This window comes from Nostoc sp. DedQUE12b, assembly GCF_034530835.1.
In the GTDB taxonomy this organism is placed as follows: domain Bacteria; phylum Cyanobacteriota; class Cyanobacteriia; order Cyanobacteriales; family Nostocaceae; genus Nostoc.
On record NZ_JAVRCI010000011.1, the window covers coordinates 57,672 to 115,342 of the forward strand.

Consider the following 57,671-nt stretch of genomic DNA (forward strand, 5'->3'; position numbering starts at 1 on the left):
CTAGAAACTTGAAGCCTGCAAAAGGAGCTAACTACAACAAATGCCAAAAACATCCCCCATAGTTCTAGTTCTCAATGCCGATGACAAATTCGCCATGCCTATATGCAGCGCTCCCCTGAAATTGTGAATGATTTAAATAACCAGCCATGCGATCGCCAGACAATAGCTCTTCCACCCAATGTCCAGGTGGGACTCAACAGTGTTATCAATCACGATCAGCGCTGTTTTGCTCGCTTTCAGAGCCGCGTCAATCCCGCGCTGCTGGTTGGAGAAAACTGCACATTGGATTATGTCCACTTGGCGCTGGGCGAAACTGCTAGGGTTGAAATTGGAAACTATTGCTATTTGACTAGTGTTATCCTGCTTTGCGAACAGGAAATTTGCATCGGCAACTATGTGGTTTTGGGATGGAATACCACGACCGCTGACACTGACTTTCATCCGATCGCGCCGGCAGAAAGAATTGCAGATGCGATCGCCTGCTCTCCTCTGGGAAAAGGACGGCTCCGCCCTCCTGTGATGTGCCAGGCGGTGATCATTGAGGATGATGTTTGGGTTGGCCCTAATGTCACGATCCTTAAAGGAGTTCGCATCGGTGCTGGAGCTTGGATTGAGGCTGGGGCATTGGTGACACGGAATATACCACCACGTAGCAGGGTGATGGGCAATCCAGCCCAGGTGATTGGGGAGGTAGAAGCCTAATGGAAGCCACACGAACATTGCCTTGGGACTGGTATCCGGGAACGATTCCCGACAATGTTGTTTTAGGAGACGACACTTATATTGAGACTAGTCTCAGCTTTAAACTTTACCGCAGCCAATTGCCAGTAGGGCTACGATTGGGTAAAGGATCTGCTGTATATAAAGATACTATGTTTGACCTGGGTTCCGACGCTCAGGTAAAGGTAGGGGAATATGCATTGATTCATGGTGCCCGCATCGTCTGCGATGCCGAATTGAAGATTGGCAATTATGCTTTAATCTCCTGGCAAGTCGTCCTCATGGATACTTACCGTTTACCATTCGACATTGGCAAGCGACGAAAAATTTTAGAACAAGCATCGTGTCAACCTTCTCAATCCTTTAGCGCCGATGTCCCAGCCCAACCAATTTGGATTCAAGATAACGTCTGGATTGGATTTGATGCCTGTATTTTGCCGGGAGTGACAATCGGTGAAGGGGCGATCGTTGGTGCCCGATCTGTTGTTAGCGAGGATGTTCCACCGTATACCGTTGTGGCTGGCAATCCGGCTCGGATCGTTCGCCAGTTAGAGACAGGAGGTAGCAAGCATGAATTGTGAACCCCCTACTAAGGGAAAAATTATTGTCTTCGGGATTTTGTTTTGGTATCCCCTAGCAGGAGTAACTTATCAATTTCTCCACTATATGCTTGGGCTGCGTCAACTCGGCTATGATCCCTACTACATCGAAGATTCAGGACGCTGGATTTATAACCCCCTAATCAACGATCTATCTCCAGACGCTAGCGAGAACATTAAGCGAGTCGCACCAATTTTGGAGGACTATGGCTTTAAAGAGCGTTGGGGATTTCGCGGCCACTATCCAGGGGGCGAGTGTTATGGGATGAGCGAAGCCCAAATCTTAAAGCTATATAGCGAAGCAGACGCATTCTTGAATGTAACTGGCGCTCAAGAAATCCGTGAGGAGCATTTAGCTTGTCGTCGCCGCATCTATGTTGAATCTGATCCAGTTGGATCTCAAATTCGGGTTGTTCAGGGAGACAAAACCTTAATTACCGATCTGGAAGCCCATGATACACACTTTAGTTTTGGAGAAAATCTGGGCGCGCCTGATTGTGGAGTCCCAACTTCCCGCTTTGAGTGGTTGCCGACTCGTCAACCGATCGCAACAGATTTGTGGCATACCTCAGATAACACGCCTGGCATCGCTTACAACACCATTACCACTTGGGATAACAAGGGAGGTAAAGATATTACCTATCAGGGTGAAACCTATTACTGGCGCAAGGCACGCGAGTTTGAAAAATTTATCGAACTGCCGCAGCAGCGCTCAGTGCAATTTGAGATTGCGGCGGCTGATGTCAGCCAGGATGTGGGATACCTGCTGCAAAAATACAGTTGGAGTCAGGTAGATTCAATGGAACTCTCCCAAAATCTGAATTCTTACCGCAGTTATATCCAGCGATCGCGCGGTGAATTTACTGTAGCGAAAGATCAATACACACGACTACATAGTGGCTGGTTTAGCGATCGCTCTGCCTGTTATTTGGCAGCAGGCCGTCCTGTGATTACCCAAGAAACAGGGTTTAGCAAATTCCTGCCCACAGGTAAGGGATTGTTTGCATTCAACACTATGGAAGATATTCTGGCAGCAGTGGATGCGATCGAAAGCGACTACGAAGGCAATTGTCGGGCAGCCCGCGAAATTGCCTCAGAGTACTTTGCCGCAGAGAAAGTGATTGGCAGTCTTATGGAGCGAGCAGGGTTATAAGCATGGCACGCATTGTGGTTTGTGGCTATATGATTCGATATCCCGTAGCAGGAATGCTCTTTGTCTTCTTTCACTATCTGCTGGGGTTGGCACGGCTGGGGCATGACGTGCTGTATTTGGAAGAAAGTGGCTGGTCGCAATCCTGTTACAATCCCGTGCGCCAGGAGTACAGTGATGATCCACTACCAGGATTTGAGATTATTCACGCCGTGATGGCTAAATTCGATTTACAAATCCCAATATGCTATGTCAATCGCGAGTCTGGCCAGAGTTGGGGGGCAACCTGGGACGACTTAAAGGAGATGCTAAAAGGGGCTGATCTGCTACTGAATATTGGAGGGGTTTGCTGGTTGCCTGAGTTTCGTCTGTGTCATCGGCGTACTCTGATCGATCTAGACCCTTTCTTTACCCAGATCGGGCGCTTTGCGGTCGAGGATTTGGACGAATATCAGATGTATTTTAGCTATGGTGGCAATATTGGTAAGTCCGATTGTACGGTTCCGACGCGCGGAATTGATTGGCATCCTACGGTTCCGCCTGTGGTGCCTGAAATTTGGCAGAAACGGGCGACTGTGAACGAACAACCCATTGTAGAAAGTATTACAGATGCTCCCTTCACGACAATTGCTAACTGGAATGCTTATGGAGGGATCGCCTATGCAGGGGAGTATTACGGGCAAAAGAGTGAAGAATTCTTGCGGTTGCTGAACCTGCCAAACCATACAGCACAACGTTTGGAACTGGCGCTTTCTGGGGCAAGTTCGGAGATTCAAACGCAATTTTTAACAGAGGGATGGCTGATACGAGGCGGTGGAGCGGTAAGCGTAGACTTATCAACCTATCAAACGTATTTAATCAATTCACGCGGAGAATTTAGCGTGGCGAAACAGGCTTATGTCAAAACCCGTAGCGGTTGGTTTAGCGATCGCAGTGTTTGTTATCTCGCCGCTGGTCGTCCCGCAATCTTACAAGATACTGGATTTAGCGATTGGCTACCGACGGGGCAAGGTGTGTTGGCGTTTTCATCTTTGGAAGAAGCGGTAGATTGCATTGATCGCGTCAATAGAAATTATCAGGCTCACTGTCAGGCAGCAAGGGAATTAGCCGAGCAATTCTTTAGTTATAAAGTGGTGCTACCTCGACTACTGGAGACAGCTTTAACCACGAATATACCTTATATATCTTCATTTCCCTGACTGCCAATAAAGAAGAAATCATCAGCTAATCAAAACATTTAACAAATTTAAAATAAATATGAGAGATTAATCAAAAATGAACACTCAATCACCAAAGGTAAGTATTGGTCTTCCTGTTTATAACGGAGAAAACTTTATTAAAGAGGCAATTGATTCTATCTTGAATCAAACATTTGAAAATTTTGAATTAATCATCTCTGATAACGCTTCGACCGATTGCACTGAAGCAATTTGTCAGGCGTATGTAACTCAAGATCGGCGAGTTCGTTACTATCGTAATTCAGAAAACCTTGGAGCTGCCGACAATTTTAACCGTGTGTTTCAAATGGCTACTGGCGAATATTTCAAATGGGCCGCTCACGATGATGTCTGTGCGCCTACTTTTCTAGCCGAATGCGTCAAAGTTCTCGATCGAGAACCGACAATCATCTTGTGTCATGCCAGAACAATCACTATTAATGCTCAAGGAAAACCTTTCAAACAGTTAAAATCTAACGCAGAGATCAATTCAACAATTCCTTACAAAAGATTTCGAGAGTTTATTAGCGAGGAAATTTTCCAGTCATCTAATCCGATATCAGGGCTAATTCGAGCAGATGTTTTAAACAAAACTCCTTTGCTGGGAAATTATCCGGCCCACGATCTGCCTTTACTTGCGGAATTAAGTCTTCATGGAAGATTTTATCAGATTCCTGAGTATCTCTTCTACAGTCGAGACCACAGTCAGCGGGGATCGCGTGCCTTTGATTATCGCCAACCTCATAAGGCTATTGTCTGGTTCGACCCCAAAATGGCTGGAAAGCTGATTTTCCCTTCTTGGAGGATGTTTGCTGAATATATGGCAGGCATCAATCGAGCGCCTTTGAGTTGGCGCGATCGCTTACTTTGCTACGGTGAACTAGCCAACAGGATAAAAAATCATCAACAAGATTTGGTGCGTGATTTGATTATTGCCACTGAATACTTACCTGTTATTGGTTCAAAACTTGCTAAAGCTTATAGCAAAAGCTCTGAAGCACGCTGGCTAAAGCAAGTTAGACAATCGGTAAAACAATTGGAAACCATTATCCCCAAAGAAGAAACCTTTATTCTCGTTGATGAGAACAAACTTGGTAAAGAGACTTTTTCCCAGTGGAGAACTATACCTTTTCTAGAACACGAAGGAAAATACTGGGGTTTACCTGCGGATGACAGCACTGCTATTCAGGAACTAGAGCGGTTGCGCCAATTGAGAGCCAGCTTTATTGTTTTCGCTTGGTCTTCCTTTTGGTGGTTCGATCATTATTCCCAGTTTTACGACTACTTGAGGACAAAGTTCGACTGCATCCTAGAAAACAATTATTTTGTCGTATTCAATCTCCAGCGCGAACTGGAATTTACAGTTCAAAACGAGTTAGAAAAAGTTGAAGTCGGATGATTATAATTTTTGCTAGTGCTATCGGTCGATTTCCCATAGGCGGCAACGCTTGGTCTGACCTACAATACCTTCTGGGTCTGCGTGCCCTTGGGCATGATATTTTCTATTTGGAAGAATGCGGTTTAGAGTCGTGGGTTTATAAATGGCAAACTGAGGAATTTACAACCGAGTTAGACTATCCCACCAATTATGTAAGAAACTGCCTGGAACCGCTGGGCTTTGCAAACAAATGGATCTACCGCGCAGGCGATCGCTCTGTCGGGATGCAGGTTGACGAGTTTAAAGACATCTGCTCCCAAGCTGATTTGATGATTGTCCGTGGTTCGCCAGTTTCTCTCTGGAGAGAGGAATATGGATTGCCGCAGCGCCGCATTTATATTGATGCCGATCCCGGTTTCACTCAGATTAACATTGCTTGCGGTCATGGAGAATTAGTACAGACAATTGAACATTGCGATCGCTTGTTCACGATTGGACAACGCATTGATGCCCAAGACTGTCGTATCCCCACAAACGGTAAGCATTGGCTCAAGACATTACCTCTTGTAGCACTGCCTTACTGGCCAGTGACTCAAAACGATAACTCCACCCACTTCAGTTCGATTATGCAGTGGCAAAGTTATCGCGAGGTGGTCTACGAAGGAGTCACTTACGGTAACAAGGATAAAGAGTTTTTAAAGTTTATTGATATACCACAACTTACCAAACAGCAGTTTCGGATTGCCTTAAGCGGCGGCTTTCCTAATGAACTATCGCAGTCGGGCTGGGAGGTAATTCCCGGATGGCTGGCATCCTTTACACCAGAATCTTACCAGAAATTCGTCCAAGCATCCCGCGCTGAGTTTGGAGTCGCAAAACAGGGTTATGTTGCTACCAAAGGCGTCTGGTTTAGCGATCGCAGCGTTTGTTACCTCGCCTCCGGTAAGCCAATTCTAGTACAAGACACAGGTTTAAGCGATTGGTTGCCCATCGGAGAAGGGATTTTAACTTTTTGCGACCAACAGGAGGTAATCAAAGGTGTAGAAGCCATCAACGCTGACTATGAGCGACATCAGTATGCAGCACGGAGGTTAGCAGAGGAATATTTTGACTCAGATAAAGTTCTTTCGTCTCTGCTAGAGGCGGCAATGAACTAACTGCCATTCAGTTTAGGAGATATTATGACCTCAACAGTAACTATCGGCTTTTCTCCTCGCGAACAGTTTTCTCTGGCTGCTGAATGTTTGCAGCGAATTTTTGATTACACCTGTATCCCTTTTAACCTGATTGTGGTGGATGGCAACACCCCAAAGGTATATTGGCAGCAAATCGAAGAGGTGCTACAAGGGCGCAGCAATGTCAAGATCATTCACGCGAATGATTACCTAATGCCTAACCAAGCAAAAAACTTGGTGATTCAAGAAGCCAAAGATGATTTTGTGTGTTTTATCGAGAATGATGTTCTGGTTGAGAAGGGCTGGTTATCCTATTTGATCGCTGCCTGTGAAGAACATCCCGCAGATGTGGCAATCCCACGCATTATTGAAGGGCCTTTAGGAGAGACAAAAATTCACTGGGACCCAGGCTTGGGTGAGGTTCAGCTAGTACAAACAGCCAACGAAGTCAAATGGGAAATCTTGCCACCTACAGGCGATCTTCAACTCGATAAAGGTTGCGATCGCCGGACGATAAAGTTGTCTGGAGAAGCTCATTGTCAGCTTTATCGCCGGAGTGTTTTTGACAAAGTTAATCCTTTTGATGGAGATGTTATTTATCTAGATTGGATTGATTCTAGTTTGGCTTTATATAATGCCAAAATTCCAATTGTGTTTGAGCCGAAATCTATTATTCATTTTTGGCATCCTTATCCCCCCCATCTAGATGAACTCGACTATTTTTGGCAAAGATGGGATCTTCAACAAGCTGCTAGCGAGATCGATCGCATTCAAAAAAAGTGGAATCTGGTTCGTGTAACCGCAGATTTAGATTTTGTCATGGAGCGAAATCGTATCGGTCAGCTTCATGCAATTAGAGAAGAACTCAAAACTCTGATATCACCGCAGGAATCATTTATTTTGGTCGATGAGGACATCCTGAACGGTAACGAAATCATCAAAGGTTTCCAGACTATCCCCTTTACGGAACACAACGGGCAGTATTGGGGGCAACCAGCAGACGACGAAACGGCTATCCGAGAATTTAATCGCCTGCACCAAATAGGTGCTAGTGCGATCGTTTTCCTTTGGCACACTTTTTGGTGGCTGGACTACTACGTTGAATTTTATGACTATTTACGTCAAAAATTCCCCTGTGTGTTGCGAAATGACTGTGTGATTATATTTGACCTACGCTTATGCAAAAACCTCTAGCCAGTATTATCATCAATAACTACAACTACGGGCATTTTCTGCCTGAAGCGATTGAAAGTGCTTTAAATCAAGATTATCAGTCGACAGAAGTAATTGTGGTTGATGATGGCTCAACGGATAATTCACGGCAGATTGTTGCTGATTATGGAGAACGCATTATCCCTCTGTTAAAGGAGAATGGCGGTCAAGGCTCCGCATTCAATTCCGGGTTTGAGATTAGCCAAGGTAAAACGATCTGCTTCTTGGATGCAGATGATGTTTTACTACCTAGTGCGATTGGAAAAGCAGTTGAACTGCTGCACGATCCAAATGTAGTTAAGGTACATTGGCCTCTGTCTGCCGTTGACGTTCATGGCAAGCTGTTAGGAAAGTTAATTCCCGAAGATCCTTTGTCAGAGGGAGATTTGCGTGATGCCCAGATTAAAGGCGGTATAGAAGGTCATATTTTCTCCCCTACCAGTGGTAATGCTTGGTCGCGCAGCTACTTAGAAAAGATTTTGCCCTTGCCGGAAAGCCGCTATCGATTCAATGCCGATTCTTACCTAGCAATTCTTGCTCCCTTCTCTGGCAGCATCAAGCGCATTCCTGAATATCAAGCTTTGTATCGCATTCATGCCAGCAATGGCACTAGCAAGCGTAGTTACAAATGGCGACTTAACCACTATCACAATGAAGTGGCAGTCTTACGCGAGTATTTACAAGACCAGGGCATTCAAATCGATGATGCTTTTGAACACTGGAAAGGTTCTTATCATCAATCTCTGCAAAGCATGGTCGATTTGGGGCAAGAATTAGAATCCTTCATTCCTGGAGAACAAGAATATATTTTAGTTGATATGAATCAATTCGGGCAACATCAACTACTTGAAAATAGTCAGTCAATCCCCTTTCTAGAAAAAAATCGTCTCTATTGGGGCCCACCAACAAATGATGCGATCGCGATTCAAGAATTTGAGCGATTACACGGTGCAGGCGCAAGTTTCATCGTATTTGGATGGCCTGCCTTCTGGTGGCTTGACTACTATGTTGAATTCGCTCGCTATTTGCGTACTAAGTTTCGTTGTGTTTTGGAAAATGAGCGCTTGGTTGTCTTTGATTTACGGATTTTAGCTTGAACTACCTGGCCGTTATTACCAAACGATATGCAACCTGAAAGCAAAGTTACGATCGCAATCCCAACTTACAATCGCTCGGAATTACTAAAAGCTAGCCTTGAGAGTGCATTGGCACAGGACTATCGAGATTACCAAGTGCTTGTATTGGATAATGCTTCTGAAGATGATATAGAGGCGGTTGTCCGCTCATTCGCAGATCCACGAATCACTTATGTCCGCAACGAAACCAATATTGGCATCTTTGGCAATTGGCAGCTGGCTGTTGAGCTAAATTCTAGCCCTTATCTCAGTATCTTGTCGGACGATGATATTTTGCTACCCAGCTTCATCCGTGAATCTGTCTTAGCATTAGATAACCATCCAAATGTTGGTTTCTCGGTTGCCCAAGCTGGGTTTATTGACATTTATAATGTCCGAGTGGATGTAACAAAGACGGAACTTTCCGACAACTTCCCAGTAGGAGCAATCGACGGGCTAGAGTTCATTCACCAAATTGTTGATGGGCAAAAATGGATTTTGCGTACCTCAGCTGTCATGTTTCGTGCTTATGCACTTGCAGTAGTTGGCACATTTGACATTCCGCATTCTAAGTATATGCTAGACCTGAACTTATACTTGCGGATAGCGGCGCAATTCGACATCTTCTTTATTGCTCAAGAGTTAGCGCAAGTCCGGTTTCACGTCGAACAGGATTCCCAGGTTAGCTTCCACTCTCCAGGGGGAACAGGTTCGCTGGCTGTGGTAGCAGAACGTACTGATGCGATCGCTTATTTGTTACAGTCACCGCGTGCAGAGGATGCATCTTATCGTCAGTGGCTAGCAGAGCGCCTGTTGTATATAAATGTGCGCCGTAGTGAGTTGACATCTGAACTGATACCTGAACTTAATTTGAGTTGGTCAGAGCGGCTACAGATTGCGATGCGGGAAATTGCATCTGTGATTCCTGCCGGGAAGCGTTTGATTTTGGTCGATGAAAATCAATGGGGCTGCGAGATTCTGGCGGAATTAGATGCTCTACCCTTTTTAGAACATGAAGGTCAGTACTGGGGAGCGCCACTGGATGACGAGATGGCGATCCAAGAACTTGAACGAATGCGTCAAGCAGGAGCAAGTTTTATGATTATTGCCTGGCCGGCCTTCTGGTGGCTTGATTATTACTCTGGTCTCCGAAATTATCTCAGTTCAAATTTCCGCCGCGTTTTAGACAACAGTCGCCTCGTCGTCTTCGATCTCTGTCTGGGAGATTCTCCAACGTTAATTATGTCGCCAGAATAAAACCCTCTTCCCTCCTACCCCCCTGCCCATCTACTTTGCGATCGCTTGTAATTAACTGCAAACTCACTGGATCGAGTTGTCATGAACTGGAAATATGAAAAAGGTAAATTTAATATCCCAAGTCGATGGCTAGCCTGGTCAGGAGTTTTGGCTTTAGCTAGCGCTGGCGGTTGGCTGACCTACTTCTTAGCTTTGAACCAACCTCCTGAACCAGTAGCAGTACGCTTGCTAACTGTGGAGCGAGGTAATGTTGAAACCACAATCAATGAGAGCGGTACTGTTGAGTTACGAGAACAGCGAATCTTGAAGTCCCCAAAAGAGGGTGCAGTCGAACGAGTCATGGTAAAACCTGGTGAGAGGGTAAAACTTGGTCAAGTGCTGCTGACTCTGCGCTACCCTGAGCGAAAAATTGCTCTTACCAATCAGCAGTTGCAAATCCAGCAAGAGCAAATCAACCTAGCACGTAGTCGCCAGAAAATTATTGAAGACCAAGAACGATTAACAGCCGAGGAACGACAACTCCAGAGGCTTGCTCCTCTGGTGCGAGAAGGAGCTATTGCCCAAGAACAAGCCAAAACGCAAGAAGATGCAGTACGCGTTGCTCGCGCTAGTCTGCGAGATAGTCAAGCAGAGGCACGTACAACCGCCCTCAAAATTCAGACTTTGCAATTGGAGCGCCAACTTATTCAACAGCAACTCCAGGATAATATTGTAACTGCACCATTGAATGGCGTAGTCTTGGGTGTGAGTGTAGAAAACGGTGATGGGGTCGAGTTGCGTACTAATCTGCTCACTTTGGGCGATCCTAGAAAAGTCCTGGTGAAACTCCAGCTTTCTACCCTCAACGCTGCTCAAGTTCGGGTTAACCAACTTGCCCGTATTAATGCGATCGGGCCTAATGCCAAGAAATTCTCTGGACGCGTGCAAAGCTTGTATCCTCAAGCACTCAGCCCGGAAGCCCAAAAACAAGATGGTAGCAGTTCAAAACAATCAGAGCAATCAACAGTACCCGCAACGGTTGAGCTTGATAGCCCGACTCGCACACTGCTCCCTGGTAGCAGGGTAAATGTTGAGGTTGTGTTGCAGCAACGGCAGAACGTAGTAGTTTTGAAGACAGACGCAATTGTGCGATCGCAAGCACGCCCCTTTGTATGGGTTCTAGATAGCCAAAATCAAGCCCAAAAACGCACCATTAATCTGGGATTAGAGGGGTTAATGGGCGTAGAAGTAACCTCTGGTTTGCACGCCGACGAACAGGTTATACTGCCGCCCGTTGAGTCGGAACTCAAACCAGGAACGCCAGTTAAGGCAGGGGAGAAAGGGAGCTAGCTTAATCACCCCCCTTAATCCCCCCGATGCATTGGGGGGAAACCAGAAAATCCAGTCCCCTCCCCAATACATACGGGGAGGGTTAGGGAGGGGTAAAAAATATTTGATACATCATTCACGACTTTTCAAACATCCTCTTAGGTAGTTTGGTAAATATGATTAGTAACCCCTCACTTTGGTTAATGAAGCGTTGACATTCTTTCTCCTCTGCCCCCAATCCCCAAGCTAGAGCAAAGCGACTATTATGGCTCTTTCAGCTTTTGACTTATTAAATATTACCTTTCACTCTTTAGGTAGAAACCCCTTGCGTTCTGCTCTGACTACTCTGGGGGTATTTATGGGTGTGGCTGCTGTCAGCGCTACACTTCAGGTTGGTAATATTAGCCGAGATGCGATCGCTCAACAATTAAAAAAACGAGGCGCGCCTCAAGTTTCAGTTTATCCAAATTGGGATTCTGGTGGTCAAGCCACTCAACTCAAGTTGGAAGATATGGAATTCTTACGACAGCGAATGGTGGGCTTGCAGGCGATCAGTTCTTTTAATTGGGGTGGTTCTACGCCAACTATATTTCGGGATAAGGAATTTACTCCAACCTTGTCACCTGTTTCCCAAGATTTTTTGTTGACTTCAGGGAAATCATTGGTGTCAGGACGGTTTTTCACTTCTGAAGATTTTGCCAACTACCGCGCGGTAATAGTAATCGATCAATTGCTGGCAGAACAACTTTTTCAAAAGCAAGAACCTGTAGGTCAGCTGATTTATGCTGGGGACAGACCCTATATTGTCATCGGGGTGGTAGAAACTAGTTTAAATGAAAATGCACCCCCGGCGGGTCAACTGTATGTGCCGATGTCTATTTACAACGCTTTGACTGGTAGCCGCGACATTGGGAGCATCCAAATGCGCCCTTATTCACTTGAAGATATTGAAGAGTTAGGCCAGCAAGCAGAGAAGTTACTGTTACAAAGATTTCCAGGGTACAAATTTAAATTTTGGAATAATGTATCAGATATTATACAGCAGCAGAAAACTCTAGAGATGGCTTCTCAAGGTCTAACAGCAGTAGGAGCGATCGCGCTGTTAGTTGGCGGTGTTGGGATTGCGAATATTATGATTGCCTCGGTAAATGAACGAACCGCTGAAATAGGTTTAAGACGGGCCATAGGTGCAACCCAACGCGAAATCATGCTGCAATTTATTCTAGAGGCGATGCTTTTAAGTTTAATAGGAGGAACAGCGGCTCTGGGAGTAGTGCATGGATTGACTGTTGTAATTACTGATACCTTTAGCTTACCCTATAAATTTGATAGCAAAATTGCAGTGTTGGCTGTGGGTTCAGCGCTACTGGTGGGGGTGGGAGCTAGTTTGCTTCCCGCCGTGCGGGCTAGCCAGATCGATCCAGTAAAAGCCTTGCGCTCATAAGTTTCTTTCTACATGAAGTACAAAGAGGCAGGAGGCAGAAACTTTTTATGTCTGATGTATAAGTTTTGCACTTTGTACTTCATCTACTTAAAAAGTACTGACAACAATTTTCGATTAGATGAAGTATGCATTGCTGTAGGCATCTCTGGTATCGATTAATCACAATTTGGGCCTCGTTCCCAGTCTCCGACTGGGAATGCTCGTCCTTGAGGCTCCGCCTCTCTTGCTGGCGGCAGAGCCGCCAGGAGCAGCATTTCCAGCCAGAGGCTAGAAACGAGGCTTTAAAGGAGTTTCGGCTTAAGTTAACACCAATGGGCAGTGCCGTGCCTTACACCACGCGATATGATGTTATACCGCATCTGAATGGGAACCGCTAATGTCGGTTGTTATATCATGTCCGCTTGATTGCTTATTAAATCCGAAGAACCCCACCCCGCCAAAGCTGTGCTTTGTCTCCCCTCCCCGCCTGCGGGGAGGGGTTGGGGGTGGGGTTCTTTTATTATGGGTAATTTGGCGGACATGATATTATTCGCATAAACATTAGACCTGCCTTGAAAATAGAGGCTGAAACAACGCAAAATCGTTCCAAGAGCATTTTCATTGTTCCTTGTGAGCGCAGCTCATGGAGTCTCTTGCAAAAAGCACTTTTGCAAGAGGGGGAAAAAGGGGTTCATGTTAAAGGGGAAGGGGACAATACAGAACCTTTTCCCCTTCCCCCTTACCCTTTTCCCGACAAATGCCCAGAAGTCTATTGCAATATTCCTCATCAACATTGCAATGTTTCTCATCAACATTACAATGTTCCTCATCAACATTGCAATGTTCTTCATCAACATTGCAATGTTTCTCATCAACATTGCAATGTTTCTCATCAACATTACAATGTTCTTCATCAACATTGCAATGTTCCTCATCAACATTGCAATGTTTCTCATCGAGATTAAAGCAATTGCAAAGAAAAACAGGTACAAACTAAAAATCAAGAGAAATTACTTATATTAGTTTGTTTTTTTAACAAATATAACTTTTCACTAATTTTACTGAACCAAAAAACAGCTTTAGTAAGGCAAAGTAGCTTTAGAAACCTCTCTAAGGAATATATTGATGTCTCGTAAAAAACGTACATCCCGTGTTCTCGAAAAAGCTGAGTTGAGATCCGCTGGACTAAAAGCAATTGATTCAAATATGAGTTTTGATAATGATTGCAATTTGCAAAACTTAAGTCAAGCAATTGAGCAGTTAAGAACTATGCTTAATACTTATAACACTGCTTTAACTGTAATTGATTCTTCCAAAACTCAAATTGATGCGATGGAAAAAACCCTAAGTAATCTTACAGACAAGATGGTAAGAGGGGTTGCTTTTAAATATGGCAAAGATAGCAGCGAATATGAAATGGCGGGTGGGGTTCGCGACAGTGAACGGGTTCGAAAAAGCAGATTGAGCCGCTTAAAAGCTGCTGCTGGAGAAGCATCAGATGAAAATCCTAAAACTACCTAATACAGCCTGGATAAAAGCATCGGATAAAGGTAAATAAATCTTCTTGTCAGGTATGTAGGGCACGCTCAAAGGCTAGTTTGCTAATTAAAATTATTTTCTAAAATACTGCAATTGTTTATGGTTTACCATAACCTATTGCAATTTTTTATGTTTACCAATGCTCTTTGATAAACAACAATTATATACAGCTACTATCATGCATCGTCATGCATATTAGATCGGGGATTTTGTAGCTTTGTCTAAGGTTTTAGACTGCTGAGAGTGTTGCAGGGTAGTGTTTTCAAGCTATTTACTTGTATAAATACTGATTAGAGTTTATAGTGGTACGGTGTTTTCCGTTCCTTGTCTCGGCAGATTCATAACATGACTTATTCTGGCAAATTACAAAAGTATTTTGCGGGCATTTCTTTGTCTGTAATTTTAGTAGGTGACTTAGTTCTCACACAAAAAACTGCTCCAGTTTTAGCCGAAACTATAAATACATCGATCGGTGAATCTGTGACATTCAGTTGCAATGACAGTGAAGCGACAATCGCAGCTAAAAATGGCCCCAAAGTAGTTAATGGAACAGCAAGAATTTACATTGGTTATCAGCAATTCTCTAATAACAAAAACCCTGTAACTATCCGCTTTAATAATGGGATAAAAGCATGGTGTCGTAATGATTACGAGACAACAGGTGACGATGGTACAGGTTACGGATTGTATTGGAATGGAAGTGATGTTTTATATGGCGTTTACTCTTCCACAGGCAGTCAGACAGGTAATGATTTTAGGCGTTTTGCCAGTGGTCGGTGGTTGCCTAGCTATGGTTATGGAGGCGGGCCACAAGCCGCAGTTATAGCCCGGATTAATCCAGCTAATGGCCAGGTTGATTATGCCACATTTTTCTCTTCTAAAAAGTTTGATAATGGCCAAACTAACTCTTTACTTGTCAATTCTCTGTCATGGAATGGCGCAAATTTGACTGTGAAAGCAACGTCATGGTGGACTCCCCGTAACACCTATACAAATTCCATGAATTGCTATGGTGCATCACCTTATGAATACACAGCCGCATTTACAGGCGATTTAAGAACGATGACCTCAGCTTCAGCTGATACTTGTAGCTAAAAGGGAAAATTCAGCTATTAAATTGAGGAAACATATTAGACCTCTTGCAAAAATATATTTTTGCACTCTTAGGGAAAAGGGAAAAGGTTAAAGGGAAAGGATTTTGACTTTTTTTAGCCTTTTCCCCTGCCCCTTATCCTCAGGGGGGCCCCACCTTCCCCTTTACCCCGACTTTTGCAAGAAGTCTATTGTTTCCAGTTGTTTAAGAATTGACAAAAACCCTGGCAAATTCAAGGACAAAAAACTTGGCTATTAATCAATACAGTTCAGTTAAGGATAATTGGAGGTTGGGTTAAACGAAGTGTTACCCAACAAAGCACCGAAAATGTTGGGTTTCGTTTCTCAACCCCACCTCCAAATCTTCTTAACCGAACTATCTCTTTTAGAGGTTGTTTGAAAAGTGTTTGACTGTGATTTTAATTGCGTTGTTACCCCCTTAGTCCCCCCTTGTAAAGCAGGGTGGTTTCATACAAGCAGAGAAAAACTCAAACTGGGTTTCAAAGCCTCTCCCCCCGTGGGGGAGAGGAATGGAAGTGAGGGAAAAAGCTATACCACAAAACGAGAAATCAAGACTTATGTATTTTTCTTTTTTCGTATGAAAGCACCCCCCTTAGTCCCCCCTTGTAAAGGGGGGAAACAAGAAAAATCCGGTTCCCTCCCCAATACATACGGGGAGGGTTAGGGAGGGGTAAAAAATATTTGATACATCAATCACGACTTTTCAAACATCCTCTAACAGCTAATTACTCGGACATGATATAAGCTAATAGAAAATAAAGCTTTTTTAAACCCGCGTGGGCGGGTTTAGTCTGTGTAGATGCAGTTTCTAACCGTCGATTGAACTTCCGAGTCTTAACTCCCGAATTCTGCTGCATCTGCCTCTAATTGTTTCCATTTGGACGCTGAATAATTGTCTCCACCACCCGCCGCTTGGCTTTGGGATCGATACCTACTAAGCGCACATACTCACCGCTATATTCTGACAAAGTTGCCTCTAAATTTGAGATGGCATCAGACTCGGCATCAATGTGGCTATGAACACAAGTTTGCCAAGAACCTGTGCGGAAGCGGCGCTCATCTACGTGTTCAATACTAATTTTGTAACCTTGAGACAATAATTGCCGAATCTGTTCTTGTGTCTCTAAAGTTAAATGGGCACTTGATGCTTGCTGTTTCTGGAATCCATTAGTTTTTACTTCTTTGGTTGCGCCATTTGACGGCTGACTAGTTGGTGTTACAACAGCAGGTGGTGTTGATTGAGAATTTCTACCTCGATTGAGTCGATTGTAATCATCAACCAAATGGGAACTTTCCACCCGTTTTTGTTCGCCAACTAGGAAGTTTCCAGACTCGATTAAATGAGACAGCCTGAAATCTGGCTTTTTAAATTCTGGTGGGCCTTTAACGCTGTTAACCACACTCAAGGATATCTGCTCAAAACCCACTTTATGAATGTAGTTGCGGATTTGTTCGTCATAAATGCGCGATCGCAAAGCGCTAAAAAAGTCAATAGACTGATTGACAAAAGTATCAACTAGCTGTTCAACTTCTTTCTGTGACAGTCCATCCTGTTCAAAAATCCCCTTGACAATTCCCACCTTGTCATCTCTATCTGGTTCCCAGTAGAATTTCTCCATCCGTCCATCCCGAATTAACGGTGCATAGAGGGTAGAAAAATCATTACCTGTGACAATAATCGGCACACGATGTAAAGGTGTGGAATCATAGCTTCCCGGCAATTGCACATCTGTGGGATTATCAGCAATATTCATCAGTGTGGCATTCACCAACTGCGTGTTTACAGTATATTGAGTGCCTTCATCAAAGCGTCCAGCACCTGCATCTAAATCGTTAATCATCAGTACACACATTTTGCCGCGTACTTTAATCAGTTCTGCTGTTTCCCGATAGCGCAACCGAATCAACCGCGCTGGATCTCCGGCATCTGGACTTTCCAATTCGCCGCCAGATACGTGAGTTACTTCGATACCCATTTTCTCGAAGACTAATTGACATTGAAATGTTTTACCTTCTCCTTTGCGTCCATGAATACCCAATATCACGGGAACTCGCACGCCAGGAAGCTTCAGAAAGTTTTTAGTGATGTGGACAGCAAGTTTGTCCAAAAAGCGGGGAGCGATGTAGTAACCCATGAGTTTATGTGATGAAAAACTAACACTTATAAGGTTAATGTTAAGTTTTTTTTGGGGATAGCGATCGCTTTTCTTTCAGACAAGCTTGGGCTTGTTAATTTGTTCAGTTTATTAGACATCTTGCAAAAGTTATTTTTGCAAGAGCTTGGGGAAAGGTTAAAGGGTTTAAATCAGTGAACAGTGAACAGTGAACAGTTATCATAGTTTCAGTCGGAGATTTGACCCCGACTGAAACACGCCATTTTTAGAAATGGGGGACTCTAACTCCCAAAGGAAAAATTAACTGATAACTGATAACTGATAACTGTTGAACACGCTCCCAAGCATGGAATCGTGAAAACTGCTGTTGTTTGGTAGTGGCAAAGATTTGATTACAATATCAAATAACTTTGATAAGCCATTAGAATAATTCCAAGATTACTTAGATTAACTGATTTTTTAGAATAGAGCGTGTTTTTAAACACGCTCCAGTATTACATATCGCTACAGTTAATGGAAATCGTTTGTATCTAGTACGTCTGACTACCCAAAATGTCTTTCAAAGCAAGCAACGCCTCTTCTGTTAGTGTATTCGGGTTGTTAGGATCGTTAGGCAATATAATACCGCGCTTTGCAAGAGCAGCAATAATTTTAGGGTTTAGTAATACTGAATCAGGAGGCGTTACTCCACCGTATACACTTTTCAATTCCTGATCATCTGTTATTTCCTCAATAAACATAACTGGAGCTTGATTTAAATCGATGTTATATTTAATTTTGTTTTTAGTCATAAATCACGTCCTACTTACGCATTTTTAACTAGTTTTTGCATGCATACTGAATGTAACATCTGGAAAAATGAGAAATCAAGGATTTATACAAAACATCCTACTTTTTTGATTAATGCAATTAGGCAAGGGCTGGGGACGCGATCGCACTTCCTGACGGTGTGTCAGTTGGAAAATGTTCAGCCCAGCGTTGTCGGTGGCTTTTCATATTATGGCAAAATCGATTGTAAAAAACCTTGAACGTGTAGTCTCAACGTTACAATTGGCCCAATACTTTATTTACACCTGTTATGGTTTAACATCGCTTTTTATTTAATTTTACTTTTGTAATGCTGATGGATACTTGTAATATGGGAATTCAAATTTAACTATGGAAACACAACCGATACAAGTAATTGGAGGTGGACTAGCTGGGACAGAAGCAGCTTGGCAAATAGCCCAAGCTGGAGTGCCAGTAATTCTGCATGAAATGCGTCCAAAGCGATTTAGTCCGGCTCATCATACAGAACATTTAGCAGAATTAGTGTGTAGTAATTCCTTTGGGGCAATGGCAAGCGATCGCGCGGCGGGATTATTGCACGAAGAATTACGCCAACTTGGTTCGATCGTCATCTCAAAAGCTGATGAACACGCAGTTCCGGCTGGCGGGGCACTAGCCGTAGACAGGGGACAATTTGGCCAAGATTTAACTGAAACTTTAGCAAGTCATCCTTTAGTTGAATTCCGTCGGGGTGAAGTGTCTGCGATTCCTGAAGGGATTGTGGTTATGGCAACCGGGCCTTTAACTAGTCCCGACTTAGCAGAAGATTTGCAGCGCTTTACGGGGATGGAATACCTGAGCTTTTTTGATGCAGCTAGCCCGATTATCGTCGGAGAATCGATTAATCGTGACATTGCTTTTATGGCATCACGTTATGACAAAGGTGAAGCTGCTTATCTCAACTGCCCAATGAATAAAGAGCAGTACTTGCACTTTCGAGAAGAACTCTGTAAAGCTGAACAAACAGAACTCAAGGGTTTTGAACGAGAAACAGCGAAATTTTTTGAAGCTTGTTTACCCATAGAAGAACTAGCCCAGCGCGGGGAAGATACCATGCGTTACGGCCCCTTGAAGCCAGTGGGATTGTCAGATACTCGCACAGGGGAACGTCCTTATGCTGTGGTGCAGTTACGACAAGAAGATAAAGCTGGTCAACTGTGGAACATGGTAGGATTTCAAACTAATCTGCGTTGGGGTGAGCAAAAGCGAATCTTTCAGTTAATTCCCAGTTTAGAAAAAGCAGAGTTTGTCAGACTGGGAGTAATGCACCGCAACACTTTTATTAATGCTCCCCAGTTAATGCATCCTACCTTGCAATTTAAAGAGCGTCCAACATTATTAGCCGCTGGACAATTGATTGGTACTGAAGGTTATACCGCTGCTGCTGCGGGTGGTTGCTTGGCAGGAATTAATGCCGCGCGATTAGCCTTGGGTAAAGAAGCTTTGGTTTTACCACCAACAACAATGATCGGTGCGTTATTAGAATTTATTAGTTCCGCTTCGCCGAAACATTTCCAACCAATGCCGCCTAACTTTGGGATTTTTCCCGATTTAGGAATGAAAATCAAAAGTAAACCAGAGCGTTATGGACGTTACCGCGATCGCTCTTTAGCTGATTTGGCAGCCTGGAAAGCTAATCGTAATTAATGGGCATTGGGCACAAGGGGCAGAGGGGCAGAGGGAAAAGACTTGCAGCAACTTCTTTGCTGCTCCCACGCTTCCTATTCTTTATATAGTCAGTAGACCAAAAAGTTTTGCGATCGCTGCGGCGGGCGTAGCCATTTCAACGGTAGACTGCTCATTTCAACTGGGTTTAGCCTAAAATCTACTCAAACCTAACTCAGACACCCTTTAGATTTTGCTTTACAAATTACCTCATTAATTATACTCTCATAAGAGTAAGAAATAAGCCCTAAGATATGCTTTATGATTTTTGAATCTAAAATTGCTTATTGAGGTAAATACAATATGCAAGTGACTGCAATCAAGTCTGTTGTGAAGGATTTTGTCATCTCAATTGGTTTATATAGACCCATTAGAAATTTATATCGCTTTTTAAATCAAAAACAGTTAAAAAATGATTTTGAATATTTTCAAAAAGAAATTTCTTTCTTCTCAAAGCTATTAGATGCTGATAGTCTCTGCTTCGATGTTGGTGCAAACATAGGTAAAAAATCAGAGGCTTTTCTTCTAGTAGGTGCAAGAGTTGTGGCATTTGAACCACAGCCCCAATGCATGAGAGAATTAAAAGCTCGATGCAGTCATTATGGCAATAAGTTTCATGCCGTTCAGAATGCCGTTGGTGCAGAACCTGGAGAAGCAACATTGTACACTCGCGAACGAAGTGGAATTGCAAGTTTTCATGAGGATTGGATAAGCCCAGTACAAAGCAGTATTCAAGTTCCTATTACCACTCTTGATCGCGCAATTGATGAATTTGGAAAACCAGACTATTGCAAAATTGATGTTGAAGGGTGGGAGCTTGAAGTTTTAAAAGGGCTGACACAACCAATTCCTTTACTGTCATTTGAATATCATATAATAGAGCGCGAAATTAACACCACTTGTGCTTGTATAGATTACCTATCCAATCTGGGAAAGATACTGATTAATGTTGTACCTGCTGAAATGCATTCATTTGTATTTCAAGAATGGTTGCCTCCAGATGAGTTTCTCAAGCGCTTTCCTGAAGATATAGTAGACCTTGGGAAAGACGACTACGGTGAGATTTGGGTTCGTAGTTGCTAATCACATTTTGTTCACATTAAGACAATTGCTATACGTGCATTCATACATCTCACCCCTCCACCTACCTGCTCAATGCTGACACAGATAGAATCTTTGTGTTACAACGTGGCAGACCAATTTGATACATAGTGTTGGAGTGGGTGAATCAGATTTTGGGAATAATCCTCATAGTGTTTGAAAGTATCGTTTTGATTAGGTTCGCACTATGAGAGGGCGATTTCTAGAAAAAAAGCAGATTTATTGCTGTTTATGTATTGTATTTTGCTGCGTTTTGTGGATTTGTTTGGGATTAATTCCAGCCGATGCAACGTCTACAGGGTCTATTGATACTCTGCGACAACAGCAGCAACAAATGAACCAGCAGCGTCAGGGTGTAGTTGGAGAGCGCGATCGCTTAACTAATCTTCAACAAGAGGCCCAAAAACACCTCATTGGTTTAAAGCAAAATCTACAAACTACAGATAGCTATCTGCAAGAGAGCGAATCACGATTACAACTTGCTACCCAACGCCTCCAACAGTTAGAAACTGATTTAGATGTGGCAGAACGTTCATATCAGGAGCGGCAAATCGCAACAGTAGCACGATTGCGTTATCTCCAGCGATCGCCTGCTTCTGCTGGATGGGCAGTTTTGCTTGAAAGTGAAAATATCAACGACTTTTTCAGCCGTCGTCATCAGTTGAAGTTAGTGTTTCAGGCAGACCAACAAATTTTGGCAAAACTCAACACCCAAGCAAACTCGATCGACAAACAAAAAACGGAAGTAGAACAGCAAAAAAACGAAATTGGCTTAATTCGCGAGCAACTTTTGGCACAAAAAGCCGATTATCAAACCCAGGCGCAATCACAATCAGAATTGATTCAACGCCTGAATAGCGATCGCTTGGCCTTAGAAGCCGCACAAAATCAGCTAGAAAGAGAATCGAAAAATCTGGAAGTCTTGATTCAACAAAAGGTAGCAGAAGCTCAAGGAAAAACCAACAGCAGAACAGGTATGATCATTCGGGGAACTGGTGTAATGGCATATCCTAGCGATGCTTCTACTAGTAGTCCCTTTGGCTGGCGGGTTCACCCTATTCTTGGCTATCGTCGCTTTCATGCCGGGTTGGATTTTGCCGCCAGCTATGGCAGTAAAATTCGGGCAGCCGATTCGGGAACAGTAATTTTTGCTGGGTGGTATGGTGGTTATGGCAGAGCGCTAATTATCGATCACGGTAATGGCATGACTACACTTTACGGTCATACCAGCGAGTTATATGTTTCTGAAGGACAAGCAGTTGAACGTGGACAAGCGATCGCTGCTGTCGGTTCCACAGGTTTCTCAACTGGCCCCCATCTCCACTTTGAAGTTCGTCGGAATGGTACACCCGTAGACCCTGCTAATTATCTTTAAGACTGCGAATTTTATCACAGACGTGCTATAATAAGGAAGCATAAGGGCGCGTGGCTCAGTGGATAGAGCAACAGATTCCGGTTCTGTGGGTCGGGGGTTCAAATCCCTCCGCGCTCGTTACCTTTCGTCGATTGCCAAATTGTTTGTCCGCATTGACAAATTAATGGCTGACTTATGAAGCACGAATTAATCCTGAGTTGCCATCTGACACTCTTTTAGAAAAGAGTGAATGGCAACGCCAGTCGCCTCAAGTCGGGAAACCCGCCCACGGCGCTGGCTTATCTTTATGCGCCACTATCAATCAAAATCCTATCCCACCTGGGACGCCATCATCTTTACACCAAGCAGTACTAATGATTGCCCGACAGGCGTGGCTTTTTAGGTCATAAAGGCGATGGTGAACCTGGAGTGAAAACCATTTGGCGTGGGTTGCGGCGATTACACGACATTGCTCCTACCTGGAAACTTCTCCACTGAGATTCTCCAGATGACGTTTGTTGTTAACGATTGCCTCCGACACGCTATGCGATCGCACTATATCTTTCTACATCTTTTGTCTCTAAAATCAATCATTCTGCTGTTGTTTAATTCTGTCATTGCTTCACAGTCTGCCTTACAACAATAGACCTCTTGGAAAAATATATTTTTGCACTCTTAGGGAAAAGGGTGCATGTTAAAGGGAAAGAATTTTGAGTTTCTTTACCCTTTTCCCCTGCCCCTTATCCCCAGAGGGGGCCCCACCTTCCCCTTTACCCCGACAAATGCCAAGAAGTCTAATGTTAAGAAAGATCCGGGTAATGGATAGCCCTTGGGGAGAGGGGCTGGGGCAATACGGTTCGGATAAGCATTTTTCACTTTCCTTGTGGTCTGGGGAATGGGTTTGCGGGTAAAGGGTAAAGGATGTATTCAAAACCTTTCCCCTTTCCCCTTTCCCCTTTAACCGAACCGTATTGGGGGCTGTGGGTGAGGGCAAAACGTTGTCACCAAAAGGTTTAGCGTTAAGTTGACACCTATGAAGACTTTGCGCCCCTACAAATCTATAAATAATTTGGGATAATTTATTTTTTGCGAGTCCCTAAAGGTGCAACAAACATTTGACAAAATTCGAGCGAAAAAGTCTGAGAATTTCCGTTATCTAATCATCTTCTCTAAAGCGATTTGCAAATCTTTTGTCAAATCGCTCACAGCTTGTTTAGACGCTTGGCGATCGCCCTGACAATTTGTGAAGCGTTCTGTAACTGAAATTGCCTCTCCCACAGTGATTTGTGCCTGTCGCAAACCTAAGCGAGGTCGCCCCGGAAGTGTTGTATCCTGAATTCTAGAAAGCATATCGAATACAAGCAAAGCTGTTTCTGCAAACCGTTCCGCTGTCGGTTGCTCCTGAATATAATTAGCTGTGACTGCAACAAAACTTTCCACTATCCGCATGTGCCGCATTCGCAAGTCGGCTTCTTCTGCAATCCAGTCTGCCAAACCGCGTTTGAAGGGTGATAAAGCATTGATATCTGGCAAATCATCTCGGTAAATGTAACTCCAGCCAGCCTCTTCCAAGCGACGACAACGGTCAATAAAATTACCCTGCGCTTGAACTCCAAAATATTGCTCGGTAACTTGTAATGCCTTATCTAGTAGCCGATGGAGTCGGGCAATTAATACCTGATTAGCACTCTTCAATTCATCAGTTGAGATGGTTTTTGGGATGTCTTGATGATAGAAGCGACGATAAAACTCTTCCATCTCGGTAATCAGATATTCAGCCAACCTACAGAGGCGTTGATAGTAAATTTCTTCGCTATTGCCCGAATCAATTTCCAAAACTTTCAAGCCACTATCAGCTTCTAACTTACTCAAGAGCCAATCCAGTTTAGACCAAGGTGGCTCAACGTAGCGATATTGGATGGCGATCGGCACAACAATCACAGTTTCAGAACGGTTAGCTTTTTGTAAGTCCTCTACACACCAGAACGCCATTTGAGCAACACCAGGTTCTAAGGGGCTAACAATACCACTATGACCATTAGTACCGCCTTCTGGCGCTACTGCGATCGGGAGTTCGCCATTAGCAAACAACTCTCGTGCATTTTGGATAGCTTGCCGATCTAGTCGCCTACCACGACGAACCGGCACACCTCCCAGCAGAGAGAACAACCAACCTAGCCACTTTCCAGCCCAAACTGTCATACCCCGGTCATAAAGAAAATAGCTGTGAACCAAGGATTTTAGTGTAATACCTTTTTGACGAGCAACTTGTGGCACAATGCGAGAAAGCAAATACAGCATACACAGGGGATCTTCTACCTCTGGGTGGCGAAATGCCAACAAAAAGCGAATTTTTCCAGCCTGAAATTGTTGATAGAGTTCAGCTAATACTTCAACATTCTCGGCTTCAATCTTGACAATCCCAGCCGGTAGCCAAGGGCGAGTGCGAAACCGTAGTGCGATCGGCAGTAACCACCGAACAATCTGGAGTACCAAAGGATTCAACCTTTGGGGAATAAATTTTAGTGGTGGTTGAGTAGACTGAATCGATCTAGGCAAGTTGCTCTCCAGATTGTATTTCTAGCGATTGTATAACGTGAGGTCTTGGTTTTGCGTAAACCCGTAGCCTCTTGTAGTCAAACATTTCAAGTAGCTTTCTTCCTTCTGACTCCTGCCTCCTGCTTCTTGCCTTTCTTCTTATCAAAAATTAGTTGGGATGTTTAGGGAAATTTCGGAATAAATAGCCAAATACTGCTAAATTTAACAAAAAAACCAATATTTTTATCAGAGATATTCCCTGAATCAATTCATAAATCTCTGGGGGAATACTGATACCGACAAGTCCCAATACCAAGACATGTGCCCAACGCTTTTCGTACCATAAACCAAAAGCTTCAATAGCAGTAACAATAGCATAGATTCCTGTTCCGATACCGCTAAATGCCAGAGTTCTAGGATTTAAGTTAACAACTTTCTTTAAAAGCAAATCAATAATCATCGATTTACCTTCTAAAACATAATTTTGTGAAAACGCCTCTAGATTTTGATAATTTTTTAATGTCAATAATAAAGCGATCGAAGTAACCATAAGTAGCAAGGCGACAAATGATTTGTAGAGAACAATTGCCACTAACCCCAATGGACGCTTTTCCAAATAACCCCCTAACTAAAGATAAGTCAAATTTTGAACGCTCAAAATTACCTGAGTACTGTCAAGTCAGAGTTTGCCTCCTTTAACTAAGTAGGAATTTGAATCGGTGCAGTGGATGCAATACCATACTCTCCTCTCCCTAAACCCCTTGCCTAACAAGGAAAATAACCCCATTTTTTGATAATGAAAGGGGTTTTAATTGATTTGAATGTGCGTAGGTTAGCAAAAACCCCTTCCAATGGAGGTTAGCGGACTCGAACCGCTGACATCCTGCTTGCAAAGCAGGCGCTCTACCAACTGAGCTAAACCCCCATATTAAAATAGTAGATAACTTTGATTAGCGTTGTTATTGTAACTTATATTGTTTTATCACCAAAGGGATGAAGCCAGAAAATATTCAAGTTGTTGCAGCACTGTATAAATTTGTTAAGCTGCCAGATTTTGCCGAGAAACGAGATCCTCTGCTGTCTTACTGCCAAGCGCAAGGTGTAAAGGGGACGATTTTGCTGGCACTTGAAGGGATTAACGGTACAATTGCCGGTTCGCGTCAGGCCATTGACTCAGTTCTCTGGTTTCTGCGTTCTGACCCCCGTTTAGCAGACTTAGAATCCAAAGAGTCCTATACCGAAACTCCACCTTTTGAGCGGATGAAGGTGCGGTTGAAACAAGAAATTGTCACTTTGGGGTTGCCAGAAATTGACCCAAGTGAGCAAGTTGGTATCTATGTCAACCCTGAAGAATGGAATGATTTAATTGCCAATCCAGAAGTAACGGTAATTGACACCCGCAATAATTATGAGGTGAATATTGGTACTTTTCAAGGGGCAGAAAATCCCCAAACTGAATCATTCCGCGAATTTCCTGATTATGTGCGCCACCATCTCGACCCAACTAAACACAAAAAGGTTGCTCTCTTTTGTACAGGCGGCATTCGCTGTGAAAAAGCTTCATCCTTCATGCTTGCACAAGGTTTTACAGAAGTCTATCATCTCAAAGGCGGCATACTTAAGTATTTGCAAGAAGTTCCAGCACAAGAAAGTTTATGGGAAGGAGAATGTTTTGTTTTTGATGAACGGGTAGCCGTTAGTCATGGGTTGGAGAAAGGAAGTTATGAGTTGTGCCTCTGTTGTGGGCGTCCGATTTCAGAAGAAGATAAAGTGTCTCCAAAGTATGAGCAAGGTATCTCCTGTGCCTATTGTTTTGATAGCCTCACCGAGGAGAAAAGAGTGCGTCAGCAGGAAAAATGGCGTCACTACCAAACCCAAGTTGGGAACAAAAATCAGGATGTGAGTTGAAGAAGAATTTATAACTCATAATTCGGAATTTAAGGGCAAAATTACTGTAAATTTAGTACCGACTCCAACTTCACTTGTCACACTGATTTGACCCCTGTGAGCATCAACGCACCTTTTAACGATTACTAACCCCAATCCAGTACCCTGAATTGATTTGACATTTGAAGCTCGGTAGAATGATTCAAAAAGCCGAGCTTGGTCTGGTTCGGGAATACCAATACCTTGATCTTGAATACAAAAAGTTACGACTTTCTCAATTGGGTCACATATTAAATCAAACTGAATCTTGCCACCTTGAGGAGAATATTTAACCGCGTTTGAGAGTAGATTTCCAAATAGGTAATGTAAGAGTCCTTCATCCATTACAGCGGATGTATTCTCACTATGACAGGTAAAAATAATTTCACATACGCTGTTTTCAACAATCGAAAAATCTTCGATTAAGTCTCGACAAAATTGCTCTAAGTTAAGAGAAGCAGGGTTGTATATGAGTTTTTCTGCTTCCGCTCGACCCATAAATAGCACCTCTTCCATGAGCTTTTCCATAGATTGCACAGCACCTTGAATTCGCTTTAAATAGATACCTCTTTTTGTATCTGTCAAATTTGCTCCTTGCATTTCTATGAGTTCTACTGCCGTTTGAACAACAGTCAGGGGATTACGGAACTCATGAGATACAGTAGAGATAAATAGGGACTTGAGACGGTTAAGTTCTTGCTCCTTTTCTAATGCTTGCTCTAGCAATTTTGTTTGCCGTCGTTCGCTAAGATCCCAAAAAACAATTACTACACCATTTATCTGGTCAGTTCCTCGCTTCAGTGGTGAAGCACTATCGCCAATGGGAACTCTTTTGCCATTTTTTGTAATCAGAGATGTGAATTCCCCTAAATAAATAACCTGTTGCTCACGCAGCACTTTTGTCACAGGATTTTCTAATGTAGCTTCTGTAACTTCATCGACTATATGAAAAATCTTCGCCGCCTCATTTCCTAAAGCATCTTGTTGCTGCCAGCCGGTCAGCGCTTCAGCTGCGGGATTCATGAATGTCATCTTTCCCTGCTCATTAGTAGCGATTACAGCATCACTCATTGAGTTTAAAAGGGTTGCTAACTGATCTCGATTTTCCCGCAGTTCACGTTCTAAGCGGTGTTTTAAAAGACCAATCTCGATCGCAATTTTTAAATCTTTTGTAGTAAATGGTTTAACTATGTATCCAAAAGGCTGGGTAATTTTGGCTCTTTCTAAAGTATGATCGTCGCCATAAGCGGTTAAATAGATTATAGGTACATCTAACTGCTCGCGAATCTGACTGGCGGTAGCAATACCGTCCATATCACCTTTAAGAATAATATCCATTAATACTAGTTCTGGTTGAGTTTCCGATGCCTTGGCAATGGCAACTTTTCCAGATGAAGCTGTACCCGTAACAGTGTATCCTAGTTGACTGAGTTGACTAGCAATAGTTCTAGCCACAATCACTTCATCTTCAACGACTAAAATCCTAGCTTGACCCATTTGATATTTACTGATGCAAAGTTAACTGCTTGAATTTAATTTTGAATACTGTTCCATGATTGCGTTCTAGAGTAATTTTGCCTTCTAGTTGTTCTGTAACCAAGTCATGTACTAACGACAGACCCAAAGAATCAGTATTTCTCCAATCTAAATTATCTGGTAAACCAATCCCATTATCTCGGATAGTCATCTCAATACTATTGCCAATATTGTGTAAAGCAATACTGATTGTGCCTACTTGTTGATTGGGAAAAGCGTGTTTGAGGGCATTGGAGATTAATTCGTTAATCACCAATCCACAGGCAATAGCTTGATCAACATTCAAGCTTACTGAATCTATATCAGTTTCTAGAGCAATTTTACCAGGGCATATTTGATAGGAAATGAGCAAGCTGGCTGCTAAATTACTGATATAGTCAGCGACATCAATTTGCCCGATATTAGCGGAAGTATATAAATTTTTGTGAATTAAAGATATTGACTCAATTCGATTTTGACTTTCTCGAAGAACTTTGATTATTTCTGGATCTTTGAGTGTTTGAGACTGAAGTTGTAATAAACTGGAGACAATTTGCAAATTATTTTTAACTCGATGATGAACTTCTTTTAAAAGAACTTCTTTTTCAGCTAAGGCTGTTTTTAACTTTATTTGCGCTTTTTGTCTTTGAACAAGTTCCGTTTGAGCTTGCGCTAAGATGCTGGATTGTTGTATTGCGATCGCTAATTGCACTGTTACTTGATCGAGCAAATCTAATTGATTTTCTTCCCACTCCCGAAAATCAGAGCATTGGTGAGCAATCAGTAAACCCCAAATGTGAGAGCCAGGGTTTTGAGAGCTTACTTCTAGTAAAATCGGCACAACTAAATTTGCTTTCACCTCAAATTGTTCTAACAGGCGAATATGGCAATCAGTTAGTCCAGCTTCATAAATATTAGCGATCGCTCGTTTGCGTCCCTGATAATATTCCAATCCTGCACCTGTTTGAAAACACGTATCAAGAATCTCCACACCTAAAGAAACCGTCCATCCAGGTTCGACTGATTCTGCCATAATTGTGCCGATCATCTCTGAGTTAAATTGATAAACTACTACTCGATCAACCCCAAGTAAATCTCGCACTTCTTGAACTGTTGCATTCAAAATATCCTGAAGATTCAAAGATTGACGAATCCGTTGAGCAACAGTTCGCATCAATTGCTCCCGTTCGGCTTGAGCTTTTAGAGCTAGTTCAGTTTGCTTACGTTCTGTGATATCTTGCCCAATACCGATAATTTGACCATTTGAAAGGTAAACATTAGTCCAAGACGTATCCAATAAACGACCATCGCGCACCTGAGTTCTAAAGTCGCCCCAAATGCGTTGTGCAGACTGCATATAACTAATTACATACTGCCGATATTCAGGATTAGGGTATAGTGCTTCCAAGACATCACGAGTTTGGAAATCTTGAAATTTCCAACCGAGAATATTTTCCCATTCTTGGTTCACCCACTGGAGTTTACCGTTGGCATTGATCAGGGCAATCATCAATGGTATATTCTCAAAAATTATCCGCAAAAATTCATTTTGTTCTTGGAGTTTAGTTTCGGCATTTTTTCGGTCATTAATATCATTAAATACTGTTAAAATGGCTGACTCATTGTTAAAAACTAAATATTGTAAAGAAGCGATCGCCCAAAAATGAGTTCCATCTGCTTTTTTTAATTGCAGTTCATAATTATGAATAAAACCTTGCTGATTAAGAACCTTTAACAGTGCTTCTAAATCTGTAAAGTTATGATATAAATCTACAATTTTTTTGCGATTAACTAAATACTCTAGAGAAAACTGAAATGTGTGAAGCAACTCTGTATTAGCGTATAAAATTAACCCATCAGACACACGCGAAATAATGAATGGAACAGGAATAGCTTCAGAAATAACTCGAAATCTAGCTTCACTTTGTTGAAGAGTTCTTTCTATTTGTTTGTGTTCTGTGATGTCTCTTATATGAACTAGGCGAGCCTGATAACTGCCATAGTCTATTGCCTGTGTGAAAATTTCAACATCAATAATCTGTCCGTCTTTTCGCTGATGTCGCCATCGCCCAGTAAAGTCTAAGCTAGAATGCTTTTGTCGTAAATATTCAAGCAAGAGAGGTACATTTTCTGAAGGGCGAATGTCAGTTATTCGCATTTGCAAGAACTCTTCTCGTGAGTAGCCGTAGTGAGAAACAGCAGCTTCATTTACATCTAAAAATTGCAGATTATTTTGGTTATATACCCACATCGGGTTGGGATTTTTAGAGAAAAGTAAATTAAAACTCCTTTGGCTTTCATTTTCAGGAAATAGCATTAGTGGTTGTGTAATAAAAGTTTTTATTATGTACTAAAATTTAATAAATTTAAATCTGAAACAATTATTAATTTTTGGCAAAATTTGTTTTTATGATTCGATTCTACTGATTCAGAATTCTTTGCATAAGCTCTTTGATATTTAGAGATAAAAAAAATCGATCTGTACTCAAAGAGACTTCCTACAGAGGTATATGTCGCTTCAATCTTCATGCGAATCTCGCAGTGTAAAATATGTCTGATAGTTTACACTAAGGAAATATCGCTTGCACAGCTTGTGAGAAGAAAAATAGCCTGAAATGCTTACACGCTAAAGAATGTGGCAATTTATGATAAAACAACAAAGAGCCTTTATTCGCAATAAGCATTATTTAATGATAAAAAAGTGGGTTCAAGCAACTTGTCAGAGCAACAAGCAATACTTAGATCAAGCATTACCACTGTTTAAAAATTATAAAATTGTAGTCCTGGGAGAGCGCGAATTTTGTTGATCAAAATCGGCAAACTGACTCACAGGACAGAAAGTGTACTTTTGTTAACGTATAAAAAAGGATGCTTTATAGAAATAGAAAATATCGCAAGTAAATGGAAACGTAAGTATTTAGGAGTTTCACCATCGATATGGATGGTTTATCCTCACAAACTTAGATACTTTAGAATTTACTATCAAAGCCTATAAAGAACGGTTTGATATTGATTGAATTAATAAGATTACTTTTATAGCACCCGCCAAGGCGGCTAGTACAAGTGGATGAAATTTTGCAAATGCACTGAACTTGCAATTCTTATACATTTAAACAAAAAGCGCTCTCACTAAAAGGAGAGCGCTTTCTCATTTAGCTAAACTTCAGAATTAACCGTTGATAGCAGGAGCGGAAAGAGCTACAGGAGCGGAATCGCCAGCAGCCAAATCGAGAGGGAAGTTGTGAGCGTTACGCTCGTGCATTACTTCCATACCCAAGTTAGCGCGGTTGATTACATCTGCCCAAGTTGAAATCACACGACCTTCAGAGTCAATGATTGATTGGTTGAAGTTGAAACCGTTCAAGTTGAACGCCATTGTGCTGACACCCAAGGCGGTGAACCAGATGCCGATTACAGGCCATGCTGCGAGGAAGAAGTGCAGTGAACGGCTGTTGTTGAAGGAAGCGTATTGGAAGATTAACCGACCGAAGTAGCCGTGAGCCGCAACGATGTTGTAGGTTTCTTCTTCTTGTCCGAACTTGTAACCGTAGTTTTGAGATTCGGTTTCGGTGGTTTCACGAACCAAGGAGGAAGTTACCAAACTTCCGTGCATTGCACTGAACAAGCTTCCGCCGAATACACCAGCTACACCTAATTGGTGGAAGGGGTGCATCAAGATGTTGTGTTCTGCTTGGAACACGATCATGAAGTTGAAGGTTCCACTTATACCCAAGGGCATACCATCGCTGAATGATCCTTGTCCGATGGGGTATACCAAGAATACTGCGCTTGCTGCTGCAACTGGAGCAGAATATGCAATTGCAATCCAAGGACGCATACCTAAGCGGTAGGATAGTTCCCACTCACGACCCATGTAGCAGAATACGCCAATCAGGAAGTGGAAAATTACCAATTGGTAAGGACCGCCGTTGTACAACCACTCATCAAGTGATGCTGCTTCCCAAATTGGGTAGAAGTGCAAACCGATTGCGTTGGAGGAAGGTACTACTGCACCGGAGATGATGTTGTTTCCGTAAATTAAGGAACCTGCTACTGGTTCGCGGATACCATCTATGTCTACTGGAGGAGCGGCGATGAAGGCGATTACGAAGCAAGCAGTGGCGGCTAGCAAGGTTGGAATCATTACTACGCCGAACCAACCGATGTAGATCCGGTTGTTGGTGCTGGTGATCCATTCGCAGAATCGATCCCATACATTGGCGCTTTGGCGCTGTTGTAAGGTTGTTGTCATTGTTTTATAAGTGCGGTTAGTTATTTATGAATACAGGCGGTTTTGTCTTTGCCTGTGAAACTACTTTACACTGCTTTACAAAAATTAATCAAGTTTTATTACTTCAGTAAAGCTGATACAAGTCATTAGTTTTACTTATTTAAAAGCAAAAACGAGGCAGGAATACGCCGAAGCTCTCTTTTGTATGACAGCACATATCTGGTTATATATATGGCTCTTTAAAATCGCTGTCTAATTTATGTCTAAGATTGCTCAACGGGAGTAACCCTTTATTCGCGCAGCCTTTTGTAAAAAAGTAAGAAGTTCTGATTCCAAAGACTGGCCCTGTATTACACGAATTAAAAAGGGCTACAAGTATTATTTACTTACTTATCTGGGAATAATAGCTTTGTATATTACCGCTATTCTAAAAAATTAACCCTCAGCTTACCACTGAGGGCTTTTTTTGTTTGGCAAAATGGCATATCTGTAAATTAGAGGGTTGCTATGGTATTGAAGTAGGATACATTCCATGCGAAAGTACTGACTTGCATTACCCCTGGTAGTTTGCCAGGGGTTTTTATTTTAACTGAGAGCGATCGCTCTTAAATATTTTGCTGAAAAATTTATTTTTAACGATTTTGAGATAAATAATTTTAGCATTCCCTGCTTTTGGGAATTAATTAGCGATCGCGATTTTAATTCAACCAGGGAATTGACAATAAATATAAGCTTATATCAAGTGGAAAAATCAAGTACAACGAATTAACGATGACAGACGCTAAAAATGTAATCGATGGAAACCTAGAGGTTTGCTGTACTTCTCCCGTGACTGGGTTTTACCGCGACGGTTTTTGTCGTACAGGTGGTCAAGATTTCGGCTCGCATGTCGTATGTGCCCAAGTGACATCAGAATTCCTGGAGTTTACCAAATCACAAGGAAACGACCTCAGCACACCTGTTCCTGATTTTAATTTTCCTGGATTGAAGCCTGGCGATCGCTGGTGTTTGTGTGCTTCTCGCTGGCAAGAAGCTCTAGAAGCTGGCGTCGCTCCACCTGTCATACTTTCAGCAACCCATGCTAGAGCTTTGGAAGTAGTTTCTCTAGACGAACTCAAAAAACATGCTCTAAGTTCGTCTTGATTGGGCATTGGGCATGGGAAAGAGGCAGAGGGGCAGGGTGCGGGGGGCAAAGGGGAAAACTCTCCTCCCCTGCTCCCCTGCTCTCCTGCTCCCACTCCCAGTCCAAATCAACTCACTGGAACTTCAACAGGCAGTTCTAATACATTGATAACCGCAGAAATCAATTTATTAGGGTCAATTGGCTTAGATAAATGCTGCTGAAACCCTGCTGAAAGTGCTTCCAAGCGGTCTTCCTCTCGCGTGTATGCTGTTAAAGCGATCGCGGGGATACGTCCGCCTTTTTCTGGTTCTAAAGAGCGGAGTTTCCGAATAAGTGTATAACCATCTTGCCCTGACATGCCGATGTCGCTAATTAGGATATCTGGTTTTGCTTGTTCAAGTACTGCTAGCACTTCATCAACTGAAGCTACGGCAGTGGCAAAAGCCCCATACTCCTCAAACATAAAACTGAGAAAGTTACGGGTATCTGCTTCATCATCTACAACTAACACTCTTAATCCAGCAAGAGGCGTAGATGCTATAGGAGAGGAATTTTTTCCTGTTGCTTCTCTATTCCCCCTATTGTCTTGTAGAAGTGGTAGTCTTACAGTAAAGGTTGCTCCTTGCCCAGTGCCTGAACTTTGGGCAAAGATTGTACCCTTGTGCAGTTCGACTAAATGACGGACGATCGCTAATCCTAGTCCTAGTCCATTGTGCGATCGCGTTGTGGTACTGTCTGCTTGGCGAAAACGCTCAAATACTTTGGGTAAAAACTCGGAACTGATACCAACGCCCGTATCGATAACTTCAATTTGGGCGTACTGAGATTTTAAATTTTGAATTTGGGATTGTAGATTACTGCTTTCATCAATGTTTGAAGAGGCTAAATTTTTACCATCAACTCCCAATCCAAAACCGTTCGACTGAGCGCTCACGCTGAAGTCTGAAATCGAAAATCCAACATGCTTTGATAGCCTAACCTCTACCCTACCGCCTTTAGGGGTAAACTTTATTGCATTAGTTAGTAGGTTCCAGACAATTTGTTGTAAACGGGCTGGATCGCCATAAACTGACCCTATCGAAGTATCCAGCACAGTATTTAATTGAATATCTTTTGGTTCTGCTAGGGGACGAACTGCATCTAATGCCGCCTCCATCACTGTGAGCAGATTCACTGCCGATACGTTTAACCGCAACTGACCACGGATAATTCGAGATACGTCCAAGATATCCTCAATTAGTTGCATCTGAGATATGGCGTTGCGTTCGATCGCCTCCAAAGCGCGGGAAGTGGCTTTTTCGTCAAGTTTCTTGGCGCGGAGGATTTTTGACCAGCCGAGCATTGAGGTTAAAGGCGTGCGGAGTTCATGGGAGAGAACAGCTAGAAACTCATCTTTCATCCGATTTGCGGCTTCTGCTTCCTGTCTTGCCGTTTGTTCTCGAATTACTTGAGCGCGGACTTCTTCTGCTTGCTTGCGTTCGGTAATATCTTCAAGAGTGCCTACATAACCTAACAAGTCTCCTTGACTGGAAAGCATCGGTGATGAGCGAACTTGAACCCAACGAATGTTACCGTGAGCAGCTTGAAAGCGAAATTCTTCTGAGTATTCCCGACCTTCACAAATGTAAGCAGACCAACTAGCGATCGCTCGTTCTCTGTCTTCTGGATAAACAGATTCCAGCCATCTCTTTTCTAAACTATCTGTGGCTTTCAAGCCACAAATTGTCCGATATCGGGGATTAGTATATTTACAGTCACCTTCGGTATCAGTTTCAAAAATGCCAACGGGTGAGCAGGTACTTAGCGATCGGAATCGTTCTTCACTTTGCCTGAGTTCAGTATTCACAGCTACCAATTGCGCTGTTTGTTGCTTGATGGCTTCTGTTTTCTTAAATAGTTCTACGAATACTGTGACTTTAGAAGTCAAGATATTAGGGTCTAATGGTTTGAGCAGATAATCAACAGCACCCAAGGCATAACCTTTAAACAGCATTTGGTCGCTGGTGCTAAAGGCGGTGAGAAAGATAATTGGAGTGTGACGCGATCGCCCCCGATTGCGAATTAAGGTAGCAGTTTCAAAGCCATCCATCCCTGGCATTTGCACATCCAGCAAAATCACCGCAAAATCTTGATGCAGCAGACACCTCAAAGCTTCTTCCCCAGAAGTAGCTCTCACGAGATTCTCCCCTAATTTTTCTAGGATTGCCTCTAGTGCCAGCAAATTTTCTAGTTTATCATCCACTAGGAGGATGTTTACTTTCGATTCCATCTGCATCGGTTTATTTCTGTGATGATTGACAAAGCTTGACCATCTGGGAAGCAATGTTTGAGAGTGTCAAAATCCAGTCTACTGTAATAGCAGAAATTGCTGCCTCTGGCATAATGTCACTCTCTGCTGTGGCAGGTTCTTGTACAATAGTAATTCCTCCCCGCGCTTTTATTTTCTTAAGACCTTGCATACCATCTTGGTTTGCTCCTGTCAATATTACACCAATAACTTCTTCTGTGTAGACATCGGCTGCCGACTCAAACAGCACATCAATAGATGGTCTAGCATAAGAAACAGGTTCGTCAGTCGAGAGAGCAAAGTGACCTGGTTCAACCAGTAAGTGATAATCTGCTGGGGCTATGTAAATATATCCCGTTAGTATTTCGTCCTTATCTTCCACTTCGCGAATTTTCAACAAGGTGGATTCTTGTAATAACTCCTGGAGTGTGTTATTAGACTCTTTGTGACGGTGTTGCACGATCGCGATCGGTACAGGGAAGTCTGCTGGTAAATTACCCAGGACAATTTTCAATGCTGATAATCCGCCTAAAGAAGTACCAATTACAACAATTTTAAACGACACTTGTTTCGCCCTCACACCTGTGGAATGGGGGTTATGTAAATAGCAAAGGGTATTTCATACTGAATCAGTCAGTATTTTCCTGCTTCTTTGCTCTTACCAGTAACCCATGTTTAGGTGCAAAAATCATTGCTATGATAAACAACAAGGTTTGTAACACCACTATACAACCCCCAGTTGCACCATCGATATGATAGCTGATGTAAGTCCCCATGACACTAGAAAATACGCCCGATGCCATTGCAATTAGTATCATGTGGTCGAAACGGTCTGTTAATAAATAAGCCGTTGCTCCTGGAGTAACTAACATCGCTACAACTAGAATAATTCCCACTGTCTGGAGTCCGGCGACAGCAGTTAGCGATAGTAATGATAGTAAAATATAGTGCAGCGCTCCTGTGTTCAAGCCGATGGAACGTGCATGAGTGGGGTCAAAACAAAATAATAGTAGGTCTTTGCGTAAAATAGCTATTGTTACTAAAGTAATTACGCTAATAATCACCGTTTGGATAATGTCTTCATTAGAAATACCCAAGACATTCCCAAACAAAATGTGCGTCAAGTCTACGCTGCTGGGAGTTTTGGAAACTAGTACCAAACCTAGAGCAAAAAATCCTGTAAATACAAGTCCGATGACAGTATCTTCTTTAATTCTCGTCTTCGCTTTGATATAACCGATCGCAATAACTGAACCCACTCCAAAAACAAAAGCACCCACAGCAAAAGGGATATTTAAAACATAAGCAATTACAACCCCAGGCATTACCGCATGAGAAACAGCATCTCCCATTAATGCCCAACCTTTGAGGGTCATAAAACAAGATAAAACAGAACATACTACCCCAACTAAGGCACTTACACAAATTGCCTTCACCATGAATTCATGCTGTAGTGGTGTAGTGAACCAGTCTAAGAATGCGAGAGTATTCATATTTTTATAACTTTAATCTAAGTAATATCAATTAGCAATTATCCATTAATCCGATTCACTTTTACTTCCACGGATTATCTGACTTTTGCTGAGAGATAAATCTCCTAGAGAACCGCCAAAAGTCCGTGAGAGATTCTCTTCTGTAAAGACTTCGGATGTATCACCATAAGCTAGAATAGTCCGATTAATGAGTACTACTTGGTCACAAAAAGTAGTGATAGAAGCTAAGTCATGGGTAGAAATTAAAATTGTATGACCTTCTTCTCGCAATTCCAGCAATAAGTCAATCATCGCTTTTTCTGTTTTGATATCTACCCCAGTAAAAGGTTCATCTAATAATAAAACTGTTCCCTGTTGTGCCAAAGCACGGGCAAGAAAGGCACGTTTCTTCTGTCCCCCAGAGAGTTCTCCAATTTGGCGATCGCGCATCGACCACATTTGAACCCTTTCCAAACTTTCCCTCACCACTCTTTGATCGTTCGCCGATGGAATTCGCAGTATATTCATGTATCCGTAGCGTCCCATCATCACCACATCATGGACACTTACTGGAAAATTCCAGTCCACTTCTTCTGACTGTGGTACATAAGCAACCAAGCTTTTTTTCTGCACACTTCTTATCGGTAATCCATTAATCAAAACCCGTCCTGTAACTGGTTTCAAAAAACCCATAATTGCCTTAAATAGGGTTGATTTACCGCTACCATTCATCCCCACCAAGCCACTGATTGAACCTGTTTGAATTTGCAAAGAAGCACCATGTAAAGCAACTTTGCCGTGATAAGAAACTGTCAAATTTTCGACATCAATACTAATAGATTTCACAAAAAATCACCTCTAAAATAAATTAATAGTTTGTAGTGAGCGGCTCTAGTCATCTTTCCAAAGACGTAACGTTTTCCAGAGAACAAAATAGGACTAAATTCGTTACTACAAGCTTATTTTCAATAGTTAGATTTATTCTTGCATACTTGCTCATTTTTCCTCTAATCCCTGAGTTAGAGTATTAATATTACCTTCTAGCAACTTGAGATAAGTTGGTGCTGGCCCGTTTGCTGGAGATAGGGAATCAACATAAAACACTCCACCAAACCTTGCTCCCGATTCTCTAGCTACCTGACGTTGCGCTCCATCGTTTACTGTACTTTCACAGAAAACTACAGGTATTTTATTTTTTTTAACTATATCAATGACTTTTTCTAGCTGTTTGGGAGTAGCTTGTTGTTCAGAGTTGACTGCCCAAAGATAAGCTTCTTTTAAGCCATAATCGCGGGTGACGTATGAGAAAGCACCTTCACAGCTTACCATGTAGCGCTTGTCTGCTGGAACTACCGACACGGCTTTTCGCAGTTTCTCATCAACTTCCTTAATCTTTTGGCTGTATGCTTTGGCATTGGTGTTATAAGTCTCTGCATTCGCTGAGTCCAAATTAACCAATGCTTTACGAATATTCTCTACGTAAATTAAGGCATTTTCTGGTGACATCCAAGCATGGGGATTAGGTTTCCCTTTGTAAGCATCCTCCGCAATTTCAACAGGCTTAATTCCCTCACTTAAGGTAACGTGAGGGACATTAGGGACACTGTTATACAATTTCTGTGCCCAACGCTCTAAATTCAGACCATTATTCAAAATTAGGTCTGCTTTTTGCGCCCTCACCAAATCACTAGGAGTTGGTTCGTAACCATGAATTTCTGCCCCTGGTTTGGTCAAAGATTCAACAATCGCCTTATCTCCTGCCACGTTTTGCGCCATATCTGCAATGACTGTAAAGGTGGTAAGAACTACTTTTTTACCTTTTTTATCTAGGTTGGTGTTAGTTGTGCCTGGGTTTGGACTTAACTGTGGTTGAGAATTGGAGATTGACGGGCTACACCCACTCAAACATAGCCACAATAGCAGCCCAGACGCTACAGCCAATTTTTGTCCGTGCTGCGGTAGTTGCATCTGAAAGTTATTGATATTAAATATCATTATAGCAATTTCATAATCTTCTCACTTTTGTCTCACTTTAGCAGAAGTAAGATAAAAATGAAATAATTATGAAAATAATATTAGAGCCAAAAAGCGAACTTATTGCAATAAACTGTATTTCTGAGTTTTGACTTAACCTTGATTCCTTACTTTTGTCTTTTTAAAGGGCTTATTGAGTGATTAAAATATTTTTGTTATTTACATCACAAACAAATATTTTATTATTGTGAAATACTTTACAGACAAATATGATATTTCGACTTTTTTATATTTTATAAATTGCAAAACTAAATACATTATGAAAATATTTTTTTGTTAAACAACTAACTTTTAAAAGTTTAATATTTATTGTTTTGACAATTCATAAAAATTTACTTAAGCTAAAGGATAGGTTAAGCAAATCAACAAACGACAGCGATTTGATTTAGCTACATCAAGAATTGCTGTTGCAGACTATTGGCATAAGGAAATGAATCAAAACAAAAATTATTCCATGTAGGCAATTTAACCAAATTTGGCTACAAAAAGCTAAGACATGATTAAGCGTATTGAACCACGCAGATATTGAACAGAATCCGATCAATTATGGATGGATACTTGTGGTGATGTTAGTGAGTATCCATAAATTATTGAAGCTTGACTAGCAATTTTAGATTTTTGATTAGGGTCTTCTAGTTTATATCTCGTCTGGGACGGAATAAATCTAAAAGACGCTCACTAAGACTGCGCGATCGCCAATCCAAAATCCAAAATCCAAAATTTATTGACCAAAGTGCGGTAGATATGTCCAGGAGAAGACGATGCTTGAGTATTTGACATCTTTGAACGACCACAATTTGCCCTATCCAGATACGATTCATCCCATCGTTGTCCACTTCGTAATTGCGATGGTGTTGTTTTCCTTTTTCTGCGATGTAATTGGCTATTTTACTGGTAAATCCGGTCTTTTTGAGGTGAGTTGGTGGAATATGTTAGTTGCCACGATCGCCATCTTCGTCGCGATTATTTTTGGTCAGTTTGAAGCGGGTTTAGCACAGCCTTACAGTTTAGCGAAATCGGTGCTGAATTTGCATACGCTAATTGGTTGGTCGCTTTCAGGAATTATCACAGCGATTACAGCTTGGCGCTATGTAATTCGTGCCCGCAATCCGAAAAAAGTACCGATTTACTATTTGGGAGCCGGACTAATTTTAACCTTAATAGTTGGCTTACAAGTATATCTCGGAGATGAACTTGTTTGGGTGTATGGATTGCATACCGTACCAGTTGTGGAAGCAGTAAAGGATGGTCTGTTGCGATGAACTCAGAATTAATTGATCAATTGAGCGGCTCTTTAGGCGCAAACGGATTACCTTACACAATTCCCATTCATCCCAACTTAGTCCATTTGACAATAGGTTTGTTCATCATTGGAATGACCTTTGATATTGTCGGTGTTCTGTTCCCCTTTGAAAAATGGGTCTTCAAATTTTTGGCAATTACTGTCGAACGTGACAACTTATTTGCTGTTGGCTGGTACAACATGTTAGCTGCCAGCATCATCACATTTTTCACAGTGGGAGCAGGTTTTTACGAAATGCTGTTGGCAACACCACCAGCGGATCTGAAGAGTGCCTGGGGATTGCAGGCAATGGAAACTATGCTTTGGCATGGTGTGGGTGGTGTGTTCTTATTAGCGCTGATTGTTGGCATGACCATCTGGAGAGCATGGCAGCGCTTCGTTTGGGGCAAACAAGAATATAAACAGACAGATAGAGAAGTGCAATGGATCTATCTGTTCGCAGGCATTGCAATCATGTTCGTTATGTACATCCACGGCACACTAGGAGCGCAACTAGCCGCCGAATTTGGCGTACACAATACAGCAGATAATTTGCTGCGATCGCACCAAGACCTCAACACAACACTCAAATAAGTCATTTGTCCTTTGACTAATGCCCCATGCCCCATGCCCAATACCCAATACCCAATGCCCAATAACCAAAGACCATGAAAATCCAGAAGATTTTAAATATTTTGACGCTGCTTACAGGCGCGATCGCAGTGACTGTTACGAGTCTCTGGATCGGGAAGCAAGCTTACTTTTGGCTTCCCCCCCAAGCAGCGGCCGAATCCCTACTAATTGATGATTTGATTAGCTTCTTAGTAACCCTGGGTGCCTTTATCTTCTTGGGAGTAACAAGTACTCTAATGTATTCTGTCGTCTTCCATCGGGCAGTCAAAGATGACTTCACTGATGGCCCCCCAATTGAAGGTAATATCACCCTAGAAGTTGTCTGGACAGCAATTCCAATTCTTTTGGTGTTTTGGATTGCAGGCTACAGCTACCAAGTTTACGAACAAATGGGGATTCAAGGGCCATCGGAATTAGTTCATTTGCATAATCCGCTAGCAATGCAATCGGCTCATGCAGAACCAAATAATGCACCAGCTAACGCTTTAGCGGAACCTGTAGAAAAAATCGACGTACTAGCTAAACAGTGGGCGTGGGTTTTTCATTATCCCGAAAAAGATATTACCAGTACCGAGTTGCATTTACCTAGCGATCGCCGGATACGTTTAGCACTGAAATCACAAGACGTTCTCCACGGCTTCTATATACCTGCATTTCGCCTCAAGCAGGATATTATTCCCAACCATGCGATCGACTTTGAATTTACTCCCATCCGCCCCGGACAATACCGATTGACCGATTCTCAATATAGCGGTACATACTTTGCGACGATGCAGGCGAATGTAGTTGTCGAATCTCCTGAAGATTATCAGCAATGGCTAGCACAAGCTGCAACCCAAAAGCCAACCGTAGCAAAAAATCAGGCAGCTTCTGAGTATGCTCAAACATCCAATCAATCAGTCCAAACTGGTTGGGTTACAGTTCCACCTGCTGCACCTCCTCTAGTCAATTCACCTGGTTGAAAGGAAAGTAACTATGACTAATGTTCCTATTGAAGGTATTCTTCTCCCTGATGAGAAGCCTAACCACGAATCTCCGAGTAGCTGGAAAGAATACTTCAGCTTTAGTACCGACCACAAGGTAATTGGTATCCAGTATCTCGTTACCTCATTCTTCTTCTTTCTCGTCGGCGGTATCTTTGCAATGGTGATGCGGGGAGAACTGATGACACCCGAATCAGATTTAGTCGATCGCACCATCTACAACGGTATGTTCACCATGCACGGCACTATAATGCTGTTTTTGTGGACATTTCCCTCACTGGTTGGTTTTGCCAATTATTTAGTACCCCTGATGATTGGGGCGCGAGATATGGCATTTCCCCGCCTTAACGCCGTCGCCTTCTGGATGGTGCCAGTAGTCGGGATTATCATGATGGCTAGCTTCTTTGTCCCTGGTGGCCCAGCCCAAGCCGGCTGGTGGTCTTACCCGCCAGTTAGTCTCCAGAATCCCACAGGTAACTTGATTAATGGTCAAGTTCTCTGGCTTTTAGCGGTGGCAATATCCGGCGTATCCTCAATTATGGGCGCAGTAAACTTTGTCACCACAATCGTGAAGATGAGGGCCCCAGGAATGGGCTTCTTTCGGATGCCCTTGTTTGTCTGGGGAGTATTTAGCGCCCAGATTATCCAACTATTCGGACTACCTGCACTAACAGCAGGCGCGGTGATGTTGCTACTCGACCTCACAGTTGGCACGAGCTTTTTTGACCCCAGCAAGGGCGGGAATCCAGTTATGTTCCAGCATTACTTCTGGTTCTACTCCCACCCCGCCGTTTACGTGATCATTCTGCCTGTCTTTGCGATTTTCTCAGAAATCTTCCCAGTTTATTCACGTAAACCTCTATTTGGTTACAAAGTAGTCGCTATTTCATCCATCTTGATTGCAGGAGTAAGCGGCATTGTTTGGGTACACCACATGTACGTCAGTGGTACATCAGGCTGGATGCGGTTGATTTTCATGCTGACGACGATGTGTGTGTCTGTACCCACGGGAATTAAAGTATTTGCTTGGGTAGCAACTATTTGGGGCGGTAAACTGCGGCTAAATACCCCCATGCTATTTGCCTTGGGCGGATTAATCATGTTTGTGTTCGCAGGAATCACAGGCATCATGCTTTCTTCAGTACCAGTCGATGTCCACGTCAACAATACCTACTTTGTCGTCGGACACTTCCACTACGTCCTCTACGGCACCGTGACGATGGGCTTATTTGCTGCCATCTATCACTGGTTTCCCAAAATGACTGGGCGGATGTACTCCGAAAGCTGGGGTAAAATCCACTTTTGGTTAGCCTTCATCGGCACCAACCTCAACTTTTTGCCTATGCACCCATTAGGATTGCAAGGAATGTTACGCCGAGTTGCTTCCTACGCCCCAGAGTATCAATTCTGGAATATCATCGCTAGCCTCGGCGGATTTCTCTTAGGAATGTCCACCTTGCCCTTCATATTCAACATGGTGATTTCTTGGATGCAAGGCGAGAAAGCACCCGCAAACCCTTGGCGAGCAATCGGACTAGAGTGGTTAGTTTCTTCACCACCCCCAGTAGAAAACTTTGAAGAAACTCCCATCATCATCTCCGAACCTTACGGCTACGGCAAATCAGAACCCTTAACAGCCAACCTCCCAGAATAAACGCAAACTATCGGGAAGACGCAAAAACCCTCCGCTTACCTCTGCGCTTCCCTTTGCGTTACTTTGCGTTTCAAATTCCCCCCTCAAAAAGCAAAATGGACAGCTATATCAATTCCGAAGAATTGCACCATACAAGCGCAGAACACAGCCACGACGAAGAAGGCAACAAAATGTTTGGCTTCATCGTTTTCCTCCTGTCAGAAAGCGTCATCTTCTTAAGTTTTTTCGCTGGATATGCCATCTACAAAACAACAACCCCTAACTGGCTACCAGCTGGTGTTTCTGGACTAGAAATAAAAGAACCGACAATCAACACAGTAATTCTTGTCGCTAGTAGCTTTGTAATTTACTTAGCAGAACGTGCCCTTCAACGCCACGACTTAGTGAAATTTCGCCTATTTCTCTTGGCAACAATGGCAATGGGAACTTACTTTTTAGTTGGCCAAGCGATTGAATGGAACGGCCTCGCCTTTGGTTTCACCTCCGGGGTATTTGGTGGAACCTTCTATCTACTGACAGGCTTCCACGGTTTGCACGTTTTCACTGGTATTTTGTTGCAGTTGATAATTTTGGTACGTTCTTTCCTACCTGGCAATTACGATACAGGTCACTTCGGCGTCAATGCAACTTCATTGTTTTGGCACTTCGTCGATGTTATCTGGATTATTTTGTTTGTCCTTATCTATGTTTGGCAGTAAAGATTGATGGGAAGGAAAACCCAGATAATTTCTCTGGGTTGGTGTATGTGGCATTGTTAATGACTTTTATGCCCCATACACCATTCACTGTAATAACTATGTTTAGGTCTTAGTTCAACCTTTCAAATTCACCTTTTCCTCAAACTTTGACCCATCTTGATGAGATAAAAATTTTTCACTACTATGATAATTTCTTCGCCATTGTTCGAGCTTATCTATAGATATTGATTTAGATGTGACATTCACACCATTTCCTCGCCAAGCAACTTCTGCATCTGTTGTGAAAACCCCGCATTCTAATTGATCTAGCCTCATATTCCAATATTCGCTAAATCGACCTTTTAAAGTAATAACTTGCTCAAATACCTTGTTTCTATGCTTATTTCTTCTTTTTCGTTCTGTTGCTCCAGTTGCTTCTGTATCAATAAACTTAGTTTCAATTAAAAAAAGACTACCTTTAAAGGTTAGGAAGACAAAATCACACTTTCCTAAATCTGTATAATCTGAAATTGGAGACTTTTCAAATAACAGCAATTCAGCGCACGAGGGAAACAATTCTTTAATATTCAGAAATAAATAAGCTTGCAATAGAAGTTCCTTATCATAAGGAAATAATATCACTCCTTCAAAAAATTTTTGAATGTCCTCGTGAGTTTGGGGTTGAATTTTTTTACAGTATGAAACAAATCTATGTAGCTCGTTGACAATCATCAAGTTCTAACTCCTTCCCCCGGTCGCAGCCTTAAGGGTCTTAGCATCAAAAGATACCACTATCTCAAGGAAATTATCATCCGCATAAGTAACTAAAAAAACGATTAAAATCCTGGATACTTAAGGCAATTTACTGTTGACAGTTCAATCAAAGGAATTTTTAAGTTGCTTTTCAGTATTGGTGGATTTTTGACTCCTGGACTCAGCTACCAGTCAGCGATTTTATATGAGCAGGAAAACTGGCGTTTTGCAAAGCTTGAACGGTAATTCTGGAATCTTGTACACAAAATTGCCAACCTAAGCGAACAAGTTTACGAGAAGTTTCAGTTTGAATAATTCCAATCACTGGCATTTTTGCCTTTTCTTTGTCTACTGAATGGTCTTGTAAAATCGTTTTCAAGCGATGTAAATCTTCCATATTGCCTGCTTGCTGGGGATTTAATTCCACCATTACCATTTGTACTGTTTCCACTGGCTCTGCATCTTCAAGAATAAATTGAGTTTGCTCGTCACGTCGGTCTACTTTTCCCCAAATAATCAATCTAGTATCAACTTGGAGTAAAGAACTAATGCGTTCATAAGTTTTTGGAAAAACTACAGCTTCTGATTGTGTAGTTAGGTCTTCTATTTGCAAGATTGCCATCTGATCGCCTTTTTTAGTCACCACTTTTTTGACGTTATTTAACATGACAACTGCACAAAGTCTTGTATCTTCCCTTTGTTCTCCCAGTTGCGAAAGGTTAATTGGTGTCAAAAGTGGTGCTATTTGCCGTAAGGATTTCAGTGGATGATCTGATACATAAAAGCCTAATAATTCTTTCTCCATCTGCAACTTTTTCTGTGGGGGTAAATCTGTCACAGGTTTAGATTTAGGAGCAGTTTCAAAGGCATTATTTGCTCTTTTATTCTGAGTCGAAGAAAAGCCGTCGCCCAATAAATCAAATAGATTCCCTTGACCACTAGCTCTATCTTTCGCACGAGATTGTGCCCAATCATACACTAATTCTGAGTCGTTAATTAACTGTTGGCGGTTGGATTCAATTTTGTCAAAGGCTCCACAGTAAATCAGCGATTCCAGAGTTCGGCGATTAACAGCACGTAAATCGACGCGATCGCAAAAATCAGCGAGTGATTTAAATTCTCCTGTCTCATTTCTCGCCTCCAAAATACAAGCGATCGCATTTTGTCCTACGTTACGCACTGCCGAAAATCCAAACAGAATCTTGCCTGCCGTTGGCGTAAAATCAACACCAGAACGATTTATATCTGGCGGATCTATGGATATCCCCATATTTGTACAGTTAGTAATGTATCTCTGTACCTTATCCGTATCACCACTGTTAGCTGTTAACAGCGCCGCCATATATTCCAATGGGTAATTAGCTTTTAAATATGCTGTTTGATATGTTACATAACCATAGGCTGTTGAATGAGATTTATTGAAACAATTGGAAGCTAGAAAGCCATTTTCTATCGTAAAATTATGGTCACGCTCAACCCCAATGTCATAAACATTTTGTTTGCCTAAATATTTACGTGTGGATATTTTTATCATCCTACCTTACCTCGAAAAATTTTGTGGAATTGAATAAAATTATGAAGTTTGTAGTATTAATAAGCTTATAATACAAAATTATATCATTAGAAAACACTGCTATACTCTTACACAAAAGTAGCAAATATATATGAAAACTTTGGCAAACTATTCAATAGACGGTTGATAGCCATGTATTTGCTGTTTTTCAAAACTTATTAAACACATTTCAATACATATTAATCCGCTTAGTCAGATGAATGGGGAATGGCGAGCAGACGAGAATAAGCAATGCCCAAAGCCCAATAACCAATACCCAATTTTGACCAATATGTACTAGAATCAATGACTTGAGTCATAAAGAGAGCAATCATGGCATCCATCCGCGAGTTGCACCAACAGCTGGTTAAAAAAGAACGTTCTGCCGTCGAAATTACCCAAGAAGCTTTAGAGCGCATTCAAGCGTTAGAGCCGAAATTGCATAGCTTTTTATGTGTGACGGCAGACCGGGCATTAGAGCAGGCGGGTGCTGTGGATGCCAAAATTGCCGCAGGAGAGGAAATTGGGCTACTAGCAGGCATTCCTGTGGGTATCAAGGACAATATGTGTACCAAGGGAATTCCTACCACCTGCGCCTCCCGGATTTTAGAAAATTTTGTGCCGCCTTATGAATCAACGGCGACGCAAAAATTGGCAGATGCTGGGGCGGTAATGGTAGGCAAAACCAACTTGGATGAGTTTGCAATGGGTAGTTCGACAGAAAACTCTGCCTATCAAGTCACGGCTAATCCTTGGGATTTGTCACGAGTTCCAGGTGGTTCTTCAGGGGGTTCGGCGGCGGCGGTGGCGGCTCAAGAATGTGTAGTTGCTCTCGGTTCTGATACTGGCGGTTCGATTCGCCAACCTGCGTCTTTCTGCGGTGTTGTGGGGATGAAACCAACTTATGGTTTGGTTTCTCGTTATGGTTTGGTGGCTTACGCTTCGTCTTTGGATCAAATTGGGCCATTTGGAAACACGGTAGAAGATGCGGCAATATTATTAAGTGCGATCGCAGGTTACGATCCCAAAGACTCTACCAGTCTAAAAGTTGCCATTCCCAATTATGCTGCTAGCCTAAAACCAAACTTCAAACCCAGAGGTCAACTGAGAATTGGTATCATTAAAGAAACTTTTGGTGAAGGTTTAGACCCTGTAGTGGAACAAGCTGTTACTAAAGCAGTAGATCAACTACAAAGTTTAGGAGCGGAAATTCATATAATTTCCTGTCCCCGCTTCCGTTATGGCTTACCCACTTACTACATCATCGCCCCATCCGAAGCATCAGCAAACCTGGCTCGTTACGATGGCGTGAAATATGGATATCGCGCTCCTGATGCAGATAATCTGCTATCAATGTACACTCGTACCCGTGCCGCTGGTTTTGGTACAGAAGTTAAACGCCGGATTATGATTGGCACTTACGCCCTTTCGGCTGGCTATTATGACGCTTATTACCTGAAAGCGCAAAAAGTCCGTACTTTGATTAAGCAAGACTTTGAAAAGGCTTTTGGCGCGGTTGATGTGTTAGTTTGTCCCACATCTCCCACTACAGCATTCAAAGCGGGGGAAAAAACTACTGACCCCTTGAGTATGTATTTAACTGACTTGATGACTATTCCTGTGAATCTTGCTGGTTTACCCAGTTTAAGTTTGCCATGTGGTTTTGACGAACAGGGGCTACCGATAGGATTACAGTTAATTGGCAATGTTCTGCGAGAAGACCAATTATTTCAGATAGCTTATGCTTATGAGCAATCTACTACTTGGCATCTGCGTAAACCGCAAATATAGCTAAGTGCTGAGTGCTGTTAGCGGTAGCGGGGCGTTTAGCCCGTGCTGAATAAAAATCCAGTTGTTTCAAGACTTTGAGCAATCAACACTGTCCTAATCTGTGTGACTACGGCTATATCTTGAAAATTGTCATTTGTCATTGGTTATTGATTCTTTTCCTTTACTCGGTAGAGACGCGATTAATCACGTCTCTCCACTTCCTTTGCCTTCTTGGTCATTTGTTAGTCTGATTGCTGACTATTGACTGTTGATTATTATCTTCTGGAGTCAGGGATTCAGCTGTAAGTTGTGGATTAAGTATATGAAGAAGACCAGCAGATGCACCGACCAATAATAAAATATAGGTCAGAACAAGAGGTATGTATGTATTTTGTTTGTTTTCTAAATTGTGGTGAGCATTTTTAGAATCTTGACAGACAACATTGGTTACAAGGCTGTACGATAAAGCATTTCCATCCAGCCCTAAAGCATCTCCATAACGACGAATGAATCCTTGCAGAAAAATCGGTTCAGGCAATTCTTCAAATCGATCTTCTTCTAAAGCTTGCAAAATGCCTACTCGAAGCATTGTCTGAGAGGCTATTTCTTCTATGCGGATAGATTTTTCTTGTCTTACTTGTCGCAAGCGTGTGGTTATTTCCTTTAGTTGCTCTACTTGAGCTTCATTTAAGAGCGTCACAGTCTTCTCCTGTATGGGCTAATTCTACTATTCATTGAGAAGACTTCAATCCGCATACGTAAATTTACTGGATATTTGATTTTAGGATAAATTTTTTTGATAATGGCTTAATCCTGGATTTTAAAATGGTAATCGAACTAAAGCTAAGTATGTATTAAGCTACAATTAATACTTAAATAGCAAATAGGAAGGCGAAAAAGTCAAAAAGCTGTAACTTATAGTATAAGTATTTTGCTAACGGCTACTCTGGGCTGGGATAATTGCAGCGATCGCTAATGTTCTGCTCAATAACGATTAGTCGTCATTATTGATTGTGCCAACTGCTTGGTGATTATTAAATATGGCATTTGCTGCACCATATATATTGACAAAAAATCTTTCATTGGGTTCAACTTTATTATCACCTCTGACGCCAATACTAATAACTTTGCTAGTTTCGCCAGGGTTGAAAACAATTGTCCCAAACCCGAAATTGTAATCCGAGTCAGATTGTTGGGCAGTACCATCACTCGTACTATAATTTACGGCTATCGGTTGATAGAATTCATTCGAGAGAGTGACGACAAAATTGGCATTAGTTATCATTGCTATTGTGCCTTCTTTGACTAATACATCTGCAATGCTGATGGCTGGGGGTTGGTCATCATTTATGATAGTAGCCACTCCCAAGCTATCAGTAATTGTGGTGTTTGTAGCACCGAAGAGATTGACAGAAAATGTCTCGTTAGTTTCAGTTTTGTTATCACCTATGACACCAATACCAAGAGTTTTGCTGGTTTCGCCAGGATTGAAAACGATTGTCCCGGAAGCAGAGTTGTAATCAGAGTCAGAAACTTTAGCAATGCCATCACTCGTGTTGTAATTTACAGTAACCTGCTGTAAACTCGCTGCGGAGAGAGTGACGATAAAGTTAGCATTAGTTGTTGTGCCTGTGTTACCTTCAGCAATTGAGACATCCGAGATACTGACAGTTGTTAAGTTGTCATCATCAATTATGGTAGCTATTCCTAAACTATCTGCGATCGTCGCATTTGTCTCACCTGAAAGATTCACAGAAAATGTCTCGTTGGCTTCACTTTGGTTATCGCCGATGACGCCAATACTAAGAGTTTTGCTAGTTTCGCCAGGAGCGAAAATAATTGTTCCTGAATCAGAGTTGTAATCAGAGTCAGAAACTTGAGCAGTGCCATCACTCGTGTTGTAATTTACAGTAACCTGCTGATAACTAGGATTTGAAAGAGTGATAGTAAAGTTAGCATTAGTTGTTGTGCCTGTATTGCCTTCAGAAACTGAGACATCCGAGATGCTGATAGTTGGTTGATTATCATCGTTGCTGATGGTAGCAACTGCTAAATTATCTGCGATCGCAGCATTTGTCGCACCCAAAAGATTGACGGAAAATGTCTCGTCAGTTTCAAATTTGTTATCGCCTACAACACCAATGCTAAGAGTTTTACTGGTTTCGCCAGGATTGAAAGTAATCGTCCCGAAAGCCGAATTGTAATCAGAGTCACCAACTTGAGCAGTAACATCACTCGTGTTGTAATTTACAGTAACTTGCTGATAACTAGGATTAGAAAGACTGATAGTAAAGTTAGCGTTAGTTGTTGTACCTGTGTTGTCTTCAGTAACAGAGATATCCGAGATGCTGATAGTTGGTTGGTTATCATCATTGATAATAGTACCAACTCCTAAACTATCTGTGATCGCAGCATTTGTTGCACCCAAAAGATTGACAGAAAATGTCTCGTTGGTTTCAGCTTTGTTATCACTGATGACACCAATGCTAAGAGTTTTACTAGTTTCGCCAGGATTGAAAGTGATTGTCCCGGAAGCAGAGTTGTAATCAGAGTCAGCAACTTGAGCAGTGCCATCACTCGTGTTGTAATTTACAGTAACCTGCTGAGAACTAGGATTAGAGAGACTGATAGTAAAATTAGCGTTAGTTGTTGTACCTATGTTACCTTCAAAAACTGAGACATCTGAGATACTGATAGTTGGTTGGTTATCATCATCACTGATGTTACCAACTCCTAAACTATCTGCGATCGCGGCATTTGTTGCACCCAAAAGATTGACAGAAAATGTCTCGTTGGTTTCAGCTTTGTTATCACCGATGACACCAATGCTAATAACTTTGCTCGTTTCACCAGGATTGAAAGTAATCGTCCCAAAAGCAGAGTTGTAATCAGAGTCAGCAACTTGAGCAGTGCCATCACTCGTATTGTAATTTACAGTAATCTGCTGATAACTGGCATTGGAGAGAGTGACAATAAAGTTGGCATTAGTTGTTGTGCCTATGTTACCTTCAGAAACTGAGACATCCGAGATGCTGATAGTTGGTTGATTATCATCGTTGATGATGGTAGCAACTCCTAAACTATCTGCGATCGCGGCATTGGTTGCATCCAAAAGATTGACAGAAAATGTCTCGTCAGTTTCAAATTTGTTATCGCCTACAACACCAATGTTAAGAGTTTTGCTAGTTTCGCCAGGATTGAAAGTAATCGTCCCTAAAGCCGAATTGTAATCAGAGTCAGCAGCATTAGCAGTACCATTACTAGTGTTGTAATTTACAGTAATCTGTTGAGAATTAGGATTAGAAAGACTGATAGTAAAGTTACCATTAGTTGTTGTACCTGTGTTGCCTTCAGTAACTGAGATATCCGAGATGCTGATAGTTGGTTGGCTATCATCGTTGATGATGTTTACTGTAGCCGAACTGTTAGTAATTGTGGAATTTGGCGCTCCAGTTATGAGGCTGGGGTTACTCAGGATAATAGTAATGTCTTCATTGAGTTCAAATGTGTTGTCACCCAAAACATCGGCTGTAATTGTCTTTGTTGTTTCCCCAACAGCGAAGCTTAAAGTTCCGGATGTAGTAGTTCCTCCACCTGTAACCTGAATATTGTTATAGTCACTGCCAAAAGTTGCCGCACCGTTAAAAGCATAATTTATAGTACTAGCCACGCCAATACCACCACTGCGAGTAACTGTGAAGCTAACAGCTTGAGTACCACTATTACCTTCAGTTAAAGTTGAGGTGGGAGTGGAAATTGCATATTGAATCGCATCATTAGCAGCAATATTTAGAGTGGTTTCAGTTATTGTTCCTAAATCAACCCCTGTTAGCGTGCCGAAGTTAAGTACAACTGTTTCTGCATTCTCAGGTAAATCGTCTGGGTTAATAGTAAAAGTAATTAGCTGTGTTAAATTTGCGCCTGTTGCCCCAGCAGTAAAGGAGATGGTAGTGGGGGAAAAAGTGTAATCGTTGCCACTAGTAGCCGTGCTACTGTTTTTAACGACAATAGGAATTGTGACAGCCGTTTCAGGAGAGGCATCTAAGGTAACAGAAATAGCTACTGTAGTGGCAGTACTATCTTCTGTTGTATTGTACGTAGCAGCACCAAAGCTGACTTTTGGAAGCACATATTCAAATGCTCCAATGTCAATTCTGCCGCTTTCAATACGGTTAAAATCTGTGCCGCGTTGGTCGGTAGTTAAGCTACTATTGTAAGCCGGATCGCCAGCATTCCTGGCAGGACTGTTAAAGTATAAAGCGTGAGTTTGTGTCGAACCACCGTAATCTCCTAACGGTTTGAGTCCGGGGTTGGGGTTAATAATATCTGTACCCGTACCCAAAGTACCCGATATTTTACCAGTAATTTTGCCAATCAGGTTGTAACCATTACCATTGAAGTTGGCACCAGAAATATCGGCTCCTTGATTGCCTAAATCAATATTGCCAGCAATGATGCTGTTGCTGATGCTCCAAGTACCAGCAGATCTATAAATACCGCCACCATTACCTGCGTTATTGTTATCGCTATCAGCGGTGTTGCCAAATATAGTGGTATTACTTATGGTGCCACCGCCAGAATAGATACCGCCGCCGTTGACTTTTACGGTGTTACTGGAAACAGTGCTATTAATAAGTGTGGTAGTGCTGCTGTAGATGCCACCGCCATTAGTGTTCGCTGTGTTGCTAGAAATAGTGCTATTGGTAGCTGTGACACTACTAGTGCTGTAGATGCCGCCGCCGCTAGTGTTCGCTGTGTTGCCAGAAATAGTGCTATTAGTAGCTGTGACACTACTAGTGCTGTAGATGCCGCCACCATTACTACTGCCTGCATTTCCCCCAGTTATCTTCAACCCATCAATTGAGAGGGAGGCACTAGCATTAAAAATACGGGAAGTATTGTTACCACTGATGGTGAGTTTATTCGCCCCAGTTCCTTGAATGATCACTCCTTCAGTGATATTCAATTGCCCAGAAGTGAGGGTAATAGTGTCGGGGGTAGCATCACCGAATATCCCAGTCTGATCAAAGATAATTGTCTCAATCCCTGGATCGTTATTGGCATTGATAAGAGCTTGCCTTAACGAGCCAATACCACTGTCATTGGTGTTAGTTACTATGTAGGTGGTGTTATCTACTTTGATAGATACATCGTCAATGGCTAAACCATGATCGTTGCCTCCATCATCTATATCTTCCCAACGCAATATAATCTCTTCACCGTTAGCGATTGGGGTCGCTAGATTAAATATTACTGGCGTTATAACAACTCGATTGGCAATCAAATTGCCATTTAGGGCCCCCGCAGTTGCAGTTGCAATTGGCCCGGTGAAATCTAGCGAGGTGACAGGCGTCCATGTTCCTGTTGTTAAACTTGTGATAGTTGACCCAGTTTGATAACTGAATTTCAACTGTTGCTGTGATGTATTACCACCATTACGCCATTGTTCACCGGTGTAACTTACTTGCAACTTAGTAATTGCTGAACCTGTGTTGTTTTGGAGTCGCAACCCATAATAAATAGTTCCTGTAGAACCAGAAGCTAGAGAACCAAGTGCCCGGTCTGGGTTATTAGCACTACCAAAACTGTACAATCCACCTGTGTTATTACTGCCAGTACCAGGGCTGTAAGTTGTTCTCGTAGAATACCAGCCCGAAATAGTTGAATCATTAACCCAAGCTGGTGTTCCAGAAAGAGCTAATGAGCTAAAATTTTGAGAGTATGTGCCAGTAAAACTAGCTGGCAAAATCGATTGATAAGCCTGTATTACTTTAGGTTGAAATGCCAGAGAAGCCTCAATTTTCCCTGTCTTCACTTCTAAATTCCAGTCGCCACCTAAAGCTGCACTTCCGGTTTTGTCAGTGGAAGCGGCAACATCTGCTCCAGTAATTTGGCTAATCTGCTGTACAAATTTTGTGCCTTCACCACTGGCTACATCACAGCCATAAAGTAGGATGTCAGCTTTATCAGTTAAAGCACTTGCCCACTTTTGTAACTGATTTTTGTAGCTATCCAGATTGCTAAGGTTGAAGTTTATTGACCCTAGTTGCAAACTCCCCAGACTTCCGTGGGAAACAATGTGAATTGATTGAACTGAATTGGATTCACGTTTTGCTATAAACTCGGTAATTTGTGTTAAACCGTCTCTATTGGCATCAAGAATAACAACTTCACTGCCGAGTGTGATACCAGCCATGAAGCTTTGGTAATCTATAACTTTTGGATCTATAAAAACAATATTTGTGCTTGCATCTATTAATTTTATATTAGACTTATTTTTGGTTTTAGGATGAGAATCTTCTGGCTTTTTTATCATAATTATTATTCCTTAAATATAATTTATTAGTTTTGGCTTAGTAATATTTATCGTGCATAACAAAATAGAAAGTGGATGACGCTGCATTCGATTTCATTTGGGAATGAAATCGGTAATTAAACCTTTTATTTAATCAGACAAAACCGCAATATTTTTAGTTGTTGTATAAGCACGCCTTGAATAAAGTTAGCTGTTTTTTAGTCACAGCTTTTGTTTATAGCAATTTATACTAAGTCTAGTGACAATACAACTGCATTTTCACTTAAATAACGATAGATAGATTGATTGAAATTTGAGTATATCTAGCTTTATTAACAGTTCTGGTACTACTAATCCTTTTTGGATAGCTAAAACTGTGGTCTAAGTGCGATCGCGTACTTCTAATTTCACTCTAGACAATTTAGGAGCATGGGACGTAATCTTTATGTCGTTATGCCGATTCTTGAGATTGAACAAACTCCTTGCAGCACTCATAGCTATCTGAAATAAAAATAACGCTATCATCATTGCCAATGCTTTTTTTAATCTTGTATAAAAAGCGCCTCAATTGACAACAGTATGTTTCAACTACGTAATATTCCATGATTCCCTTTTTGTCACTTCAAACCTTTAACTAATTCTCTAAACAGTAACCGCGCTCCTTTGGCTGCAACACGATTCCTAACGAGCTTCACAGGACGACCCGCTGCTTTTTCAGTGTCTAACTGTTCACCCAAGATTTTACCAATATCATTTTTGAGGCGCGATCGCTTGGGTTCAATTCTGGTAAATACCCACTGCCAGAGAGATTTACGGCACAAATCCGATCCGCCTACTACTTTGGCTTTGCGGCTATCGCCGGATGCTTCGAGGGACGGAGCAGCGCCGAGGGCTTTTTGAAATCTTCTCAATGAAAGGTGGCGTTTGGTGGGCTTTTTGGAGTTTCGCCCCTGGCGCATCTTTACCTCTGGCTTGCCATCTACTAAAAATCCCTCAATGGGGTAAATCTGGGAAAGAACGATCGCAGTTAGGCGATCGCCAAACCCAAACTTTTTAAAAACGGCGCGGTAATGGTCAAACCGAACATCAGCAAGCAATTCTCGCAACTCTGCCTCGATGACGTGTTCCTCGCGCTGGAGGTCGCAGATCCGTTTTGCGTGTTCTCGAACTGTTTGAGTGATTCCCAAACCGACAGTTTGAGAGTAAAGGCGGTCATAGCGCGTACTTTTGCGAATTCCAGCAAGCCAACCCCACAATAAAGGGGGTTCACCAGATTCACCGCGAAGTGAACGCACTAGTGCCACCTCTGGGAACTGCCACGCCAAATCCTGACGCGCACGATTCATGATCGGAGACTGAACGCGGTTGAGATGTGCCAGCCGCAAAACCAACTCGCGGATTCTGACTATTTCGCGATCGCGTATTTGCACAAATCGGCGCGGGTCTTTTTGGTAATCGAAGTAATAGCAACCCAGCGCCAGGGCATCAGCATCATCGTCTTTGTCTGGTAATGCCAGGTGATTAGCTCGATAATTCCTCAGTTCTTTGTGACCTACCAGCCGAACTTCTACCCCGGCGCGGGCCAGGTGAGTACCCCAAAGTTTGCTGTAATTATTGCCAGTTGGTTCTAGTAGTGCAATGTCCGCATTGAGCGCGAGTAAATCTTGAATACCTTTTGCATCAGTGCTCAACTTAAAAAACGGACATTCATAATAAAATTGACGTGGATCTTCGGGCTTCTCCAAAAGCAGACAAGCCGAAACTGAGGACTTGCTAATATCAAGCCCCAAAATTCTAATCATTCAGTTCTCCTCTGGGTGGTTTCGTCTTGTTCCCTTTGTCAATGCCTGCGAATCACCCGAAGGCCACAACAGCCTAGTTCACTCTCAAGGCAATGCCGCAGCGCGAACTGCGGCGACATAGGGAGGGAACAGCGCACTCACAGCAGCCGAGCTTATGAAATTAGGAAAGCCGTAAAAGCTTGATTCATACAAAAAGCCCTAAGCTGCTGTGTGTATGTGCTGTACGTCGGATTTGGAGTCCGTCCGCGACGGTGGAGAAAGCCACCGTTTCGGCTACTGTGTCAGGTAGCCTCATCAGGCGGTTATATGCTTTCGAGAGTGTCGGTAAGTGAGTGTAAGTCCTTTACTAGTATTTCTTGAGTTTCTTCTGTGGCATTTTCAACCTTTGAGATAAACTCAATTAATTTATCTAACTGAGCTTTAGCCCTAATTAGCTTGTGCCATTCAATGTAGTAATCCCAAGTTGGGTCTGCTTCTGGAATATTTGCTGATTCTGGAAGGTTTGGAGTTTTAGTCATATTAAAAATGTTCGTTTGACGTTTCTTGAATTTTTAACAAGTCATTTCGTTCGAGTAATTCCAATATTTTCAAAGCTATGAACGAGCACTCGTAATGAGGAATGCCACTTCTAGAAAGCGCTGCAAGCAAAAATTTGATTTCTGCTTCTAACTCTGTATCTATTCTCAAAAATTCAAAAATTGCAAGCATACATCTGGCGTAAGCTCTTACTTCTTTGTGAGTTAATTTTCCTGAATCATCATTGCTGGCAATTCGTTTCAGAATAATTTTTAGTCCTTTAGTTTCACCATCAAAACCATACATATTAATACCCGTTCAAAACATGTAATCGCATATTTCACAACGATCTGCTTCTTC

The 57,671-nt window shown here is 42.2% G+C and carries 49 protein-coding genes, 2 tRNA genes and 1 pseudogene (2 of these 52 cut by a window edge); 30 read left to right on the forward strand and 22 right to left on the reverse strand.

Annotation, left to right across the window (positions count from 1 at the left end; genetic code table 11):
* From RMY16_RS08140 to RMY16_RS08210, 15 genes are all read left to right on the forward strand, one after another.
* A protein-coding gene (locus tag RMY16_RS08140; protein WP_322735950.1) for an ABC transporter ATP-binding protein crosses the window boundary here: on the forward strand, positions 1–4 show its 3' end. The gene continues 1,802 nt to the left of window position 1, outside the view; only the last 4 of its 1,806 coding nucleotides appear in the window; its start codon lies off the left edge, out of view; its stop codon occupies positions 2–4.
* 98 nt (positions 5–102) lie between these two features.
* Positions 103–702, forward strand: a complete 600-nt coding sequence (locus RMY16_RS08145; RefSeq protein WP_322735951.1) for an acyltransferase — start codon at positions 103–105, stop codon at positions 700–702.
* On the forward strand, positions 702–1,301 hold the full coding sequence (locus RMY16_RS08150; RefSeq protein WP_322735952.1) for an acyltransferase: 600 nt from the start codon (positions 702–704) through the stop codon (positions 1,299–1,301). Before RMY16_RS08145 ends, RMY16_RS08150 begins: the two co-directional genes overlap by 1 nt.
* Positions 1,291–2,472: a hypothetical protein gene (locus RMY16_RS08155; RefSeq protein WP_322735953.1), complete on the forward strand. Its 1,182-nt coding sequence runs from the start codon at positions 1,291–1,293 to the stop codon at positions 2,470–2,472. Before RMY16_RS08150 ends, RMY16_RS08155 begins: the two co-directional genes overlap by 11 nt.
* A 2-nt stretch (positions 2,473–2,474) precedes the next feature.
* Positions 2,475–3,668 (forward strand): hypothetical protein, encoded by a 1,194-nt coding sequence (locus RMY16_RS08160; RefSeq protein WP_322735954.1) that lies wholly within the window; start codon positions 2,475–2,477, stop codon positions 3,666–3,668.
* 76 nt (positions 3,669–3,744) lie between these two features.
* A complete protein-coding gene (locus tag RMY16_RS08165) occupies positions 3,745–5,085 on the forward strand; it encodes a glycosyltransferase family 2 protein (protein ID WP_322735955.1) in 1,341 nt (446 codons plus the stop codon).
* Positions 5,082–6,221 carry a glycosyltransferase family 1 protein gene (locus RMY16_RS08170; protein ID WP_322735956.1) on the forward strand — a complete coding sequence of 380 codons (1,140 nt, stop codon included), beginning with the start codon at positions 5,082–5,084 and terminating at the stop codon, positions 6,219–6,221. The genes RMY16_RS08165 and RMY16_RS08170 overlap by 4 nt, the downstream gene beginning before the upstream one ends.
* A gap of 24 nt (positions 6,222–6,245) precedes the next feature.
* Positions 6,246–7,433, forward strand: a complete 1,188-nt coding sequence (locus tag RMY16_RS08175; protein ID WP_322735957.1) for a glycosyltransferase — start codon at positions 6,246–6,248, stop codon at positions 7,431–7,433.
* Positions 7,418–8,548: a glycosyltransferase family 2 protein gene (locus RMY16_RS08180; RefSeq protein WP_322735958.1), complete on the forward strand. Its 1,131-nt coding sequence runs from the start codon at positions 7,418–7,420 to the stop codon at positions 8,546–8,548. The genes RMY16_RS08175 and RMY16_RS08180 overlap by 16 nt, the downstream gene beginning before the upstream one ends.
* Before the next feature lie 27 nt (positions 8,549–8,575).
* On the forward strand, positions 8,576–9,823 hold the full coding sequence (locus tag RMY16_RS08185; RefSeq protein WP_322735960.1) for a glycosyltransferase family A protein: 1,248 nt from the start codon (positions 8,576–8,578) through the stop codon (positions 9,821–9,823).
* An 81-nt stretch (positions 9,824–9,904) separates the two neighbouring features.
* Positions 9,905–11,152, forward strand: coding sequence for an efflux RND transporter periplasmic adaptor subunit (locus RMY16_RS08190; protein ID WP_322735961.1), 1,248 nt, complete (start codon positions 9,905–9,907; stop codon positions 11,150–11,152).
* A gap of 244 nt (positions 11,153–11,396) precedes the next feature.
* The gene (locus RMY16_RS08195; RefSeq protein WP_322735962.1) at positions 11,397–12,575 is read left to right on the forward strand and encodes an ABC transporter permease; all 1,179 of its coding nucleotides are present in this window, start codon (positions 11,397–11,399) and stop codon (positions 12,573–12,575) included.
* Between the two features lie 609 nt (positions 12,576–13,184).
* Entirely contained in the window at positions 13,185–13,577 is a 393-nt protein-coding gene (locus RMY16_RS08200) for a hypothetical protein (RefSeq protein ID WP_322735963.1), read from the forward strand.
* 102 nt (positions 13,578–13,679) lie between these two features.
* On the forward strand, positions 13,680–14,075 hold the full coding sequence (locus RMY16_RS08205; protein ID WP_322665752.1) for a hypothetical protein: 396 nt from the start codon (positions 13,680–13,682) through the stop codon (positions 14,073–14,075).
* A 363-nt stretch (positions 14,076–14,438) separates the two neighbouring features.
* Positions 14,439–15,188, forward strand: coding sequence for a hypothetical protein (locus RMY16_RS08210; protein ID WP_322735964.1), 750 nt, complete (start codon positions 14,439–14,441; stop codon positions 15,186–15,188).
* A gap of 881 nt (positions 15,189–16,069) precedes the next feature.
* Here the strand turns inward: RMY16_RS08210 and RMY16_RS08215 are convergent.
* Both RMY16_RS08215 and RMY16_RS08220 read right to left on the reverse strand, forming a co-directional pair.
* Positions 16,070–17,341: a ribulose bisphosphate carboxylase small subunit gene (locus tag RMY16_RS08215; RefSeq protein ID WP_322669458.1), complete on the reverse strand. Its 1,272-nt coding sequence runs from the start codon at positions 17,339–17,341 to the stop codon at positions 16,070–16,072.
* Between the two features lie 509 nt (positions 17,342–17,850).
* On the reverse strand, positions 17,851–18,111 hold the full coding sequence (locus RMY16_RS08220) for a hypothetical protein (protein WP_322735965.1): 261 nt from the start codon (positions 18,109–18,111) through the stop codon (positions 17,851–17,853).
* 105 nt (positions 18,112–18,216) lie between these two features.
* Between RMY16_RS08220 and RMY16_RS08225 the strand changes: the two genes are divergently transcribed.
* The 7 genes and pseudogenes from RMY16_RS08225 to RMY16_RS08255 all read left to right on the forward strand — a co-directional run bounded on the left by RMY16_RS08225 (position 18,217) and on the right by RMY16_RS08255 (position 22,914).
* Positions 18,217–18,348 (forward strand): hypothetical protein, encoded by a 132-nt coding sequence (locus tag RMY16_RS08225; RefSeq protein WP_322735966.1) that lies wholly within the window; start codon positions 18,217–18,219, stop codon positions 18,346–18,348.
* Between the two features lie 130 nt (positions 18,349–18,478).
* Positions 18,479–19,795, forward strand: a complete 1,317-nt coding sequence (gene trmFO, locus RMY16_RS08230; RefSeq protein WP_322735967.1) for an FADH(2)-oxidizing methylenetetrahydrofolate--tRNA-(uracil(54)-C(5))-methyltransferase TrmFO — start codon at positions 18,479–18,481, stop codon at positions 19,793–19,795.
* Between the two features lie 321 nt (positions 19,796–20,116).
* A complete protein-coding gene (locus RMY16_RS08235; protein WP_322735969.1) occupies positions 20,117–20,896 on the forward strand; it encodes an FkbM family methyltransferase in 780 nt (259 codons plus the stop codon).
* Between the two features lie 205 nt (positions 20,897–21,101).
* Positions 21,102–22,289: a murein hydrolase activator EnvC family protein gene (locus RMY16_RS08240; protein ID WP_322735970.1), complete on the forward strand. Its 1,188-nt coding sequence runs from the start codon at positions 21,102–21,104 to the stop codon at positions 22,287–22,289.
* Between the two features lie 44 nt (positions 22,290–22,333).
* Positions 22,334–22,406, forward strand: a tRNA-Arg gene (locus RMY16_RS08245).
* Positions 22,407–22,453: 47 nt separating this feature from the next.
* A pseudogene (locus tag RMY16_RS08250) lies at positions 22,454–22,766 on the forward strand (IS4 family transposase); the annotation flags it as partial.
* A 10-nt stretch (positions 22,767–22,776) separates the two neighbouring features.
* Complete coding sequence (locus tag RMY16_RS08255) at positions 22,777–22,914, forward strand: hypothetical protein (protein ID WP_322735971.1); 138 nt, start codon at positions 22,777–22,779, stop codon at positions 22,912–22,914.
* A gap of 506 nt (positions 22,915–23,420) precedes the next feature.
* On the opposite strand, the gene RMY16_RS08260 is transcribed toward RMY16_RS08255, so the two are convergent.
* The 3 genes from RMY16_RS08260 to RMY16_RS08270 all read right to left on the reverse strand — a co-directional run bounded on the left by RMY16_RS08260 (position 23,421) and on the right by RMY16_RS08270 (position 25,731).
* A complete protein-coding gene (locus RMY16_RS08260) occupies positions 23,421–24,827 on the reverse strand; it encodes a 1-acyl-sn-glycerol-3-phosphate acyltransferase (RefSeq protein WP_322735972.1) in 1,407 nt (468 codons plus the stop codon).
* Between the two features lie 148 nt (positions 24,828–24,975).
* On the reverse strand, positions 24,976–25,422 hold the full coding sequence (locus tag RMY16_RS08265; RefSeq protein ID WP_322735973.1) for a DUF2127 domain-containing protein: 447 nt from the start codon (positions 25,420–25,422) through the stop codon (positions 24,976–24,978).
* A gap of 236 nt (positions 25,423–25,658) precedes the next feature.
* Positions 25,659–25,731 (reverse strand) — tRNA-Ala (locus RMY16_RS08270).
* Between the two features lie 68 nt (positions 25,732–25,799).
* Between RMY16_RS08270 and RMY16_RS08275 the strand changes: the two genes are divergently transcribed.
* Positions 25,800–26,714, forward strand: coding sequence for a rhodanese-related sulfurtransferase (locus RMY16_RS08275; RefSeq protein WP_322735974.1), 915 nt, complete (start codon positions 25,800–25,802; stop codon positions 26,712–26,714).
* Positions 26,715–26,729: 15 nt separating this feature from the next.
* Here the strand turns inward: RMY16_RS08275 and RMY16_RS08280 are convergent, their stop codons facing one another.
* From RMY16_RS08280 to psbA, 3 genes are all read right to left on the reverse strand, one after another.
* A complete protein-coding gene (locus tag RMY16_RS08280) occupies positions 26,730–28,229 on the reverse strand; it encodes an ATP-binding protein (protein WP_322735975.1) in 1,500 nt (499 codons plus the stop codon).
* A 7-nt stretch (positions 28,230–28,236) separates the two neighbouring features.
* Positions 28,237–30,564, reverse strand: coding sequence for a PAS domain S-box protein (locus RMY16_RS08285; protein WP_322735976.1), 2,328 nt, complete (start codon positions 30,562–30,564; stop codon positions 28,237–28,239).
* Positions 30,565–31,416: 852 nt separating this feature from the next.
* Entirely contained in the window at positions 31,417–32,499 is a 1,083-nt protein-coding gene (gene psbA, locus RMY16_RS08290) for a photosystem II q(b) protein (protein WP_322735977.1), read from the reverse strand.
* Positions 32,500–33,249: 750 nt separating this feature from the next.
* Between psbA and RMY16_RS08295 the strand changes: the two genes are divergently transcribed.
* A complete protein-coding gene (locus tag RMY16_RS08295; protein ID WP_322666773.1) occupies positions 33,250–33,621 on the forward strand; it encodes a DUF2237 domain-containing protein in 372 nt (123 codons plus the stop codon).
* A 107-nt stretch (positions 33,622–33,728) separates the two neighbouring features.
* On the opposite strand, the gene RMY16_RS08300 is transcribed toward RMY16_RS08295, so the two are convergent.
* The 5 genes from RMY16_RS08300 to RMY16_RS08320 all read right to left on the reverse strand — a co-directional run bounded on the left by RMY16_RS08300 (position 33,729) and on the right by RMY16_RS08320 (position 39,328).
* On the reverse strand, positions 33,729–35,876 hold the full coding sequence (locus tag RMY16_RS08300; RefSeq protein WP_322735978.1) for a response regulator: 2,148 nt from the start codon (positions 35,874–35,876) through the stop codon (positions 33,729–33,731).
* A gap of 4 nt (positions 35,877–35,880) precedes the next feature.
* Positions 35,881–36,453: a chemotaxis protein CheB gene (locus tag RMY16_RS08305; RefSeq protein ID WP_322735979.1), complete on the reverse strand. Its 573-nt coding sequence runs from the start codon at positions 36,451–36,453 to the stop codon at positions 35,881–35,883.
* A gap of 64 nt (positions 36,454–36,517) precedes the next feature.
* Positions 36,518–37,381 (reverse strand): metal ABC transporter permease, encoded by an 864-nt coding sequence (locus RMY16_RS08310; RefSeq protein WP_322666777.1) that lies wholly within the window; start codon positions 37,379–37,381, stop codon positions 36,518–36,520.
* A 45-nt stretch (positions 37,382–37,426) separates the two neighbouring features.
* Positions 37,427–38,206, reverse strand: a complete 780-nt coding sequence (locus tag RMY16_RS08315) for a metal ABC transporter ATP-binding protein (protein WP_322735980.1) — start codon at positions 38,204–38,206, stop codon at positions 37,427–37,429.
* Positions 38,207–38,356: 150 nt separating this feature from the next.
* A complete protein-coding gene (locus RMY16_RS08320; protein ID WP_416211655.1) occupies positions 38,357–39,328 on the reverse strand; it encodes a metal ABC transporter substrate-binding protein in 972 nt (323 codons plus the stop codon).
* An 827-nt stretch (positions 39,329–40,155) separates the two neighbouring features.
* Here RMY16_RS08320 and RMY16_RS08325 point away from each other — a divergent pair.
* From RMY16_RS08325 to RMY16_RS08345, 5 genes are all read left to right on the forward strand, one after another.
* Entirely contained in the window at positions 40,156–40,656 is a 501-nt protein-coding gene (locus RMY16_RS08325; RefSeq protein ID WP_322735982.1) for a DUF2231 domain-containing protein, read from the forward strand.
* Positions 40,653–41,270: a DUF2231 domain-containing protein gene (locus RMY16_RS08330; protein ID WP_322735983.1), complete on the forward strand. Its 618-nt coding sequence runs from the start codon at positions 40,653–40,655 to the stop codon at positions 41,268–41,270. The genes RMY16_RS08325 and RMY16_RS08330 overlap by 4 nt, the downstream gene beginning before the upstream one ends.
* 74 nt (positions 41,271–41,344) lie before the next feature.
* Positions 41,345–42,271: a cytochrome c oxidase subunit II gene (locus tag RMY16_RS08335; RefSeq protein ID WP_322735984.1), complete on the forward strand. Its 927-nt coding sequence runs from the start codon at positions 41,345–41,347 to the stop codon at positions 42,269–42,271.
* Between the two features lie 13 nt (positions 42,272–42,284).
* Positions 42,285–43,946, forward strand: a complete 1,662-nt coding sequence (ctaD, locus tag RMY16_RS08340; protein WP_322735985.1) for a cytochrome c oxidase subunit I — start codon at positions 42,285–42,287, stop codon at positions 43,944–43,946.
* 95 nt (positions 43,947–44,041) lie between these two features.
* Positions 44,042–44,644: a heme-copper oxidase subunit III gene (locus RMY16_RS08345; protein ID WP_322735986.1), complete on the forward strand. Its 603-nt coding sequence runs from the start codon at positions 44,042–44,044 to the stop codon at positions 44,642–44,644.
* Positions 44,645–44,758: 114 nt separating this feature from the next.
* On the opposite strand, the gene RMY16_RS08350 is transcribed toward RMY16_RS08345, so the two are convergent.
* The 3 genes from RMY16_RS08350 to RMY16_RS08360 all read right to left on the reverse strand — a co-directional run bounded on the left by RMY16_RS08350 (position 44,759) and on the right by RMY16_RS08360 (position 47,263).
* Positions 44,759–45,355, reverse strand: a complete 597-nt coding sequence (locus RMY16_RS08350) for a hypothetical protein (protein WP_322736015.1) — start codon at positions 45,353–45,355, stop codon at positions 44,759–44,761.
* A gap of 202 nt (positions 45,356–45,557) precedes the next feature.
* Positions 45,558–46,910, reverse strand: coding sequence for an OB-fold nucleic acid binding domain-containing protein (locus RMY16_RS08355; protein WP_322666791.1), 1,353 nt, complete (start codon positions 46,908–46,910; stop codon positions 45,558–45,560).
* A 227-nt stretch (positions 46,911–47,137) separates the two neighbouring features.
* Positions 47,138–47,263, reverse strand: coding sequence for a hypothetical protein (locus RMY16_RS08360; RefSeq protein WP_322666792.1), 126 nt, complete (start codon positions 47,261–47,263; stop codon positions 47,138–47,140).
* Here RMY16_RS08360 and gatA point away from each other — a divergent pair.
* Entirely contained in the window at positions 47,262–48,719 is a 1,458-nt protein-coding gene (gatA, locus tag RMY16_RS08365) for an Asp-tRNA(Asn)/Glu-tRNA(Gln) amidotransferase subunit GatA (RefSeq protein WP_322666793.1), read from the forward strand. The genes RMY16_RS08360 and gatA overlap by 2 nt on opposite strands.
* Before the next feature lie 214 nt (positions 48,720–48,933).
* Here gatA and RMY16_RS08370 read toward each other — a convergent pair whose 3' ends face one another.
* From RMY16_RS08370 to RMY16_RS08395, 6 genes are all read right to left on the reverse strand, one after another.
* Positions 48,934–49,398, reverse strand: a complete 465-nt coding sequence (locus RMY16_RS08370; protein WP_322666794.1) for a helix-turn-helix domain-containing protein — start codon at positions 49,396–49,398, stop codon at positions 48,934–48,936.
* A 294-nt stretch (positions 49,399–49,692) separates the two neighbouring features.
* Positions 49,693–55,014 (reverse strand): Calx-beta domain-containing protein, encoded by a 5,322-nt coding sequence (locus RMY16_RS08375; protein ID WP_322735987.1) that lies wholly within the window; start codon positions 55,012–55,014, stop codon positions 49,693–49,695.
* Between the two features lie 596 nt (positions 55,015–55,610).
* Positions 55,611–56,795, reverse strand: a complete 1,185-nt coding sequence (locus RMY16_RS08380; protein ID WP_322735988.1) for an IS110 family transposase — start codon at positions 56,793–56,795, stop codon at positions 55,611–55,613.
* Positions 56,796–57,097: 302 nt separating this feature from the next.
* The gene (locus RMY16_RS08385; protein ID WP_322735989.1) at positions 57,098–57,313 is read right to left on the reverse strand and encodes a hypothetical protein; all 216 of its coding nucleotides are present in this window, start codon (positions 57,311–57,313) and stop codon (positions 57,098–57,100) included.
* A 1-nt stretch (position 57,314) separates the two neighbouring features.
* On the reverse strand, positions 57,315–57,617 hold the full coding sequence (locus RMY16_RS08390) for a hypothetical protein (RefSeq protein ID WP_322735990.1): 303 nt from the start codon (positions 57,615–57,617) through the stop codon (positions 57,315–57,317).
* Between the two features lie 12 nt (positions 57,618–57,629).
* A protein-coding gene (locus RMY16_RS08395) for a hypothetical protein (protein ID WP_322735991.1) crosses the window boundary here: on the reverse strand, positions 57,630–57,671 show its final stretch. It continues 168 nt past the right edge of the window; the window shows 42 of its 210 coding nt (coding positions 169–210); the start codon falls outside the window, past its right edge; it ends in the stop codon at positions 57,630–57,632.

Excerpts from the sequence above, each read along its gene's own strand:
- RMY16_RS08145 (WP_322735951.1), top strand. The coding sequence starts at position 103 with ATGCAGCGCTCCCCTGAAATTGTGAATGATTTAAATAACCAGCCATGC.
- RMY16_RS08150 (WP_322735952.1), top strand. The coding sequence starts at position 702 with ATGGAAGCCACACGAACATTGCCTTGGGACTGGTATCCGGGAACGATT.
- RMY16_RS08155 (WP_322735953.1), top strand. The coding sequence starts at position 1,291 with ATGAATTGTGAACCCCCTACTAAGGGAAAAATTATTGTCTTCGGGATT.
- RMY16_RS08160 (WP_322735954.1), top strand. The coding sequence starts at position 2,475 with ATGGCACGCATTGTGGTTTGTGGCTATATGATTCGATATCCCGTAGCA.
- RMY16_RS08165 (WP_322735955.1), top strand. The coding sequence starts at position 3,745 with ATGAACACTCAATCACCAAAGGTAAGTATTGGTCTTCCTGTTTATAAC.
- RMY16_RS08170 (WP_322735956.1), top strand. The coding sequence starts at position 5,082 with ATGATTATAATTTTTGCTAGTGCTATCGGTCGATTTCCCATAGGCGGC.
- RMY16_RS08175 (WP_322735957.1), top strand. The coding sequence starts at position 6,246 with ATGACCTCAACAGTAACTATCGGCTTTTCTCCTCGCGAACAGTTTTCT.
- RMY16_RS08180 (WP_322735958.1), top strand. The coding sequence starts at position 7,418 with ATGCAAAAACCTCTAGCCAGTATTATCATCAATAACTACAACTACGGG.
- RMY16_RS08185 (WP_322735960.1), top strand. The coding sequence starts at position 8,576 with ATGCAACCTGAAAGCAAAGTTACGATCGCAATCCCAACTTACAATCGC.
- RMY16_RS08190 (WP_322735961.1), top strand. The coding sequence starts at position 9,905 with ATGAACTGGAAATATGAAAAAGGTAAATTTAATATCCCAAGTCGATGG.
- RMY16_RS08195 (WP_322735962.1), top strand. The coding sequence starts at position 11,397 with ATGGCTCTTTCAGCTTTTGACTTATTAAATATTACCTTTCACTCTTTA.
- RMY16_RS08205 (WP_322665752.1), top strand. The coding sequence starts at position 13,680 with ATGTCTCGTAAAAAACGTACATCCCGTGTTCTCGAAAAAGCTGAGTTG.
- RMY16_RS08210 (WP_322735964.1), top strand. The coding sequence starts at position 14,439 with ATGACTTATTCTGGCAAATTACAAAAGTATTTTGCGGGCATTTCTTTG.
- RMY16_RS08215 (WP_322669458.1), bottom strand. The coding sequence starts at position 17,341 with ATGGGTTACTACATCGCTCCCCGCTTTTTGGACAAACTTGCTGTCCAC.
- RMY16_RS08220 (WP_322735965.1), bottom strand. The coding sequence starts at position 18,111 with ATGACTAAAAACAAAATTAAATATAACATCGATTTAAATCAAGCTCCA.
- trmFO (WP_322735967.1), top strand. The coding sequence starts at position 18,479 with ATGGAAACACAACCGATACAAGTAATTGGAGGTGGACTAGCTGGGACA.
- RMY16_RS08235 (WP_322735969.1), top strand. The coding sequence starts at position 20,117 with ATGCAAGTGACTGCAATCAAGTCTGTTGTGAAGGATTTTGTCATCTCA.
- RMY16_RS08240 (WP_322735970.1), top strand. The coding sequence starts at position 21,102 with ATGAGAGGGCGATTTCTAGAAAAAAAGCAGATTTATTGCTGTTTATGT.
- RMY16_RS08255 (WP_322735971.1), top strand. The coding sequence starts at position 22,777 with ATGACGTTTGTTGTTAACGATTGCCTCCGACACGCTATGCGATCGCAC.
- RMY16_RS08275 (WP_322735974.1), top strand. The coding sequence starts at position 25,800 with ATGAAGCCAGAAAATATTCAAGTTGTTGCAGCACTGTATAAATTTGTT.
- RMY16_RS08280 (WP_322735975.1), bottom strand. The coding sequence starts at position 28,229 with ATGGGTCAAGCTAGGATTTTAGTCGTTGAAGATGAAGTGATTGTGGCT.
- RMY16_RS08285 (WP_322735976.1), bottom strand. The coding sequence starts at position 30,564 with ATGCTATTTCCTGAAAATGAAAGCCAAAGGAGTTTTAATTTACTTTTC.
- psbA (WP_322735977.1), bottom strand. The coding sequence starts at position 32,499 with ATGACAACAACCTTACAACAGCGCCAAAGCGCCAATGTATGGGATCGA.
- RMY16_RS08295 (WP_322666773.1), top strand. The coding sequence starts at position 33,250 with ATGACAGACGCTAAAAATGTAATCGATGGAAACCTAGAGGTTTGCTGT.
- RMY16_RS08300 (WP_322735978.1), bottom strand. The coding sequence starts at position 35,876 with ATGCAGATGGAATCGAAAGTAAACATCCTCCTAGTGGATGATAAACTA.
- RMY16_RS08310 (WP_322666777.1), bottom strand. The coding sequence starts at position 37,381 with ATGAATACTCTCGCATTCTTAGACTGGTTCACTACACCACTACAGCAT.
- RMY16_RS08320 (WP_416211655.1), bottom strand. The coding sequence starts at position 39,328 with ATGCAACTACCGCAGCACGGACAAAAATTGGCTGTAGCGTCTGGGCTG.
- RMY16_RS08325 (WP_322735982.1), top strand. The coding sequence starts at position 40,156 with ATGCTTGAGTATTTGACATCTTTGAACGACCACAATTTGCCCTATCCA.
- RMY16_RS08330 (WP_322735983.1), top strand. The coding sequence starts at position 40,653 with ATGAACTCAGAATTAATTGATCAATTGAGCGGCTCTTTAGGCGCAAAC.
- RMY16_RS08335 (WP_322735984.1), top strand. The coding sequence starts at position 41,345 with ATGAAAATCCAGAAGATTTTAAATATTTTGACGCTGCTTACAGGCGCG.
- ctaD (WP_322735985.1), top strand. The coding sequence starts at position 42,285 with ATGACTAATGTTCCTATTGAAGGTATTCTTCTCCCTGATGAGAAGCCT.
- RMY16_RS08345 (WP_322735986.1), top strand. The coding sequence starts at position 44,042 with ATGGACAGCTATATCAATTCCGAAGAATTGCACCATACAAGCGCAGAA.
- RMY16_RS08350 (WP_322736015.1), bottom strand. The coding sequence starts at position 45,355 with ATGATTGTCAACGAGCTACATAGATTTGTTTCATACTGTAAAAAAATT.
- RMY16_RS08355 (WP_322666791.1), bottom strand. The coding sequence starts at position 46,910 with ATGATAAAAATATCCACACGTAAATATTTAGGCAAACAAAATGTTTAT.
- gatA (WP_322666793.1), top strand. The coding sequence starts at position 47,262 with ATGGCATCCATCCGCGAGTTGCACCAACAGCTGGTTAAAAAAGAACGT.
- RMY16_RS08360 (WP_322666792.1), bottom strand. The coding sequence starts at position 47,263 with ATGATTGCTCTCTTTATGACTCAAGTCATTGATTCTAGTACATATTGG.
- RMY16_RS08375 (WP_322735987.1), bottom strand. The coding sequence starts at position 55,014 with ATGATAAAAAAGCCAGAAGATTCTCATCCTAAAACCAAAAATAAGTCT.
- RMY16_RS08380 (WP_322735988.1), bottom strand. The coding sequence starts at position 56,795 with ATGATTAGAATTTTGGGGCTTGATATTAGCAAGTCCTCAGTTTCGGCT.
- RMY16_RS08385 (WP_322735989.1), bottom strand. The coding sequence starts at position 57,313 with ATGACTAAAACTCCAAACCTTCCAGAATCAGCAAATATTCCAGAAGCA.
- RMY16_RS08390 (WP_322735990.1), bottom strand. The coding sequence starts at position 57,617 with ATGTATGGTTTTGATGGTGAAACTAAAGGACTAAAAATTATTCTGAAA.